The sequence below is a fragment of the Pseudoalteromonas sp. KAN5 genome (genome assembly GCF_022846535.1).
In the GTDB taxonomy this organism is placed as follows: Bacteria; Pseudomonadota; Gammaproteobacteria; order Enterobacterales; family Alteromonadaceae; genus Pseudoalteromonas; species Pseudoalteromonas haloplanktis.
Window position 1 is genome coordinate 3,610,344 of sequence record NZ_AP025589.1, and the last position, 57,671, is coordinate 3,668,014.

The 57,671-nt window shown below is 41.9% G+C and carries 47 protein-coding genes (1 of these 47 only partly in view); 30 read left to right on the top strand and 17 right to left on the bottom strand.

The window, feature by feature from the left end:
* The 11 genes from nusG to tuf all read left to right on the top strand — a co-directional run.
* On the top strand, window positions 1-475 hold the 3' portion of the coding sequence (gene nusG, locus KAN5_RS16065) for a transcription termination/antitermination protein NusG (protein WP_016710554.1). It extends 83 nt beyond the left edge of the window; 475 of the gene's 558 nt are visible here — the last part of the coding sequence; the start codon falls outside the window, past its left edge; it ends in the stop codon at window positions 473-475.
* Window positions 476-691: 216 nt separating this feature from the next.
* Window positions 692-1,120, top strand: a complete 429-nt coding sequence (gene rplK, locus KAN5_RS16070) for a 50S ribosomal protein L11 (protein WP_008108462.1) — start codon at window positions 692-694, stop codon at window positions 1,118-1,120.
* Between the two features lie 4 nt (window positions 1,121-1,124).
* Complete coding sequence (rplA, locus tag KAN5_RS16075; RefSeq protein ID WP_016710552.1) at window positions 1,125-1,829, top strand: 50S ribosomal protein L1; 705 nt, start codon at window positions 1,125-1,127, stop codon at window positions 1,827-1,829.
* Between the two features lie 323 nt (window positions 1,830-2,152).
* Window positions 2,153-2,647, top strand: coding sequence for a 50S ribosomal protein L10 (gene rplJ, locus KAN5_RS16080; RefSeq protein ID WP_016710550.1), 495 nt, complete (start codon window positions 2,153-2,155; stop codon window positions 2,645-2,647).
* A 76-nt stretch (window positions 2,648-2,723) separates the two neighbouring features.
* A complete protein-coding gene (gene rplL / locus KAN5_RS16085) occupies window positions 2,724-3,086 on the top strand; it encodes a 50S ribosomal protein L7/L12 (RefSeq protein WP_016710549.1) in 363 nt (120 codons plus the stop codon).
* Window positions 3,087-3,357: 271 nt separating this feature from the next.
* The gene (gene rpoB, locus KAN5_RS16090) at window positions 3,358-7,383 is read left to right on the top strand and encodes a DNA-directed RNA polymerase subunit beta (RefSeq protein WP_016710548.1); all 4,026 of its coding nucleotides are present in this window, start codon (window positions 3,358-3,360) and stop codon (window positions 7,381-7,383) included.
* A gap of 103 nt (window positions 7,384-7,486) precedes the next feature.
* Window positions 7,487-11,662 (top strand): DNA-directed RNA polymerase subunit beta', encoded by a 4,176-nt coding sequence (gene rpoC / locus KAN5_RS16095; protein ID WP_016710547.1) that lies wholly within the window; start codon window positions 7,487-7,489, stop codon window positions 11,660-11,662.
* Between the two features lie 194 nt (window positions 11,663-11,856).
* Complete coding sequence (rpsL, locus tag KAN5_RS16100; protein ID WP_002958885.1) at window positions 11,857-12,231, top strand: 30S ribosomal protein S12; 375 nt, start codon at window positions 11,857-11,859, stop codon at window positions 12,229-12,231.
* Window positions 12,232-12,328: 97 nt separating this feature from the next.
* A complete protein-coding gene (gene rpsG / locus KAN5_RS16105) occupies window positions 12,329-12,799 on the top strand; it encodes a 30S ribosomal protein S7 (protein ID WP_016710546.1) in 471 nt (156 codons plus the stop codon).
* 27 nt (window positions 12,800-12,826) lie between these two features.
* Complete coding sequence (fusA, locus tag KAN5_RS16110; protein ID WP_016710545.1) at window positions 12,827-14,941, top strand: elongation factor G; 2,115 nt, start codon at window positions 12,827-12,829, stop codon at window positions 14,939-14,941.
* Window positions 14,942-15,005: 64 nt separating this feature from the next.
* Complete coding sequence (gene tuf, locus KAN5_RS16115; protein ID WP_064668786.1) at window positions 15,006-16,190, top strand: elongation factor Tu; 1,185 nt, start codon at window positions 15,006-15,008, stop codon at window positions 16,188-16,190.
* Window positions 16,191-16,277: 87 nt separating this feature from the next.
* On the opposite strand, the gene KAN5_RS16120 is transcribed toward tuf, so the two are convergent.
* Window positions 16,278-16,556: a hypothetical protein gene (locus KAN5_RS16120; RefSeq protein WP_244390105.1), complete on the bottom strand. Its 279-nt coding sequence runs from the start codon at window positions 16,554-16,556 to the stop codon at window positions 16,278-16,280.
* 72 nt (window positions 16,557-16,628) lie between these two features.
* On the opposite strand from KAN5_RS16120, the gene KAN5_RS16125 reads away from it, so the two are divergent.
* The 3 genes from KAN5_RS16125 to KAN5_RS16135 all read left to right on the top strand — a co-directional run bounded on the left by KAN5_RS16125 (window position 16,629) and on the right by KAN5_RS16135 (window position 20,867).
* On the top strand, window positions 16,629-18,218 hold the full coding sequence (locus KAN5_RS16125) for an alkaline phosphatase (protein ID WP_244390106.1): 1,590 nt from the start codon (window positions 16,629-16,631) through the stop codon (window positions 18,216-18,218).
* Between the two features lie 11 nt (window positions 18,219-18,229).
* Window positions 18,230-20,020, top strand: coding sequence for an alkaline phosphatase (locus tag KAN5_RS16130; protein ID WP_244390107.1), 1,791 nt, complete (start codon window positions 18,230-18,232; stop codon window positions 20,018-20,020).
* Between the two features lie 133 nt (window positions 20,021-20,153).
* Window positions 20,154-20,867 carry a hypothetical protein gene (locus KAN5_RS16135; RefSeq protein ID WP_244390108.1) on the top strand — a complete coding sequence of 238 codons (714 nt, stop codon included), beginning with the start codon at window positions 20,154-20,156 and terminating at the stop codon, window positions 20,865-20,867.
* A gap of 44 nt (window positions 20,868-20,911) precedes the next feature.
* On the opposite strand, the gene KAN5_RS16140 is transcribed toward KAN5_RS16135, so the two are convergent.
* Window positions 20,912-22,978 carry a TonB-dependent receptor gene (locus KAN5_RS16140; RefSeq protein ID WP_244390109.1) on the bottom strand — a complete coding sequence of 689 codons (2,067 nt, stop codon included), beginning with the start codon at window positions 22,976-22,978 and terminating at the stop codon, window positions 20,912-20,914.
* A gap of 219 nt (window positions 22,979-23,197) precedes the next feature.
* Between KAN5_RS16140 and KAN5_RS16145 the strand changes: the two genes are divergently transcribed.
* Window positions 23,198-24,001, top strand: a complete 804-nt coding sequence (locus KAN5_RS16145) for a VOC family protein (protein ID WP_138555570.1) — start codon at window positions 23,198-23,200, stop codon at window positions 23,999-24,001.
* On the opposite strand, the gene KAN5_RS16150 is transcribed toward KAN5_RS16145, so the two are convergent.
* Window positions 23,978-24,760, bottom strand: coding sequence for a hypothetical protein (locus KAN5_RS16150; RefSeq protein WP_016709604.1), 783 nt, complete (start codon window positions 24,758-24,760; stop codon window positions 23,978-23,980). The genes KAN5_RS16145 and KAN5_RS16150 overlap by 24 nt on opposite strands.
* 150 nt (window positions 24,761-24,910) lie before the next feature.
* On the opposite strand from KAN5_RS16150, the gene KAN5_RS16155 reads away from it, so the two are divergent.
* The 5 genes from KAN5_RS16155 (at window position 24,911) to KAN5_RS16175 (ending at window position 30,420) form a co-directional block, all read left to right on the top strand.
* Entirely contained in the window at window positions 24,911-25,576 is a 666-nt protein-coding gene (locus KAN5_RS16155) for an SDR family oxidoreductase (RefSeq protein ID WP_016709603.1), read from the top strand.
* A gap of 304 nt (window positions 25,577-25,880) precedes the next feature.
* Complete coding sequence (locus KAN5_RS16160) at window positions 25,881-26,246, top strand: hypothetical protein (protein WP_138555569.1); 366 nt, start codon at window positions 25,881-25,883, stop codon at window positions 26,244-26,246.
* A gap of 4 nt (window positions 26,247-26,250) precedes the next feature.
* Window positions 26,251-28,584 (top strand): fatty acid cis/trans isomerase, encoded by a 2,334-nt coding sequence (locus tag KAN5_RS16165; RefSeq protein WP_138555568.1) that lies wholly within the window; start codon window positions 26,251-26,253, stop codon window positions 28,582-28,584.
* 108 nt (window positions 28,585-28,692) lie between these two features.
* Window positions 28,693-29,439, top strand: coding sequence for a type IV pili methyl-accepting chemotaxis transducer N-terminal domain-containing protein (locus KAN5_RS16170; RefSeq protein ID WP_244390110.1), 747 nt, complete (start codon window positions 28,693-28,695; stop codon window positions 29,437-29,439).
* A 78-nt stretch (window positions 29,440-29,517) separates the two neighbouring features.
* A complete protein-coding gene (locus KAN5_RS16175) occupies window positions 29,518-30,420 on the top strand; it encodes a response regulator (protein ID WP_244390111.1) in 903 nt (300 codons plus the stop codon).
* Window positions 30,421-30,426: 6 nt separating this feature from the next.
* On the opposite strand, the gene KAN5_RS16180 is transcribed toward KAN5_RS16175, so the two are convergent.
* Window positions 30,427-31,044, bottom strand: a complete 618-nt coding sequence (locus KAN5_RS16180; protein ID WP_244390112.1) for a hypothetical protein — start codon at window positions 31,042-31,044, stop codon at window positions 30,427-30,429.
* Between the two features lie 151 nt (window positions 31,045-31,195).
* Here KAN5_RS16180 and KAN5_RS16185 point away from each other — a divergent pair, with 151 nt between their 5' ends.
* Window positions 31,196-32,641, top strand: coding sequence for an ATP-binding cassette domain-containing protein (locus tag KAN5_RS16185; protein WP_244390113.1), 1,446 nt, complete (start codon window positions 31,196-31,198; stop codon window positions 32,639-32,641).
* 375 nt (window positions 32,642-33,016) lie between these two features.
* Here the strand turns inward: KAN5_RS16185 and KAN5_RS16190 are convergent, their stop codons facing one another.
* Both KAN5_RS16190 and KAN5_RS16195 read right to left on the bottom strand, forming a co-directional pair.
* The gene (locus KAN5_RS16190) at window positions 33,017-33,310 is read right to left on the bottom strand and encodes a type II toxin-antitoxin system RelE/ParE family toxin (protein WP_244390114.1); all 294 of its coding nucleotides are present in this window, start codon (window positions 33,308-33,310) and stop codon (window positions 33,017-33,019) included.
* On the bottom strand, window positions 33,310-33,549 hold the full coding sequence (locus KAN5_RS16195; RefSeq protein WP_138555563.1) for a type II toxin-antitoxin system ParD family antitoxin: 240 nt from the start codon (window positions 33,547-33,549) through the stop codon (window positions 33,310-33,312). The genes KAN5_RS16190 and KAN5_RS16195 overlap by 1 nt, the downstream gene beginning before the upstream one ends.
* 305 nt (window positions 33,550-33,854) lie before the next feature.
* Here KAN5_RS16195 and KAN5_RS16200 point away from each other — a divergent pair, with 305 nt between their 5' ends.
* Window positions 33,855-34,163: a hypothetical protein gene (locus KAN5_RS16200; protein WP_016709594.1), complete on the top strand. Its 309-nt coding sequence runs from the start codon at window positions 33,855-33,857 to the stop codon at window positions 34,161-34,163.
* Window positions 34,164-34,388: 225 nt separating this feature from the next.
* Here KAN5_RS16200 and KAN5_RS16205 read toward each other — a convergent pair whose 3' ends face one another.
* Genes KAN5_RS16205 through KAN5_RS16230 form a run of 6 tightly spaced genes read right to left on the bottom strand, consistent with a single transcriptional unit; the run spans window position 34,389 to window position 41,453 of the window.
* Window positions 34,389-35,267, bottom strand: coding sequence for a TraB/GumN family protein (locus KAN5_RS16205; RefSeq protein ID WP_138555561.1), 879 nt, complete (start codon window positions 35,265-35,267; stop codon window positions 34,389-34,391).
* A 45-nt stretch (window positions 35,268-35,312) separates the two neighbouring features.
* Entirely contained in the window at window positions 35,313-36,746 is a 1,434-nt protein-coding gene (locus KAN5_RS16210) for an ATP-binding protein (protein ID WP_016709592.1), read from the bottom strand.
* Complete coding sequence (locus KAN5_RS16215; RefSeq protein WP_016709591.1) at window positions 36,727-37,401, bottom strand: response regulator transcription factor; 675 nt, start codon at window positions 37,399-37,401, stop codon at window positions 36,727-36,729. The genes KAN5_RS16210 and KAN5_RS16215 overlap by 20 nt, the downstream gene beginning before the upstream one ends.
* Window positions 37,402-37,457: 56 nt before the next feature.
* Window positions 37,458-39,422, bottom strand: a complete 1,965-nt coding sequence (locus KAN5_RS16220; RefSeq protein ID WP_244390115.1) for an LTA synthase family protein — start codon at window positions 39,420-39,422, stop codon at window positions 37,458-37,460.
* Entirely contained in the window at window positions 39,413-39,787 is a 375-nt protein-coding gene (locus KAN5_RS16225; protein WP_016709589.1) for a diacylglycerol kinase, read from the bottom strand. Before KAN5_RS16225 ends, KAN5_RS16220 begins: the two co-directional genes overlap by 10 nt.
* A complete protein-coding gene (locus tag KAN5_RS16230; RefSeq protein ID WP_244390116.1) occupies window positions 39,780-41,453 on the bottom strand; it encodes a phosphoethanolamine--lipid A transferase in 1,674 nt (557 codons plus the stop codon). The genes KAN5_RS16225 and KAN5_RS16230 overlap by 8 nt, the downstream gene beginning before the upstream one ends.
* 551 nt (window positions 41,454-42,004) lie before the next feature.
* On the opposite strand from KAN5_RS16230, the gene ilvG reads away from it, so the two are divergent.
* The 7 genes from ilvG (at window position 42,005) to can (ending at window position 50,522) form a co-directional block, all read left to right on the top strand.
* Window positions 42,005-43,654, top strand: coding sequence for an acetolactate synthase 2 catalytic subunit (ilvG, locus tag KAN5_RS16235; RefSeq protein ID WP_016709587.1), 1,650 nt, complete (start codon window positions 42,005-42,007; stop codon window positions 43,652-43,654).
* On the top strand, window positions 43,651-43,896 hold the full coding sequence (gene ilvM / locus KAN5_RS16240) for an acetolactate synthase 2 small subunit (RefSeq protein WP_016709586.1): 246 nt from the start codon (window positions 43,651-43,653) through the stop codon (window positions 43,894-43,896). The genes ilvG and ilvM overlap by 4 nt, the downstream gene beginning before the upstream one ends.
* 110 nt (window positions 43,897-44,006) lie before the next feature.
* Window positions 44,007-45,863: a dihydroxy-acid dehydratase gene (ilvD, locus tag KAN5_RS16245; RefSeq protein WP_016709585.1), complete on the top strand. Its 1,857-nt coding sequence runs from the start codon at window positions 44,007-44,009 to the stop codon at window positions 45,861-45,863.
* A 2-nt stretch (window positions 45,864-45,865) separates the two neighbouring features.
* Window positions 45,866-47,416 carry a threonine ammonia-lyase, biosynthetic gene (gene ilvA, locus KAN5_RS16250; RefSeq protein ID WP_138555556.1) on the top strand — a complete coding sequence of 517 codons (1,551 nt, stop codon included), beginning with the start codon at window positions 45,866-45,868 and terminating at the stop codon, window positions 47,414-47,416.
* Between the two features lie 208 nt (window positions 47,417-47,624).
* Window positions 47,625-48,635 carry an ABC transporter substrate-binding protein gene (locus tag KAN5_RS16255; RefSeq protein ID WP_050901597.1) on the top strand — a complete coding sequence of 337 codons (1,011 nt, stop codon included), beginning with the start codon at window positions 47,625-47,627 and terminating at the stop codon, window positions 48,633-48,635.
* 31 nt (window positions 48,636-48,666) lie between these two features.
* Window positions 48,667-49,863 (top strand): methyltransferase, encoded by a 1,197-nt coding sequence (locus KAN5_RS16260; RefSeq protein ID WP_244390117.1) that lies wholly within the window; start codon window positions 48,667-48,669, stop codon window positions 49,861-49,863.
* Window positions 49,860-50,522 carry a carbonate dehydratase gene (can, locus tag KAN5_RS16265; RefSeq protein WP_016709581.1) on the top strand — a complete coding sequence of 221 codons (663 nt, stop codon included), beginning with the start codon at window positions 49,860-49,862 and terminating at the stop codon, window positions 50,520-50,522. Before KAN5_RS16260 ends, can begins: the two co-directional genes overlap by 4 nt.
* Window positions 50,523-50,588: 66 nt before the next feature.
* Here can and KAN5_RS16270 read toward each other — a convergent pair whose 3' ends face one another.
* From KAN5_RS16270 to KAN5_RS16285, 4 genes are all read right to left on the bottom strand, one after another.
* Complete coding sequence (locus tag KAN5_RS16270) at window positions 50,589-51,383, bottom strand: helix-turn-helix transcriptional regulator (RefSeq protein ID WP_244390118.1); 795 nt, start codon at window positions 51,381-51,383, stop codon at window positions 50,589-50,591.
* Window positions 51,384-51,396: 13 nt separating this feature from the next.
* A complete protein-coding gene (gene map / locus KAN5_RS16275; protein ID WP_016709579.1) occupies window positions 51,397-52,182 on the bottom strand; it encodes a type I methionyl aminopeptidase in 786 nt (261 codons plus the stop codon).
* A complete protein-coding gene (locus tag KAN5_RS16280) occupies window positions 52,175-52,381 on the bottom strand; it encodes a ParD-like family protein (protein ID WP_016709578.1) in 207 nt (68 codons plus the stop codon). The genes map and KAN5_RS16280 overlap by 8 nt, the downstream gene beginning before the upstream one ends.
* A gap of 127 nt (window positions 52,382-52,508) precedes the next feature.
* Window positions 52,509-52,778 (bottom strand): accessory factor UbiK family protein, encoded by a 270-nt coding sequence (locus KAN5_RS16285; protein ID WP_016709577.1) that lies wholly within the window; start codon window positions 52,776-52,778, stop codon window positions 52,509-52,511.
* Between the two features lie 112 nt (window positions 52,779-52,890).
* On the opposite strand from KAN5_RS16285, the gene rep reads away from it, so the two are divergent.
* Complete coding sequence (rep, locus tag KAN5_RS16290; RefSeq protein WP_244390119.1) at window positions 52,891-54,909, top strand: DNA helicase Rep; 2,019 nt, start codon at window positions 52,891-52,893, stop codon at window positions 54,907-54,909.
* Between the two features lie 11 nt (window positions 54,910-54,920).
* Here rep and KAN5_RS16295 read toward each other — a convergent pair whose 3' ends face one another.
* Window positions 54,921-57,491 (bottom strand): diguanylate cyclase, encoded by a 2,571-nt coding sequence (locus tag KAN5_RS16295; protein WP_016709575.1) that lies wholly within the window; start codon window positions 57,489-57,491, stop codon window positions 54,921-54,923.
* Window positions 57,492-57,671 lie beyond the last annotated feature (180 nt).

The following is a 57,671-nucleotide window of genomic DNA, read 5'->3' on the forward strand; positions in this document are numbered from 1 at the left end:
TATTCTTGAGCATATCAAGATCGAAGGTTTGGAAGATAGTTTTGGTGAAGTATTAGTGCCTACTGAAGAAGTGGTAGAGATGCGCGCAGGTCAAAAGCGTAAATCTGAGCGTAAGTTCTTCCCAGGTTATGTACTTATCCAAATGGATATGAACGATGCAAGCTGGCACTTAGTGAACAGCACTGCACGTGTAATGGGCTTTATTGGTGGCACGTCTGATCGTCCAGCACCTATTAGCTCTAAGGAAGCAGATCGTATCCTGAACCGTTTACAAGAAAATGCTGAAGCGCCTAAACCTGCAACATTGTTTGAGCCAGGTGAAGTGGTGCGCGTTGTTGATGGCCCATTTGCTGACTTTAGCGGTGTGGTTGAAGCCGTTGACTATGAAAAGAGCCGCGTAAAAGTATCGGTACTTATCTTTGGTCGTTCAACTCCAGTTGAACTTGAATTCGGTCAAGTTGAGCAAGATCGCTAATTAAATTAAATGGTTTATACCAAATGTTTTAATGTTTTGGTATAAAGCTTGATAAAGGCCGCTGATTAACTTATAATCAGCGGCCTTTTTGTATTCAGAGCAAGAGTTTCTTGATTTGCTTACAGAAAGTGAGAAACCAATTTTTAAACTGGGAAGCCGTTAGAGTACGCGTCCTCGCGCGCACAAGGCTAAGACCCACCTAATGAGGTATTTATAATGGCTAAGAAAGTTGAAGCTCTAATCAAGCTACAAGTTGCTGCTGGTATGGCTAACCCTAGTCCTCCAGTAGGTCCAGCACTAGGTCAACACGGTGTAAACATCATGGAATTCTGTAAAGCGTTCAACGCACGTACAGAATCTATTGAAAAAGGCGCTCCAGTTCCTGTAGTGATCTCTGTTTACGGCGACCGTTCATTTACGTTCGACATGAAAACGCCACCGGCTGCTTACTTACTTAAGAAAGCTGCAGGTATCAAATCTGGTTCAGGCCGTCCTAACACTGAAAAAGTAGGCACAGTAACACGTGCTCAACTTGAAGAGATCGTTGAGACTAAAAAACCTGACCTTACAGCTTCTGATTTAGAAGCTGCGGTTCGCACTATCGCAGGTTCTGCGCGTGCGATGGGCTTGAACGTAGAGGACTAAGATAATGGCTAAATTAACTAAACGTATGCGTACTATCCGCGAAAAAGTGGAAACGACTAAAGATTACGAAATCAACGAAGCAGTTGCTCTTTTAAAAGAGTTAGCGACAGCTAAATTCGTAGAAAGTGTTGACGTTGCTGTTAACCTTGGTATTGATGCTCGTAAATCTGACCAAAACGTTCGTGGTGCAACTGTACTACCAAACGGTACTGGTCGTGACGTTCGCGTTGCAGTATTCACACAAGGCGCTAACGCAGAAGCTGCGAAAGAAGCCGGTGCTGAATTAGTAGGTATGGAAGATCTTGCTGAATTAGTTAAAAAAGGCGAGATGAACTTTGACGTTGTTGTTGCATCACCAGACGCTATGCGTGTTGTTGGTCAACTAGGTCAAATCTTAGGTCCACGTGGTCTAATGCCAAACCCTAAAACTGGTACTGTAACACCTAATGTTGCAGAAGCAGTTAAAAATGCAAAAGCTGGTCAAGTGCGTTACCGCAATGACAAAAATGGTATCATCCATACTACTATTGGTAAGGTTGATTTCACAGCTGAGCAACTTCAACAAAACCTTGAAGCTCTTATTGTTGCGCTTAAGAAGGCTAAACCTTCACAAGCAAAAGGTGTTTACGTGAAGAAAGTAACCATCTCTACAACAATGGGCGCAGGTGTATCTGTTGACCAAAGCACTTTAAGCACTGCTGTTGTTTAATTGAGTGTTTACATGGCGTGAAATTTGTACTATAATCTTGCGCCATTTTGTTGAAAAATTTAATTTTTCGACAAGTAAAGAATTCGGGTTGAAGTCCATAATTTCGGTGCGCCTTCGGGTAAAGCGATAAATTGGGCTTCCGTCCAAGACCGTAGGTGGCTTCGGCCTTAATATTAACCTACGTAGACGGTGTGAATCCCCAGATAGATTTTTCCTAATCCTTCTGGCTCTCGCCGTAAAAAGCATCTCTATCTTGTTTGATAGGGAAGAGTAGAACAGGGAAACCGAATGTCGGTAACCCCATTAAACCAGGAGTAACACCCATGGCTTTAAATCTTCAAGGCAAAAAAGCAATTGTTGCTGAAGTCAACGAAGCAGCCAATGGTGCTCTATCTGCAGTTGTTGCAGATTCTCGTGGTGTAACAGTTGGCGCAATCACTGCCCTTCGTAAAGAAGCTCGTGCAAATGGTGTTTGGATGAAAGTTGTCCGTAACACTCTAGCAAAACGTGCTCTTGAAGGAACACAGTTTGAGTGCCTTTCTGATTCATTTGTTGGTCCAAGCTTAATTGCTTTCTCATCAGAGCACCCAGGTGCTGCTGCGCGTATCTTTTCTGCTTTTGCAAAAAAGAACGAGAAATTTGAGCTTAAAACGGCCGCTTTTGAAGGCAATGTAGTAGATGCAGCTATGCTTGCAACTCTACCTACATACGACGAAGCTGTTGCACGCTTAATGAGCGCTATGAAAGAAGCGTCTGCTGGCAAATTGTGTAAAACAATTGAAGCAGTACGTGTACAGAAAGCTGAGCAAGCTGCTTAATTTTAAGCTGTTTAATCAACCTTTCGGTGTAAAATTTTTTTGGACCTAGAGTCCGTTAATTATTAGGAAATTTGTAATGTCTGTAACTAAAGACCAAATCCTTGACGCAATTGCTGAAATGTCAGTAATGGACGTTGTTGCTCTTGTTGAAGCAATGGAAGAAAAATTCGGCGTAACTGCTGCAGCTGCTATGGTAGCAGGTCCTGCTGCTGAAGCTGCTGAAGAGAAAACTGAATTTGACGTAATCCTTACTGGCGCTGGCGCTAACAAGGTTGCGGCAATCAAAGCTGTACGTGGCGCAACTGGCCTAGGCCTTAAAGAAGCGAAAGCGCTTGTTGAAGCTGCTCCTACACCTGTTAAAGAAGGTGTATCTAAAGAAGAAGCTGAAGCACTTGCAAAAGAACTTACTGAAGCTGGTGCTGAAGTTGAGGTTAAGTAATCTAGCTCACGCTAGGTTCGCTGCCTGAGCAATCAGGCAAGGGCTGGTGATTATATAATCACCGGCCTTTTTGCGCTATAGAGCGATGTATTCCTATCGCGCAAATAAAATCTGGTTTTCTCTTTACTTTCAACGCTTTATAGTTTGCTAGTGTTAAAGTGAGAGTTTATCGGAACAACAATTAAATGTTGTACAATCTTGGCTTAGATGCCAGTTAAGTCTGTTCTTACAAGAACAGGTCGGGTCAAAGATCAGCAAGCTGAGGAACCCCATGGCTTACTCTTATTCTGAAAAGAAACGTATCCGTAAGGATTTTGGTAAACGTCCACAAGTTTTGGATATACCTTTCTTACTGTCAACGCAGTTAGAATCGTTTAAAAAATTCTTAGTGCCGGACGCTGATGGCGATCATGGTTTGGAAGCTGCCTTCCGTTCTGTGTTTCCAATCAAAAGCTACTCGGGAAATTCTGAGCTTCAATACGTAAGTTATCGTATTGGTGAGCCAGTTTTCGATGTAAAAGAATGTCAAATTCGCGGTGTGACTTATTCTGCTCCACTTCGCGTAAAATTGCGCCTTGTAGTGATGGACAAAGAAGCTCCAGGCACAGTTAAAGACATTAAAGAGCAAGAAGTTTACATGGGCGAAATTCCGCTCATGACCGATACCGGTACTTTTGTAATCAATGGTACAGAGCGTGTTATCGTTTCTCAGCTACACCGTAGCCCTGGTGTATTCTTTGATAACGACCGCGGTAAAACTCACTCATCAGGTAAAGTGCTTTATAATGCACGTGTTATCCCATACCGTGGTTCATGGTTAGATTTTGAGTTTGATGCAAAAGATAACTTGTATGTACGTATCGATCGCCGTCGTAAATTACCGGCGTCAATCATGCTGCGTGCACTTGAGTACACGACAGAAGAGATCTTAGACATCTTCTTCGAAACCACTGCGTTTGAAGTAACTGACGGTAAAGTTCTTATGGAACTTGTGCCTTCACGTTTACGTGGTGAAACCGCTGCCTTTGATATTAAAGGTGAAGACGGTGAAGTGCTAGTTGAAAAAGGCCGTCGTGTAACTGCGCGCCATATCAAGAGCATTGAGAAAAAAGGCATCAACAATTTAGAAGTACCACATGAGTACATCATTGGTCGCGTTGTTGCGAAAAACTACGTTGATGAGTCAACGGGTGAGATCATCGCTAACGCAAATGATGAATTAACTCTAGAGTTAATGGCTGAATTGGTTAAAGCAGGTCACACTAAAATTGATACGTTATATATCAACGAAGTTGACAGCGGTGCATACATTTCAGATACCTTACGTATCGATTCAAGCACTAACCGCTTAGAAGCACTAGTAGAAATTTATCGCATGATGCGCCCAGGCGAGCCACCGACGAAAGACGCGGCTGAAGCCTTATTTGAGAACTTGTTCTTCTCTGAAGAACGTTATGACTTATCTACTGTAGGTCGTATGAAGTTCAATAGCCGTGTTGGTTATGACACTGACACAGGCCCAGGCACATTAAGCAAAGACGACATCGTGTCTGTTATGAAAGTACTTATTGCTATTCGTAACGGTCAAGGTGAAGTTGATGATATCGATCACTTAGGTAACCGTCGTATCCGTAGTGTTGGCGAAATGGCTGAGAATCAGTTCCGTGTAGGTCTAGTACGTGTTGAACGTGCTGTACGTGAGCGTTTAAGCTTAGGTGACCTAGATGCGATCATGCCACAAGATCTTATTAACGCTAAGCCTATTTCGGCAGCGGTTAAAGAGTTCTTTGGCTCATCTCAGTTATCACAGTTTATGGACCAAAATAACCCGCTATCAGAAGTAACGCATAAGCGTCGTATTTCTGCATTAGGGCCGGGTGGTCTTACTCGTGAGCGCGCTGGCTTCGAAGTACGTGACGTTCACGTAACTCACTATGGTCGCGTATGTCCAATCGAGACGCCTGAGGGTCCAAACATCGGTCTAATTAACTCATTGTCTACGTACGCACGTACAAATGACTACGGTTTCTTAGAAACACCTTACCGCAAAGTGGTAGATGGTGTTGTAACTGATGAAGTTGATTACTTATCAGCCATTGAAGAAGGTCAGTTTGTTATCGCACAGGCGAACTCAAACTTAACTGAAAACAATGAGTTTGTAGATGAATTAATTCCATGTCGTCACAAAGGTGAATCAACCTTTATGGGTCGCATGGACCAGCAATATATGGATGTATCACCACAACAGGTGATCTCTGTAGCGGCAGCACTTATCCCGTTCCTAGAACACGATGATGCTAACCGTGCATTGATGGGTTCAAACATGCAACGTCAAGCAGTACCAACATTGAAAGCGGACAAACCGTTAGTAGGTACAGGTATTGAGTTAACACTAGCGAAAGATTCTGGTGTAACGATTGTTGCAAAACGTGGTGGTGAAGTAATGTATGCTGACGCAAGTCGCATCGTTGTTAATGTACATGAAGAAGAACGCATCCCTGGTGAAGCGGGCATCGACATCTACAACTTAACCAAATACACACGTTCTAACCAAAATACATGTATTAACCAAAAACCAACTTGTATGGTTGGCGAACCGGTTACTCGTGGTGACGTGTTAGCAGATGGTCCTTCGACTGACTTAGGTGATTTAGCCCTTGGTCAAAACCTGCGCGTGGCATTCATGCCATGGAACGGTTATAACTTCGAGGATTCAATCCTACTATCAGAGCGCGTAGTTGAAGAAGATCGTCTAACGACTATCCACATTCAAGAACTACAGTGTGTTGCCCGTGATACTAAGTTAGGTCCAGAAGAGATCACAGCAGATATCCCGAATGTGGGTGAATCTGCACTAGGCAAGCTTGATGAATCAGGCGTTGTTTATATCGGTGCTGAAGTTAAAGGCGGCGATATTCTAGTAGGTAAAGTGACTCCGAAAGGCGAAACGCAATTAACTCCTGAAGAGAAGCTACTACGTGCGATCTTCGGTGAGAAAGCGTCTGACGTTAAAGACAGCTCATTACGTGTACCAAACTCTGTAACTGGTACTGTAATTGACGTGCAAGTTTTCACCCGTGACGGTGTTGAAAAAGACAAGCGCGCGCTAGAAGTTGAAGAAATGCAACTTCGTGATGCGAAGAAAGACTTTAATGAAGAATTCCGTATTCTTGAAGCAGGCGTGTTAGATCGTGCTCGTAAGTTACTTATTGCAGCCGGTCAAGACGAAGAAAGATTAGCATCACTAAATGCTGAGAAACTACTTACTCAAAGCCTTGCTGAAGAAGACAAGCAAGCTGAACTTGAGCAACTAGCAGCCCAGTATGATGAGCTTAAAGCTGAATACGATAAGAAGTTTGAAAACAAACGTCGTAAAATTACCCAAGGTGATGACTTAGCACCAGGCGTACTTAAGATTGTTAAAGTATACCTAGCTGTTAAACGTCGTATTCAACCAGGTGATAAAATGGCGGGTCGTCACGGTAACAAAGGTGTTATCTCGACTATCGTACCAGTAGAAGATATGCCATACGATGACAAAGGTCGTACTGTTGATATCGTACTTAACCCACTGGGTGTACCATCACGTATGAACATCGGTCAGATCCTAGAAACACATATGGGTCTAGCTGCACGTGGTATTGGTGAGCGTATTGAAGAAATGATGAAAGAACAACGTGAGCTACATGAGCTGCGTGAATTCATCAAACAAGCTTATGAGATCGGTGAATCTCGTCAGGTTGTCGATATTGCTAGCTTCTCTGATGACGAAATCCGTCGTTTAGCTGAAAACTTAAAAGGTGGTTTACCAATCGCTACTCCTGCATTTGATGGCGCGAAAGAAAGCGAAATCAAAGACATGCTTGAGCTAGGTGGCTACCCACGTAGTGGTCAGGTTACACTTTATGATGGCCGTACTGGCGATCAGTTCGAACGTCAAGTAACTGTAGGTTACATGTACATGCTGAAACTAAATCACTTAGTTGATGACAAGATGCATGCGCGTTCAACTGGTTCTTACAGCCTTGTTACTCAGCAGCCGCTGGGTGGTAAAGCACAGTTCGGTGGCCAGCGTTTCGGTGAGATGGAAGTATGGGCACTTGAAGCTTACGGTGCTGCTTACACACTACAAGAAATGCTAACAGTGAAGTCGGATGACGTGAACGGTCGTACTAAGATGTATAAAAACATCGTTGATGGTAACCATAAAATGGAACCAGGTATGCCAGAATCGTTCAACGTATTGTTGAAAGAAATCCGCTCATTGGGTATCAACATCGAGTTGGAAGAAAATTAAGCCAATTAGGTGCTACAGCTAGCCTGTAGCACCTGTTACGGCCGAATAGAATGTAGGGACGAAATTATCCGTCCTCAAGATTAACTCCGACAGGAGAGCTAAGGTGAAAGACTTACTTAAGTTTCTGAAGCAACAAAATAAGACCGAAGAATTCGATGCAATTCGCATTGGTCTTGCTTCACCAGACATGGTTCGTTCATGGTCATACGGTGAAGTAAAGAAACCTGAGACTATTAACTACCGTACTTTCAAGCCTGAGCGCGATGGCTTATTCTGTGCCCGTATTTTCGGACCAGTGAAAGATTATGAATGCTTATGTGGTAAATATAAGCGTCTTAAACACCGTGGTGTGATCTGTGAAAAGTGTGGCGTTGAAGTAACACTCACTAAAGTGCGTCGTGATCGTATGGGTCACATCGACCTTGCGAGCCCAGTTGCACATATATGGTTTTTAAAATCATTACCGTCACGTATCGGCTTAATGCTTGATATGACGCTTCGTGATATTGAACGTGTTCTTTACTTCGAATCATTCGTCGTAACTGAGCCTGGTATGACAACGCTTGAGCGTAGTCAGCTATTAGGTGAAGAAGAATACCTAGATGCACTTGAAGAGCACGGTGATGAGTTTGAAGCGAAGATGGGTGCTGAAGCAGTATTAGACTTACTGCGTGAACTCGATCTTGCACAATTAATTGCTGAAATGCGTGAAGAGTTACCAACAATTAACTCTGAAACTAAGCGCAAGAAGATCACTAAACGTCTTAAATTAATGGAATCGTTCCACCAATCAGGTAATAACCCTGAGTGGATGATCATGACAGTACTACCAGTATTGCCACCTGATCTACGTCCATTAGTACCACTTGACGGTGGCCGTTTTGCGACTTCTGATCTAAATGACCTTTATCGTCGTGTTATTAACCGTAATAACCGTCTTAAGCGTCTATTAGACTTAGCAGCACCAGATATTATCGTACGCAACGAAAAACGTATGTTACAAGAAGCGGTAGATGCGCTACTTGATAACGGTCGTCGTGGTCGTGCAATTACAGGTTCTAACAAACGTCCACTTAAATCGCTTGCTGATATGATCAAGGGTAAGCAAGGTCGTTTCCGTCAGAACTTACTTGGTAAGCGTGTAGATTACTCTGGCCGTTCTGTAATCACGGTTGGTCCTACACTTAAGCTTCACCAATGTGGTCTTCCTAAGAAGATGGCACTTGAGCTATTCAAACCATTTATCTATGGCAAATTAGAGCGTCGCGGCATGGCTACGACAATCAAAGCTGCGAAGAAAATGGTAGAACGTGAAGTTCCGGAAGTATGGGATGTATTAGACGAAGTAATTCGTGAACATCCAGTATTACTTAACCGTGCACCAACACTTCACCGTTTGGGTATCCAAGCGTTTGAGCCTGTGCTTATCGAAGGTAAAGCAATCCATTTGCACCCATTAGTTTGTGCGGCGTACAACGCTGACTTCGATGGTGACCAAATGGCGGTACACGTACCGCTAACGATTGAAGCACAGCTTGAAGCCCGTGCATTGATGATGTCAACAAACAACATCCTATCTCCTGCGAATGGTGAGCCAATCATTGTTCCATCACAGGACGTTGTATTAGGTCTTTATTACATGACGCGCGATCGCATTAATGCGAAAGGCGAAGGTATCGTATTTAAAGATCCTAAAGAAGCGGAAAAAGCATACCGTAGTGGTAATGCCGAACTGCATGCGCGTGTAAAAGTACGTATTAAAGAAGCTGTTAAAAACGAAGACGGTGAAGTTGTTGATACTACAACAATTATCGACACTACTGTAGGTCGTGCAATTTTATCGCTTATTTTACCAAAAGGTATGCCGTACGCTTCAATTAACCAAGCGTTAGGTAAAAAGCAGATTTCTAGCTTATTAAACGAGTGTTACCGTCGTTTAGGTCTTAAAGATACGGTTATCTTTGCTGACCAAGTAATGTACACCGGTTTCCATTACGCAATGAAGTCAGGTGTTTCTATCGGTATTGATGACTTAGTTATCCCACCGGTTAAAGCATCAATCATTGAAGCAGCAGAAGCTGAAGTAACTGAAATCAACCAACAATTCCAATCAGGTCTTGTAACGGCTGGTGAAAAGTACAATAAAGTTATCGATATCTGGTCACGTGTAAATGAAAACTTATCACGTGAGATGATGGCGAACTTGTCAAAAGACACGGTTATTAACGCCAAAGGCGAAGAAGAAGAGCAAGCTTCATTTAACTCAGTGTTTATGATGGCCGACTCAGGTGCTCGTGGTAGTGCCGCTCAGATCCGTCAGCTAGCTGGTATGCGTGGTCTAATGGCACGTCCAGATGGTTCAATCATCGAAACACCAATCACGGCTAACTTCCGTGAAGGTCTAAACGTACTACAGTACTTCATCTCAACGCACGGTGCGCGTAAAGGTCTTGCCGATACAGCACTGAAAACAGCGAACTCGGGTTATCTAACGCGTCGTCTAGTAGACGTTGCACAAGATTTGGTAATCAATGAAGACGACTGTGGCACAGAAGATGGCTTAACAATGAAACCACTTATCGAAGGTGGTGACGTTGTAGAAGCACTTCGTGAACGTGTTCTAGGTCGTGTTGTTGCAGAAGATGTTGTGATCCCTGGCACTAATGAAGTGCTAGTAGAGCGTAACGTGATGCTTGACGAAAAACTGTGTGACCTTTTAGAAGAGCATTCAGTTGATGAAGTTCGTGTACGCTCAGTTATCACGTGTGATAACGACTTTGGTGTATGTGCTAAGTGTTATGGTCGTGACCTTGCACGTGGTCATATCATCAACGCGGGTGAATCAGTGGGTGTTATCGCGGCACAATCAATCGGTGAGCCGGGTACACAGCTTACGATGCGTACATTCCACATCGGTGGTGCGGCATCAAGAGCCTCTGCTGAGAACAATGTACAAGTTAAAACTAACGGTACATTGAAGCTTCATAACGCAAAATATGTATTAAACACAGACGGTAAGATTGTTATTACTTCACGTTCTACGGAAATCACTATTATCGATAGTTATGGCCGTGAGAAAGAGCGTTATAAAGTACCTTACGGTGCGGTATTAACAGTTCAAGATAATGCTGAAGTTCAAGGTAACGACATTGTTGCTACTTGGGACCCGCATAGTCACCCAATCGTTCTTGAGCATAAGTCAAAAGTATCGTTCAGCGATATCGATGACTCAAATACTGAAGCACAGACTGATGAACTAACCGGTTTAACCCGTGTAGTTGTTAAAGATCTTGCTAAGATCAATGCGAAAGAGCCGAAGCTTATCATCGAAAGTGAAGAGCGCGGTCTGCAAGAAACTCGTCTTCCTTCATTCACTACGATTGAAGTAACTGACGGTGTTACAGCAAACCCAGGTGACGTGCTAGCACGTATTCCGCAAGAAGGTTCGAAAACTCGTGATATCACGGGTGGTCTACCACGCGTAGCCGACTTATTTGAAGCGCGTAAACCGAAAGAGCCAGCTATCTTAGCTGAAATCACCGGTACGATTAGCTTCGGTAAAGAGACTAAAGGTAAGAAGCGTTTAGTTATTACACCAGCTGAAGGCGATCATTACGAAGAAATGATTCCTAAGTGGCGTCAACTTAACGTGTTTGAGGGTGAGCAAGTGTCTAAAGGTGAGGTTATCGCCGATGGTCCTGAATCACCACATGACATCTTACGCCTACGTGGTGTGACTCATGTTGCTAACTACATCGTTAACGAAGTGCAAGAGGTTTACCGTTTGCAAGGCGTTAAGATCAATGACAAGCACATTGAAACAATTATCCGTCAGATGATCCGTAAGTGTACGATCACTGATGGTGGTCATAGTGAGTTCTTAGTTGGTGAGCAAATTGAAGTGGCACGCGTTAATATCGCAAACCGTGAATTAGAAGCTCAAGGCAAGTTACCAGCTAAATTTGAGATCCAGTTAATGGGTATCACTAAAGCATCACTAGCCACAGAATCTTTCATCTCGGCAGCCTCGTTCCAGGAGACCACGCGTGTCCTAACTGAAGCCGCTGTAAATGGTAAGAGCGATGAACTTCGCGGTCTGAAAGAAAACGTAATTGTGGGTCGCTTGATCCCAGCCGGTACCGGTTTTGCGTATCATCAAGATCGTATGGCGCGTCGTAAGCAGAGCAAAGTAGTTGTTGAAGAGCAAACAGTAAGTGCAGAAGAGGCAACTCAAGCACTAACAGACGCTTTAAACGCGGATTTATCTGGAAATCAATAAACTTAACTTAATCAATAGATTATGTTTTTGCAAGGCAGTTATATACTGCCTTGCTGACGGTTTAGGTTGACAGCTCAATCTTTGCTCATTAAAATTCCGCCACCCATTTACTTGTACGTATAATACGGGCTTGTAAATAAAGGGCGGATTTTTTTATTTTTTCAGTAGTAATTTTAATTTCAGGAGCTATTTAAATGGCAACTATTAACCAGCTAGTGCGTAAGCCACGTCGTAGCAAGGTTACTAAAAGTAACTCAGCTGCGCTTAAAGCGTGTCCGCAAAAGCGTGGTGTATGTACTCGCGTATATACAACTACCCCTAAGAAACCAAACTCGGCGTTACGTAAAGTAGCTCGTGTTCGTTTAACTAACGGTTTCGAAGTAACATCATACATCGGTGGTGAAGGTCATAACCTTCAAGAGCACAGTGTAATCCTAATCCGTGGTGGTCGTGTTAAAGATTTACCAGGTGTGCGTTTTCACACTGTTCGTGGTGCACTTGACTGTGCAGGCGTTAGCGACCGTCGTCAAGCTCGTTCTAAATACGGTGCAAAACGCCCTAAAGGCTAATTGTTATCCGTTAGTAAGGCCAAGCACTAAATATTATTAATTATTGTTTTGGGTGATTGACTCGAAAGAGCAAACCTGAATAAACCGGAGATACAAAATGCCTAGAAGACGCGTAATAGGTCAACGTAAAATTCTTCCAGATCCTAAGTTCGGATCGGAACTTCTTGCAAAATTCGTTAACATCGTAATGTTAGACGGCAAGAAATCTACTGCTGAAAAAATCGTTTACGGTGCGCTAGATGTGGCTGCTGAGAAATCAGGCAAATCGCACCTTGAAATCTTTGAAACTGCACTTGAAAACATCCGCCCACAGGTAGAGGTTAAATCTCGCCGTGTTGGTGGTTCAACGTATCAAGTACCAGTTGAAGTACGTCCAGTACGTCGCAACGCATTAGGTATGCGTTGGTTAGTAGACGCTGCACGTAAGCGTGGCGAGAAATCTATGGGCTTACGTTTAGCTCAAGAACTTGTTGACGCTGCTGATAACAAAGGCACTGCGGTTAAGAAACGTGAAGACGTTCACCGTATGGCTGAAGCGAATAAAGCATTCGCTCATTACCGTTGGTAATCTGTCCTTAACCTTTAAGAGGATTTTATGGCACGTACAACTCCACTTGAGCGCTACCGTAATATAGGTATTGTTGCTCACGTAGATGCAGGCAAAACCACTACAACAGAACGTATTTTGTTCTACACGGGTCTTTCTCATAAGATCGGTGAGGTACATGATGGCGCCGCAACTATGGATTGGATGGAGCAGGAACAAGAGCGTGGTATCACAATCACTTCTGCTGCAACAACGTGTTTCTGGAAAGGGATGGACGCGCAATTTGACGACCATCGTATCAATATTATTGATACACCAGGACACGTAGATTTCACTATCGAAGTAGAGCGTTCTTTACGCGTACTTGATGGTGCGGTAGTTGTGCTTTGTGCTTCATCAGGTGTACAGCCGCAAACAGAGACAGTTTGGCGTCAAGCGAACAAATACGAAGTTCCGAGAATGATCTTCGTAAATAAAATGGATCGCACGGGCGCTGACTTCTTAACGGTTGTTAGCCAAGTGAAATCTCGTCTTGGAGCAACGCCTGTTCCAATTCAGTTGCCGGTCGGCGCTGAAGACGACTTTAAAGGTGTTATTGACCTTATAAAAATGAAAATGATTAACTGGAATGATGAAGACCAGGGAATGACTTTCACTTATGAGGCAATACCGGCAGAACTTCAAGATTTAGCTGAAGAATGGCGCTCAAACTTAGTTGAAAGCGCTGCTGAAGCATCTGAAGAACTAATGGATAAGTATTTGGAAGGTGAAGACCTGAGTGAAGCAGAGATTAAAGCTGCTTTACGTCAGCGTACATTAGCGAACGAAATCGTCCCTGTAACTTGTGGTAGTGCATTTAAAAACAAAGGTGTTCAAGCTGTGCTTGATGGCGTTGTTGAATATATGCCTGCACCAACACAAGTGAAACAAATTCAAGGTATCCTTGAAAATGGCACTGAGGAAGAACGTCCTGCTGATGACAACGCACCGTTTGCTGCACTTGCTTTTAAGATTGCAACAGATCCGTTCGTTGGTACTTTAACTTTCTTCCGTGTTTACTCTGGTACTGTTAAACAGGGTGATGCGGTTTACAACTCAGTAAAAAGTAAGCGTGAGCGTCTTGGCCGTATCGTTCAGATGCATTCAAACTCACGTGAAGAGATCAAAGAAGTCCACGCAGGCGACATCGCGGCGGCTATTGGTCTTAAAGACGTAACAACAGGTGAAACACTGTGTGATCCGAACTCTATTATTACGCTTGAGCGTATGGAGTTCCCTGAACCAGTAATCTCTGTTGCGGTTGAGCCTCGCACAATCGCTGACCAGGACAAGATGGCTATCGCACTAGGTAAACTAGCGGCAGAAGATCCATCTTTCCGCGTACAAACTGATGATGAGTCAGGCCAGACTATTATTTCTGGTATGGGTGAACTTCACCTCGATATCATTGTCGACCGTATGAAACGTGAATTCAGTGTTGAATGTAACGTTGGTAAGCCGCAGGTTTCTTACCGTGAAGCTATTCGTTCAACTGTTAAAGTTGAAGGTAAATTCATACGTCAATCAGGTGGACGTGGTCAATATGGTCATGTCTGGCTTAAACTTGAACCGATGGATATTTCGGATGATGAAGCACCAATTTACGAATTCGTTAACGAAACCGTAGGTGGCTCAGTACCGAAAGAATACATCCCTGCGGTAGACAAAGGCATCCAAGAGCAAATGGCTCAAGGTGTGTTGGCAGGCTACCCATTACTTGGCGTGAAAGCGACTTTATATGATGGTTCATTCCATGATGTAGACTCGAATGAAATGGCATTTAAAATAGCAGGTTCAATGGCGATGAAGCAGGGGGCGCTACAAGCAGACCCTGTACTTTTAGAGCCAATGATGAAGGTTGAAGTACTCACTCCTGAAGCAAACATGGGTGATGTAGTTGGTGACTTAAATCGTCGCCGCGGTATGATCGAAGGCATGGAAGAAGCGCTAGGCGGGCTTAAATTAGTTAACGCTCAGGTTCCGCTTTCTGAAATGTTTGGTTATGCTACTGATCTACGATCTGCGACACAAGGTCGTGCCTCATACTCTATGGAGTTTTTGAAGTACGCTGAAGCCTCGAAGCATGTTGCAGATACAATAATTACAGCTCGCGCTGTTAAGTAATTTTTTAGCTCGGTTTGGTCCACAGTGGACTGAACCTTTAATTTCTTTATAGGAATTTTTTAAGATGGCAAAAGCAAAGTTTGAACGCGTAAAACCGCACGTAAACGTAGGTACAATCGGCCACGTTGACCACGGTAAAACAACCCTAACTGCAGCAATCACTAACGTACTTGCAAAAGTATACGGCGGTGTTGCTAAAGATTTCGCATCAATCGATAACGCTCCAGAAGAGCGTGAGCGTGGTATCACAATCTCAACTTCACACGTTGAGTACGATACACCTACTCGTCACTACGCACACGTAGATTGTCCTGGACACGCGGATTATGTTAAAAACATGATCACTGGTGCTGCTCAAATGGACGGCGCTATCCTAGTTGTTGCTGCGACTGACGGCCCTATGCCACAAACGCGTGAGCACATCCTTCTTTCTCGTCAAGTTGGCGTACCTTACATCGTTGTGTTCATGAACAAATGTGACATGGTTGATGACGAAGAGCTACTTGAATTAGTAGAAATGGAAGTTCGTGAACTTCTTTCTGAGTACGACTTCCCAGGTGATGACTTACCACTAATCGCTGGTTCTGCGCTTAAAGCGTTAGAAGGCGAGAAAGAGTGGGAAGACAAGATCATTGAACTTGCTGACGCACTTGATTCTTACATCCCAGAGCCAGAGCGTGACATCGATAAGCCATTCATCATGCCTATCGAAGACGTTTTCTCAATCCAAGGTCGTGGTACAGTTGTAACTGGTCGTGTTGAAGCTGGTATCATCAACGTGAATGACGAAGTAGAAATCGTTGGTATCCGTGATACAACTAAATCTACTTGTACTGGTGTTGAAATGTTCCGTAAGCTACTTGACGAAGGTCGTGCTGGTGAGAACATTGGTGCACTTTTACGTGGTACTAAGCGTGAAGACGTTGAACGTGGTCAAGTACTAGCTAAGCCTGGTTCAATCAAGCCACACACTACATTCACTTCAGAAGTATACGTACTTTCTAAAGATGAAGGTGGTCGTCATACTCCTTTCTTCAAAGGTTACCGTCCACAGTTCTACTTCCGTACAACTGACGTAACAGGTGACGTACAGTTACCAGAAGGCGTAGAAATGGTAATGCCTGGTGATAACGTTAAGATGACAGTAACTCTAATCGCGCCAATCGCGATGGACGAAGGTCTTCGTTTCGCTATCCGTGAAGGTGGCCGTACTGTAGGTGCTGGTGTTGTAGCAACTATCGTAGAGTAATAGTTAGCCTAGCTAATTAATACTAAAAAAACCCGAGCCTAGTCTCGGGTTTTTTAATGTCTGCGATTTGAGCTGTAAGCCGTCAGTTTAAGACAAATTCGTCTTGACATGAAAGTTGAAGCGGGCAAATTTTCTAGCTGATAGCTGATAGCTGATAGCTGATAGCTGATAGCTGATAGCTGATAGCTGATAGCTGATAGCTGATAGCTGATAGCTGATAGCTGATAGCTGATAGCTGATAGCTGATAGCTGATAGCTGATAGCTGATAGCTGATAGCTGATAGCTGACCTAACGTTATGATATAACAAATTAAATTCAATCAAACCTTTCATTTTTATGTAATCTAAAGTCACTTTTTCAGTCACAAATTCTGCCTAGTATGATTGCTCTGATTATTACTAACTTTCTTGTTCATAACGTACTAACGGAATTTAAAAATGAAAATTAATAAAATTGCGACTGCAATTGGATTTACACTGGCATTGTCTGCGACGGCAAATGCCGGTGTATTACCAGATAATCAAACAAAAAATGATTGGTATAGCGCTGCACAAAGCAAAATAACGGCTAAGCAGGCAATGGCTACTACCGCACCCGCTACAAAAGCAAAAAACGTAATTCTATTCGTGGGCGATGGTATGGGTGTATCAACGCTCACCGCGGCGCGTATTCTTGCGGGTCAACAACAAGGCGCTTTAGGTGAAGAAGGCTTTTTGAGTTTTGAAGAGTTTCCATATTCTGCGCAAGTAAAAACCTATAACGTAGATGCGCAAACGCCAGATTCAGCAGGCACCATGACGGCTATTATTTCTGGTGTTAAAACGGATGTGGGTGTTATTGGTGTAAACGAAAATATAGAGCGCGGTAACTGTGCAACGGTAGCAGGTAATGAATTAATTACGGCTACTGAACTTGCTGAAATAAAAGGCTTAGCTACTGGAATCGTTTCTACTGCACGTATCACCCATGCGACACCGGCTGCAACCTATGCAAAGTCAGCCGATCGTAACTGGGAAGATATCTCAGATATGCCAGCAGATGCGGTTGCTGCAGGGTGTGAAGATATCGCCTCACAGTTAGTTAATTTTGAGAAGAATTTAGAAGCGCGTTTTGTTGGTGTTGATGTTGATGGTCTTGAAGTTGTAATGGGTGGTGGTCGTCGTCATTTCTTACCAAAAGATGCGGCGTTTAATTCTGTCGATGCGATGAGTGAGGTCGAAGGTGACCGCACTGATGAGCGTGACTTAACGGCGCAGTGGCAACAGCAATATCCTGAAGGTAAATATGTGGTTGATCAGGCTGGTTTTGACAGCTTAAGCACAGATACAACGCGTGCGTTGGCATTATTTAATGAATCTCACATGCAATATGAAGCAGACCGCAGCAATGATATTGCTGGCGAGCCTTCACTGACCGAGATGACGACTAAAGCCATAGATATCCTGAAAAATAATGAAAAAGGCTTCTTCTTAACGGTTGAATCAGGTCGTATCGATCACGCTCACCATGCGGGCAATGCTTATAACGCATTAAATGACACTATTGAGTTAGCCAATGCGGTTAAAGCTGCTGTAGAAAATACCGATCCAAGTGAAACACTTATCTTAGTGACTGCGGATCATAGTCATGTATTCACTATTGCTGGTTACCCAAAGCGTGGTAATCCAATTCTAGGGCAAGTAGTTGCTGTTGGTAGCGACACGGCAACGCTTGCAGCTGATGGCATGCCATATACCACAGTTGGTTACGCAAATGGTTTAGGCTTTAGAGATTTAGGCGATGAAACAGATGCCGATGCGTCGTATTCAGAAGCGGCAGCCGCAGGGCGTGTAGATTTGAGTGGTGTAGATACTTTAGCTGCTGGTTTTCATCAAGAGGCCACAGTGCCAATGGGCTCAGAAACCCATGCTGGTGAAGATATTTCATTACACGCAACGGGACCTGGCGCGCAGTTAGCACAAGGTGTGGTGGAGCAAAATGTAATTTTCCACATAATCAATCAAGCGCTCGAACTAATAGAAGAATAATGGTGATGACAATGAAAAAATTAAATTTAATATCTCTTGCCGTGGTTGTTGCATTAGCAGGTTGTTCTGATGACGATGATAAAATTGATTCACTGACTGTGGAAAACGCAATTACTGTGGGCTCTGAGCAATGTATCAATGGTGGCATTGAAACCTTAACGGGTGAAGACACCAATCAAAATGGTGAACTTGATGCGGATGAAGTCACTGCGACATCTGTTGTATGTAATGACCCTGCAACGTCATTAAATGCACAGCAGCTAGCGCCGCTTACAACAAATACTTGGTTTAAAGAAGCCAAAACTCAACTCGCTACTAGCCAAGATAATATAGCTAATATTATTACAGAATCAGGTAAAGCGAAGAATGTGATTCTGTTTGTTGGTGATGGCATGGGTATTTCGACAGTCACCGCAGCGCGTATTTTAGCGGGTCAGTTACAAGGAAAAATGGGTGAAGAACACCAGCTAAGTTTTGAAACACTCCCATTTTCAGGTTTTGCTAAAACTTACAATGTAGACGCACAAACACCTGACTCTGCGGGTACTATGACAGCAATGGTTTCGGGTGTAAAAACAGATGTCGGTGTTGTTGGTATTGATGAAGCAGTGGTTAACGGCAATTGTTTGTCAGGTAAAGGTCATGAACTTATTACTTCATTAGAGCTGGCTGAAATTGCGGGTAAATCAACTGGTATTATTTCAACTGCGCGTATTACTCATGCCACACCAGCTGCAGCTTATGCTAAAGCGGCTAACCGTAATTGGGAAGATATCTCCGATATGCCTGAGTCTGAGGCTGCAAATTGTGAAGATATCGCTTCGCAACTGGTTAATTTTGAAAAGAATTTGGAAACACGTTTTGCTGGTGTCGACGTTGATGGTATCGAAGTGGTAATGGGCGGCGGTCGTCGTCACTTCTTACCTAAAGATGCGTCATTTAATTCAGCCGATGCAGTAAGCTCAGTAGAAGGTGATCGTACTGATGGGCGCGATTTAACGGCAGAGTGGCAGGCTAAATATCCAAATGGTCAATACGTAATGGACCAAGCGAGCTTTGACGCGATTGATGTGGTAAATACTAAGCAAGTGTTTGGTTTATTTAATGAATCCCACATGCAATATGAAGCAGACCGCAGTAACGATATTGCGGGAGAGCCTTCTTTATCAGAAATGACAGCAAAAGCATTAGACGTATTAGATAATAACGACAAAGGCTTTTTCTTAACTGTAGAAGCAGGGCGTATTGACCATGCTCACCATGCAGGTAATGCTTATAATGCGTTAAACGATACAATTGAGTTGTCAAAAGCGGTACAAGTTGCACTTGATAAAACCAGCATTGAAGATACATTAATTATTGTTACAGCTGATCACAGCCATGTATTTACCATTGCAGGTTACCCTAAACGTGGTAATCCAATTTTAGGTAAAGTGGTTGCTGTGGGTGAAACTGAGCCAAGCCTTGCGGCAGACAACATGCCGTACACCACAGTTGGTTATACCAATGGGGGTGGATTTAGAGATTTAGGTGAGGAAACCGATGCAGATGCAGGCTATAACTTTGCTCCTGTTACGGGTCGTGTTGATTTAACTGATATTAATACACAAAGCCCAGGCTTCCACCAAGAAGCGTTAGTCCCGCTTTCATCTGAAACCCATGCAGGTGAAGATGTAGGGGTTTATGCTCGCGGCCCAGGTGCCCACCTTGTTACTGGTACTAATGAACAAAGCTTTATTTTTCATGTTATGGATTACGCTGCTGATTTAGTGCAACAAGCTGATGACAAAGTGGCTAATTAAATGACAGTGGCTAACTAAGAGCACAACACTGTTAGATTATAAGAGCAACTCGTAGATGAGTTGCTCTTTGTCATTAATTTGCCAAATAAACACTTTACAGTGCTCCTCAGTATTAGATAAAAAAGAGAAATCAGTGAAAAAACTCATCGCATCGTTAGCATTCATAACTCCATTGGCCAGTGCCGCACAATGCGACCTTGATAGCCAATATGTACAAGCACACTATCAGGTTAGCAATCAGCAGACGACAACCAATGCGCTTGCAAAGGATCAACAATTTACATTGTGGCGAACGCCGCATCAAGTTGCCGAGCAAGGCCATGAATTAGTTGAAGTATGGCAGCAGTTACGTAATCAACAGATCAGGCCTATTCGATATTTCCAAGCACAACAGCGTGGTATTGAATATCAGCCAACAGAGGTGCACGGCCAGCAAGATTGGAGTACTAAGTATCAATTAGTGAGTGATAACTTTATTGCCAAAATGACGCTAACCAATGAGCAAGGTGAAGGGTGTGAGCGTCTGCAAAATTATCAGTTAGTACAAGGTGATACTAAGATTGAACTGGCATGGTTGGTAAATAAAAAGCTGATAAGTTCAATGCGTATTAGCAAGCCACAGTTAACGCAAACATTAAGCTTAGTGTCGGTACATTTTGATAAAGCTGACGTGTTACAACAGTTTGCCAATTGGGATAGTTACCAAACGACTGATTACGCCGATATTGGTGATAATGAGAGCGACCCATTCTTAGCTAAAATGATTAACCTAGGTTTTATTGAGCATGGTGCGTCAGGTTTTTATGATGCTAACGGTAAAGCACTGAGTGGTGGGCATAGTCATTAAAAAGAGCGCCGAAGCGCTCTTACTAATCAATAACTCATTTACAGTTAGAAACCAAAGCTCCAATTTACACTGGCCACTCGGCCAGTACCCGCAAAGTAACGGGTCGCAGCAGGGTTAGTTTGGCCGTAATAAGTGATATAAAACTCATCGGTTAAATTATCAATACCTAAGCTAAATGCGCCGTATTGCTGAGTTTGATAGTTCACTGATAAATCAACAGTGGTATAACCTTCAAACTCACCACCGGTGTTATAATCACGGTCAAATAATTTGTTAGCTTGTAGACGACTGTTGATACTATTTGTCCACTGTTGCTGCCAAAATACATTCAGACGCGTTGGTGAAATATTACTGCCGCCTAAGTCACTTTCTACAACATTGTCACCATCACCATCATATTGCCCTTCGGTATCTGCATAATTAGCACCAAAGGTCGTATCGTCATTGAAGAAGTATTGTAAGTTTGCTTCTATACCCGATATTTCGGTACGTTCACGTTGTACACTGTAAATACCATCGGCATCTGCTTGTAAACGAGAGCCTAAATCAGAGTCTGATTCAAAATAGCTGGCTTTAAAGCTAAACAAGTCATTGTTATATTCAAGGCCTACTTCACGATTGTCAGAGATCACCGGTTCTAAGTTTAAAAAGCTTTCAACAGATAGCCCAGGCTGATTAATACCACGTAGTACTCGACCCACATCAGCCATACTAAAGCCTTCGCTGTAGCTGGCGTAAAAGCGTAGATCATCCGTCACTTGATATACGACACCCACATTACCGAGTAATTCGTTAAAGCTTGGCTCGCCACCTTCAACAAAGGTACTGCCGTAAGAGGCAAGGGTAGTGAAATCATCAACTTTTAGCTTACCGTATTCGTAGCGAGCGCCCACGTTGAAGGTCCAATCTTCAAGGCCATCAAAACGTAATTGTGCAAAAGGAGCAGCATTATTAAATTTTGTTTCTGGAACCCAGTTACGGCCGGTTTGTGCAAGCTCTTGGTAGGTCTCATCGCTTAATAAGTCAAGTCCGGTGACTAAATCAAAGTCGCTGCCAGCAAGGTTATTTTTGGCATAAGTTAGGCGGCTACCGAACTTTTGTGACTTGTTTTGAGATTGATCAAAAATGTCATCACCATAGTTGGGATCTTGAAACGTTGCAAAGTTGCCACCGCCATACATAGCAGCAAAGTCTTGCATAAAGAGTTGAAGCGACAAACTGCCGCCAGCGAGGTTGTTGTGCACATAATCAACCGTGGCTGTCGTAACTCTGTTACGAGGGGTTGCACCTTCAACATCACCTTTTTCTGCGCCCGTTGGGATCCCAGTTGTTACATCACCATCGGTTGCAATATAGTCGCCATTACCTTCAATTTTGTAATGGTTGAGCATCACTTGTAGGCTTTGCTCACTATCTAATTGGTATTTCGCTTTAAAGAATAGGTCCAAACTGGTTGAATCTTGGGTGTCGCCTTGGGTACCATCGAGACCGACTAAATTGCCATTGCCATCACGGTACATACCTGTACTACGTGCTGATACGCCTGCAACGATACTTAAATCATCTTTTTCCTGACTGAACAAATAGCTGGCTTTATAACTTTGGCTATCACTACCGCCAGTTGTTGGCGCGCTAAAACCAGCGGTTACTTGATGATTATTGTCGCCCGGTGTTTTGGTAATAATATTAATAATACCGCCACTTGCGCCCATACCTTGAATCGCATTGGCACCGCTGATCACTTCAATGCGCTCGATCATGGCAGGATCAATGGTATTGCCATCACGAGAACCATTACGTAATGGATTTGATTGTGGCACGCCATCGATCATATAAAGTGGTTCTCGACCACGCAGTGTTTCACCTGCACTGGTCATTTTTTGTCGACTTGGTGAAAAGCTCGGTAATAAGTTACCCAGAATCTGCGATAGATCTTGGGTGTGAGCCAATTGCTTTGCAATGTCTTCTGCGCTAATCACGTTAATTGTCGCTGGTACAGTGCTCACAGGAGCTGTACTACGAGTGGTTGATATTGTGATCTGTTCAATATCGGCTTGAGAATTAGCGAATGCAGCTAAAGGAGTTAGTAAAAACGGTAAGTAATATTTCATGGACACAATACAATCACTATTTGTTATGGTAGTAAAAATTGTTCGTATTTATACATTTATTTAGCTCTATTAGCAATATATTCAGCTCGAATTACCAGCAACTATTGCTATTAATGAAATTAATAGCTGTGTTAGTACTGGCTATGTCATAAATAAAATTGGCGAAAATGGCATTCCTCTTTTAATTTTAATAGACGTATTTTTTAAGGCGAATAAAGCATGAGTGAAACAAAAGTAAATCATCCCCATGGGATTTTTTGTTGGTCTGAGTTATGTACAACTGATTGGAAAAATGGCAAAGCTTTTTATACTGAGTTATTTTCTTGGGCGGCAGATGACCAACCGATTGGTGATGATCTTTATTACACTATGTTACAAAAGCAAGGCGATGATATAGCCGCTATGTATCAAATGTCATTAGAGCAAAAAACCGCAGCCACACCGAGCCATTGGCTAGCTTATATTGCGGTAGATAATATTGATGAAGTAGCTGCCAAAGCCACAAAATTAGGTGCTGATATCATTGCTGGCCCGCATGATGTGATGGACGCTGGGCGCATGGTGTTACTGAATGAGCCTGGTGGCGCACTGTTTGCGCTATGGCAAGCTAATGAGCATAAAGGCTGTAAGCGCTTAGGGGAGCTAAACACTCCGTATTGGCATGAGTTAGCAACACGTAATAGCGCTGCAAGCCGTGATTTTTATTGCCAATTATTGGGCTGGAAATGCGTCGAAAAACCAATGGAAGGTATGAGTTACACATTATTCACCATCGCCGATCAACCTGTTGCTGGAATGCTAGAAATGACAGAAGAGTGGCCAGCTGACATTCCTGCTCATTGGATGATTTATTTTGCGGTAGATGATTGTGATAATTACGCTGCCACCGCGCAGCAACTTGGTGGTGAAGTGTGTGTACCGCCAACTGATATTCCTGAAGTAGGGCGTTTTAGTGTAATCACCGATCCGCAAGGTGCGGTGTTTTCGATCATGACATCGTCAATTCATGATATTCAAGATTAACCCATCGTCAATAGAGCTGTTTAACTGTATTGGTGGCAGCTCAATGATTTTGCCATTGCAGTGTGTAAACTCATTAGCAATCTCATTCAATATAACAGTAATTTCACCACTTGCTTTTAGCTTCGAAATTGACTGTTCAAGTGGTGCTAAAAGCGCTTGGTGGCGTTTGTGAATAAAGTGATGAAGAGGAAATGATTGCCCTAGAATTTCTCGGATATAGACTTGCTCTAACCCGGATTCACATAAAGTGCCTTTAGGAAATAAGCTATTACCAATGATGGCATGAGCACGTTGTTTTTTTAATGCGATAAAGGCTGATTTATCATTGATCACGGTATTACAGCTTAATAACTTGGATTCACACAGTGCTTCGGTAAATAAAGTCCCCGAAATAGTTAAAAACCCTTGATTGACATCTAGCTGGCAGAATGATTCTTCAATACAAAAAAGTACAATTTTAAGTTCAGCGAGAGGAGTCGGTATCATTAATAGTGATTTATATTGATTGCCAATAATAGTAAATCGTCCAGCTTCGGCATCATATAATCCGGCATTTACTTGCTCAAGCCCTCGCTTGCTTGGTAAAAAAATGTAGTGTGGCGTTATATCTAAAGGTGCATAAATTTTATTAAATAGCGTTTCAATTTGAGCTTGACCTAACTGATAAGACGCACTTTCTGACACATTAATAGTGTAATTATTAGCAGCGCTGGCTGTTGTAAATAAGCTAACAAAAAATATCAATAAAACTTTATACATAATGAGCGTGATGAAAGGGTGGTGTATTTAACATAGCATAGAACGAAAGGCTTGCAGTTGTAGTTTCAGTTTTATATTTAGTTCTTGTATTTTGTGGAATTACCCCAAGTAATTAGAACAGGTTAAATTAACAGCAATATGGAGAAATTGATGACAAAGCACGTGGTAATTACTGGCGCAAATCGTGGCATCGGCCTTAATTTATGTCAGCAATATTTAGCAAAAGGCTACCAAGTTACGGCTGTGGTACGTACACCAAGCGATGAACTTAAAGAGTTAGACGTTACAGTGATCAGCAATATCGATGTTGCTAACGCTGCTGATATTGACACCCTAGAAAGCCAATTGCATGGTCATAAGATCGACTTACTCATTAACAATGCTGGTATTTTCCATAATGAAAGTATGGCAGAAATGGATTTTGATACGCTCAATCAACAAATTGCAGTCAATGCGGTAGCACCGATCCGCGTGACTCATGCTTTGATCCATAGTTTAGGTGTTGATGCTAAAGTCGCCATGATCACCTCTCGTATGGGGTCAATTGCTGATAATGGCTCTGGAGGCTATATTGGTTATCGCATGTCAAAAGCTGCACTGAATGCGGCCTCAGTGAGTTTAGCTCATGAATTAAAAAGTAAAAAAATTGCTGTTGGGTTATTTCATCCAGGTTTTGTGCAAACGCAAATGGTTAATTTTGCAGGCGATATCTCGCCAGAATTATCAGCACAGCGCTTAATACAACGCATAGATGAACTAAGCTTGAGTAATACGGGTGGTTTTTGGCATTCAAATGGTGAAACCCTACCTTGGTAAATTTGCCAAACAGCACTTCTATATTTCAACAGTTGGTGAGTAATACCAATTCGCAATAATAAAATCATTTTGAGGGATTAAACCTGACGCTAACGGCGTTAAAAATTTCTGATTTATAGCAACTAAATAACGAAATTTTTGCCTTGTTATCGACGAGGTTTGCTTGCCTCAAAATTGACTCCTTAATTAAGCGAATTGCTATAAAACTCCACTAACTGTTGAAATCTTTCGCTAATTTTTAATACTATTATTTGCTATAATCGCTCTATTAAAAGCCAGAACAGTCGTATTTAGAGAGCAGCACATGGAATTAGAGCAAGATAGCAGTTTAACCTTACCGTTATTTCTTTTTGATGAAACCTTAAATGAGCGAGATTTAGAGGCACCAGATCTGTTGATCAGTGTACTTTTAGATGACGACTTACTTACTCAGCTTTGTCAAAACCCTACGCCTGATAGTAGCGTTGCAATTACTATTGCAGATTACTTGGTCGAAGCGCATAACCCTGCTTTTAGTGAGCTAGTTTCACAGGCACATCATGCACAGTTGACTTTAAGCCACGGGCCTTTATTAAGTGCAGTGCTAGATACTCAGTCAGATCACACATTTGTGTCACCGCAAATGGATATGATGCCGACCTTTGATTTAGGTGATGATGAGGACGAATAAAGCGATGAAAAAGCCTTTTTTATTAAGCATGTTGTTTATTGTGCTAAGTGGCTGCGCTTATTTAGGTGCAGCTCATTACGATGAGCTTTTTGGCCCAGAGCAAACGCAGCAACGTATTGTTGCTCATAACACGGGCAGTGGCGCTGAATTTTTACAGCATGTACAACCTGTACTTGAAAGCCGTTGTGTGGTGTGTCACGGTTGCTATGATGCGCCATGTCAGTTAAAACTATCATCGCCAGAAGGGATCGACCGTGGCTTAAGTAAAGAGCTTGTGTATGACGGCACCCGTTTGTTAGCGTCAACACCGAGCCGCTTACTGTTTGATGCGACACAAACCAGTCAATGGCGAGAAAAAGGTTTTGCCCCAGTGCTCAATGAGCGAGAGCAATCAGAACAAGCTAATCTTGCAGGCAGCGTGTTATATAACAGTCTTGTGCTGAAAATGAGTTCTCCTTTACCGGAAGAAGGTGTGCTTGATGATGAGTTTGATTTTTCACTAGATCGTTCCCAAAGTTGCGCTTCGATAGGGGAGTTTGACCGTTTGGCTGATAGCCAGCCGCATGCGGGGATGCCTTACGGATTACCGGGTATTTCACGAACCGAATTTAAGCACTTAGAGAATTGGCTTAAAAACGGTGGTAAAATGGCGCATATTAAACCGCCAAGTAAAACCGTGCTTGCACAGGCTCAGCGTTGGGAAAGCTTTTTAAATCAAGATGGTTTAAAGCACCAGTTAGCTGCGCGCTATATCTTTGAACATTGGTATTTGGCGCATATTTACTTTGCACAAGATGGCGAAAAAAGCTTCTTTAAACTAGTGCGTTCAACGACCCCGCCAGGGCAAGATATTGTATTGGTCAATACGCGTCGTCCATACGATGATCCTAAGGTAGAGCGAGTGTATTACCGTTTGATGCATGATAGATCAACTATTTTGGCCAAAACACACTTACCACTTGCCTTGGATGATACAAAGTTAGCACGTTTATATCATCAGTTTATTGAACCTGATTACAAAGTTGAAAAAATGCCGAGTTATACGGCTGACGTAGCATCGAATCCATTTAAATCCTTTGCGGCAATCCCTACTAAATCTAAGTATCAATTTATGCTTGATGAAGCTGAGTTGATTATTATGGGCTTTATCAAGGGGCCAGTATGTCGTGGTCAAATTGCTTTAAATGTTATTAACGACCATTTTTGGGTGGCGTTTGCAGATCCAGATAAGGCTGCAACACCAGAAGTGGGGCAAATGCTAATGCAACATGAAGATGCACTGGCGCTACCTGCCGCCGAAGAAAGTAATGCTTTACCAATTTCAAGTTGGGTAAAATATTCACAGCGACAAAGTGCTTACCTTGAAGCAAAAGTAAAACTGGCAAATAGCATGTTCAAAAATGGCGAAAACCTTACTACCGACGTGTTATGGCGTGGTGAAGGGGTTAATGATAATGCCGCATTGACTATATTTCGCCATTTCGATAGTGCGACTGTAGTTAAAGGCTTTATAGGTCAAGAGCCGAAAACCATGTGGGTACTGGATTATGCATTATTCGAACGTATTCACTATTTGCTGGTGGCGGGGTTTGATGTGTATGGCAATATAGGCCATCAGCTCATTACGCGTTTGTACATGGATTTCCTCCGTCTTGAGGGCGAGCAAAACTTTTTAGCTCTGCTACCACAACAACAGCGTAAACAGCTCAAAGCAAACTGGTATCGTAAATCGCCAACAAGTCTTACTGAATTTTTTAAAAGCGGTGAGAGCTTTAGCCAACCAACTGGGGTGGAGTATCAAACTCAAGATCAACAACACGAGTTGTATGGGTTAATTAAGCAAACTTTAAAACCAGTGCTTAGCCCTCGCTATGACTATAAACAGGTTCCAGAGCCGTTACAGCAGTTAAATAACATGCCCGCCAAGGCCGTTAATCTACTGCCACAAATCTCTTATATTTTAGTCAAAGATGGTGATAAAGAGCATCAAGCGTATACCTTGATCCACCACAATGCTCACTATAATATTTCGAGCTTATTAAACGAAGAAGGGCAGCGAGCTTACGCAGAGGACACAGTCACAATCGTGCCAGGTTTTATTGGTGATTACCCTGAAGCTATTTGGTATTTGAACAATCCGCAACAGGTTGCATCTTTTGCGGAGCAGTTACCAATGATGCAGGTTGAGGCCGATTATAGGGCACTGAAGAGCCAATTTGCTATTCGCCGTACCCACCCGCAGTTTTGGCAATACAGCGATATTTTGCATCGGGTTGCTCAGCAATACCGTGGCGTAGAATACGGCTTATTTGATTATAATCGTTTAGAAAATAGGTAGTAAATAAAGCTGGTAGAACCAAGCTCAGATTAAAATGGGCTTGATTCTATTAGTGCACAGTGTCAGATTATTAGGCTTGGGCTACACTTAACAGAAAAAGAGCCTCTTATGATTCAAATCATTGCTAATATTCGCTCTCGCTACCGTTGGGCATTATTAGCGATTGCCATCCTCAGTACTGCAACCGCACTGTTAATTCAGTATATGCTGTTTGTGCAAAAAGACGACGCGCATATTATTAACGTAGTGGGTAAGCAGCGTATGTTATCGCAAAAAATAGCGTGGCATAGTAATGCACTAATAACAGAAACAGGCTTAGATACGCCGTTGCATCTTGCAGTTTTAGAGCAAGCAATTGCAGAGTTTACTGCGGGCCATGCACTTTTAGTACAACAGCAAGCAAATGGTGGTTATACGTATTTAAACGATAAGCTCGTTAGTTATTATTTTTCTCCACCAGTAAACCTTGCGCAAAGCGCCCAAGCATATTTAGATAAAGCGCAATTAATAGTAAATAATCGTAATGCCAGAACAGTAGATCAGTTATTTCATGTAGCGGATAGCGAAGCATTGCTGAAAGATCTGGATGGAGCAGTTACTTTATTTGAGCAGCACGCACAACAGAAGTCACAACTATTATCCTACCTAGAATTAAGCTTTTGGTTTACCACATTGGCTTTATTACTTATTGAGTTGAAATTTATCTTTCGGCCAATGGAGCACTTAGTTGCAGCGACGATCAATAAGTATCAACAACAAAAAGCGCAAGTAGAACAGATCAGCCATTACAAAGAGCGTTTTATTGCACGGGCAAGCCATGAGTTTAGGACGCCATTACAAGGGCTTGTTAATTAGATTGAGCAACTACAGCTACCAGCAAACCAACAACAAGTGCAAAAGCAAGCTAAGTATTGTGCTAGTAGGATTGTTACTATGTTGGATGAGCTGCACGAATTACAACAATTTAATGCAGGCCAGTGGCAACTAAAGCCAGTTATGCAAAACTTACTGACGAGCCTTGAATCCGTAATCACTCCATTTAACTATGCATGTGAGACTAAAAATCTACAACTTGAAGTAAACTTAAGTGCCGACTTAAATCAAAATGTCATGCTAGATCATAAGCGTTTACAGCAAGTGATCACAGAACTATTAAGTAATGCGATTAAATATACCAGCAAGGGTTTAATTGCAATATCAGTAAACTATCGGGACGGTCAATTGCACATTGCGGTGACGGATAGCGGAGCTGGGTTTGCACAAAATTACCCTTATTTAAATCTAGATAGCACAGATAGCGACAATAACTTTCAAGGCTTACAAACAGGTTTAGTACGCGTTCAGCATATTATTAGTGCTATGCAAGGGGGAATTGAATTTAAGGATCTATCGCCTCATGGCGCAAAAGTTAAGATCCGCATGCCACTGGCTGAATTAGAATCAACAGCAGAGCCCGCGTTATTACCGGCATCGTTAAATTGTTTAGTAGTGGAAGATAATTTACTAAATGCGACGATTTTATCGCGTATTTTAAGCAACTTTAACTACAGTGTAATAACGGCTGAAAACGGTCTAATTGCAACAGAAAAAGTCACTGAGAATAGCTTTGATGTGATTTTTATGGATTTAAATATGCCAGTGATGGATGGCTTTCAAGCAATTGATATAATTCGCCAAGAGCTTCATTCAATGACCCCAATTATAGTTGTTACAGCTAATACTGCTGCCAGCGATTTAGAACGTACGTATGATTTAGGCGCGAACGCTCATGTGTATAAACCATTTGGAGTGAGTGAGATTGAAAAAGCCCTTATACATGTCTTTGATAAGGGCTGATTGCTGCTAGTGGCGAACTTTGATATCGCCCACACCAACCTCAACATTAATACTGTATTGGCCATCACCACGGTATTTACTGGTTGAACTCACCATTTTGCGGCTATGCTTAGCATCATTTTTCATTCCTGATACCTTGGTATCGCCAACGCCACTATCAAGGGTGATTGTTTGGTAATCATCTAATGCACTGCTGATCCTTACAGCCCCTACACCAACATCGATGTTAGCTGTGTTAGCAAAATCAGTGAGTTCAATATCGCCCACGCCTAACTCTATATCTATAGCCATGCTTGTAGGTAGGCTGACCTGCCAGTTTTGTTGTACTTCGTCATTTTCAATCGACAGGCTCAGCGTATCGTTATTTTGTTGATGCTTTAAAGTGATATCTTCCAGTGCCACATCATCGCTAAACCAGCTGTCATTTTTTGCTTTGAGTTCAATCGACACCGTAACGTGATGACCTTGGTGAGTGCTAAATTCTAAACTGCCAACCGGAACGTTGATTGCCAATGCTTGATTGGCCGTGACATCAAACGTCCGTTCAATTTTTTGCTCGGCATGGGCTGTAACACTGCTGGTTAATAATAGTGCGGCTAGGCTAATGGTGCTAAGTATGTTCATTATTGTTACTCATTGTTGTTGGCTTTATAGATTAGACGTGAGCAAATTTAAAAAGGTTTAAACGGTGTGAATTTTATTCTATAGCCATGTTTATTAAAGTCATGTACTTTCAAACTAAGTAATTAACTATGGTGGGTTGATAGGAAGTACTGTGAAGTCAATTAAACTTAATAATGTAACGGCTAATCTAGGCGTCGATGAACACGTGAGCTTCGCGCTAAGTAACTTAACGTGGCAGGTTGATAGCAATCAGCATTGGGTGCTACTTGGTGGTAACGGAGCTGGTAAATCAGCCATTACTGCAGTCCTACTCGATCAGGCTAATATTGTCAGTGGTACGCGACGTTGTGATTTTGAGCGTATGGAAATAGTCTCTTCAGACATGCAAAAGCAATTACTTGCCGCCGAGTTATTAGTTGACCAAGATGATATCACCGATGGTAAAACTGATCCTAAATTAGTGTCAGAATTAATTTATCAACAAGCAAGTGCAAACTTTGATGAGCAGTTATGCCAGCAGCTAATTACTGGGTTTGCTTTTGAGCCATTACTTAAGCAACGTTTACGCGCACTCTCCACAGGTGAAACACGCAAGTTGATGTTGATCAAAGCACTCAGTAATCGCCCTGAACTTATCGTGCTTGATGAACCCTTTGATGGCTTAGATGTTGAAAGTACTGAGCGATTAAATACCATATTGGCAGCGCTAAGCGACAGTATGACCATGGTCTTTGTACTTAATCGTTTAGCTGAAATCCCAGCATTTATTAGTCATTATGGCTATGTAATTGCCGGTGAATTGCAGTATCAGCTCGCAAACCCTGACGAAAAACAGCGCGATGACTTATTTAAACTATTACATTTAGCGCATACAGACTTAACCATTCCTGACAAAGATATGCAGCACAGCGCCCCTGCGTTTCATGATCCTGAGTTAGTACGATTGCAAAATGCCAGCGTCAGTTATAATGGCCAGATTATTTTTAGCAATTTAAATTGGACAATCCAAGCACAGCAACATTGGCAGTTAAGTGGTAAAAATGGCTCCGGCAAAACCTGCCTACTTAACTTAATCACCGGCGATAATCCGCAGTGTTACAACAATGATATCAAGGTATTTGGTTTTCAGCGTGGCAGTGGCGAAAGCATTTGGCAAATCAAACAATATATAGGCTATATTTCCAATGCCTTGCACATGGACTATCGCGTTAGTATCTGCGCACTCAACACCATAATATCGGGTTTTTACGACAGTATAGGCCTGTATCAAAAGCCAACACAACGCCAGCTTGACCTTGCCATGCAATGGTTAGCGCTATTGGGCTTAAGTGAATTTAAAAATACCCCATTTACTCAACTGTCTTACGGCGATCAACGCATGTTGTTAATTGCCCGCGCTATGGTAAAACACCCAACATTACTGATTTTAGACGAGCCATGCTTAGGGCTTGATGAAGCCAATCGACAGCGTGTTTTACTGCTAATCGAAAAAATATGCGCCGCAGGCAGTAGCACAGTGATTTATGTAAACCACCACGCCAAAGATAAAATAGCCGGTATTGAACACTACTTAGATATGGCAGATTTTAGCGGGTAGAGAAGGTGCTAGGGGTAGAGAAAGGTTCTAGGGACTAGGCGCTAGGAAAAACCAGAGCAGCTCGGCGTTAAGTTTATCACCGTAGATACAAGGTTGGGTTGAGTGCAACGAAACCCAACGACAAACCTAGCACATAGTAGGTCGTCATTTATGGCGACAGCTTTAGTTATTGTAATTGACGCGCTAAAGCACGACCTACGCCAACCTCAGGATCTAGTTGCCTAACCTCTTTGTGAGTAATTCACTTAAACACATTTTGTACAAAGAGAAGGGAATGAGCAGTAAATGATGGGGGCAAAATAGCAACTCGGCTATGTTTGAACCATCAATAACAATAAATTAGAAACAAGTGATTCTACAGGCTCGTTATATTTTTCAGAGCGCGCGGTTAACATCCATACTTTTGTGTAATATTCTCACGATTAAAATTTGCTTTGTTTTATGTTCTTTATAATAAATTACGTGACTACCTTGAGGCCGTTTTCGATAACCTTCCCTTATGTAATCGCAATGAACTCCCAGCATAGGTTCGTCGGCTAATTGCTGGAAAGTACTATCTAACAGTTTTAAATAGTCATTTCTTTGCGCTGTACCCCAAGTTAACTGAGTATATTTGGCTATTTTTATTAAATCGCTTTTGGCTTTTCCTGATACTTCGAATTGCGACATTAGTGGTTATCTTTGTCCAGCTCTAAAATCAAAGAATCATACGAGTAATCCGCAACGCCACTGTTTTCACCGTCAATTAGCATATTGCGTAAATTCATTGTCTTTATTTCCTGATCTTCTAGGGCTCTTAAACCAGCACGTATTACTTCACTTGCTGAGCCATAACGACCTGAGTTAAGTTGCTGATTTATAAACTTATCGAAATGTTCGCCTAATGTTACGCTTGTATTCTTAGCCATAATGTAAAACTTTTTAAATACCAATATATACCGGATTATGGTATAAAAAATATATCAAGGCAATTAAATGGGCAAAAAAGCAGTTGGCTTTTTTCTCTTACCTTGCCAGTTCAGCCAGCTATTGTCTTGCCGCTTTTTTCAAGCTAGTTGTCGCCTTTTAAGCTCTTTGTGACTAATTATTTCTGTCAATAAGTATTGTTGAAAAGTATATTGTGTAAACTTGTCAGCTTTTTTTGGTCATAATCTAAAATGAAAAAATCAACTGGATGTCATTTCATTTTAGAGCTTAGGGAGGTTAATTAACTATGGAATCTATAAGGATAGCCGTCGCGACGTTGGGATTTATCGCTGGCACTTTTTTGATAATGGGGATGCTAATTGTCCATTTTGACTGGACATACTTGTTTGCAGGGTTTGTCTTTTATCTTTTTACTTACCTTGTTTGGCCAAGCAAAAAACGCGGTAAGCGTGTTTCAGAAAGCGCTATAATTGACAAGCTTGAACTTATAGTTGAGTTTCCTATTGAGCTTATAATCTGGTTGCTTAGGATACTAGGGGGGTTATTGAGAGGCTTATTAGGCGGTAAAGGTGATGGAGCTGATATCGACTTCTAAAGGAAGCAGGCGGCCACTTTTATAATTTCAGTGTCCTTACGATATTAGCGCAGCAGCTACTTCTATATTCCTCTAAAGCGCAGCGTCTCTTAACCTCTTTGTGAATAACTTACTTAAATTTTTTTGCACAAAGAAAAAGGGAATGAGTAGTAAATGAGGGAGGACAATAAATTAGCCCGCTTGGCTATTGCTAGCCAAGCAGATGAAGTGTCTATTTGTGAGTCATTAAAGACGAGTTACTGTAAAACCTTGGTCTTTAAATTGTTTTAATAAACCGTGTTGCTCTGGTAAGTGTAGGGCGCCTACGGCGATAAATAACTTTTCTTTACCGATGCGTGGCGTGAGTTCTGTTACCCAATTATTGTTACGTTCAATCAGCATCACTTGTTCGCTGATCTCACCATAGTTACTGTCGTCAAAACTTTCATTGTAATACTTAGTTAGCGTGACCATGTCACCGTTTTTCCACGCATCCACTAAGGTAATAAAATAGGTTTCTACGTCGGCAAGTTGTTCAAACGTTTCTTCAATCATCTCATTGCTTAACAATGACATGTGGTTAAACATTTCCATTTGATATTCAAGGGTTTCTAACTCGCCCACTGCTATATTCTTATCTTTGGCGTAAGCAAGTACTTGCTTATCGATACCTGTTTGATCAGAAAATCCAGCATTTTGGAATTCCATTTGCATCATGGTTACCATTACCGCCCATGGGGCTAGGTTATTAAACATCGCAATATCTATCGACTTTTTGCTGAAGTATTCTTTTAACTTAGCGTAGTTTTGCTCTGATAACTCACTTTGCAGGGTCTTACCATTTTTTAGCATCATAAACGGCATAGAGCGTCGTTGCATTTCCATTGGGCTAATTGCACTGATATCAACTTCAACAATTACTTTATCACTGGCATCAATGGCTTTAGTGACTTTCTCTGGTAGACCTTTCATGCTGGCATCACCTACATGCACGGTGCCAAATAAATAGCTGTTAATACCGTTTTTCTCGATTTGCCAAAGGCCCGGTTCACTATGACTGGCAAAACTAATACACAGGAAAAGCGATAAAATAAAGTAACTGCTAATACGTTGGGTGAGGTTCATAATTGTCCTTATTAATAAATTACCGAGATAATATAAACTAATATTCTATCTAGGTAATGTTAAAATTAGTGCTAAGCGAGTATCCGGTTTATTTTTAGCGCTGATACTAAAGTGGTTTAAGTTGCATAAACTTTTTACTATCGATAACCCTAAACCGTGACGCTGGTTGTTCGTTCGTGAACTATCTAGTTGATAAAGCGGATCAAAAATCGCTTCTAGTTGTTGTTCACTTAATGGTTCTGTAAGGGCATTGCAGAGAGTAATAGTCGTTTTGTCTGCAAACTGCTCAACCCGTAAATTAACGCTTTGGCCAGGTACACCATAAAATAGTGCGTTATCGAGTAAGTTAGTCAAAATGGTATGCAAACAAAACTTATCTACTGTAACAAGCAGGTCCACGGCAATATCATGTTGTAATCGTTGTTCAATATCTGGGTGCTTAAACTGCAGTTCGTTACTGAGGTCATTTATAAATTCACTTAAATTGAGCTTTTCAAGGTTTAGTTCAATGGCGCTGCTACCAGCTCGTTGTAATAATAGAAGATTATTAACTATGGTTTTCATGCGCTGCGAAATGGCGAGTATATCGCTGGTGTAGGTGCTGGTTATGCGTTCATCGTTGGGGTAGCGCAATGCCACTTCAGAGAGGCTAATTAGCTCTGCAATAGGGGTTTTTAACTCATGAGCAATGTCACTAGTAAGGCGTTTTTCATTTTGATAGAGCTGCTGATTGGTGGTGATGAATTTATTGAGCTCATTACGAATAGGCTCTATCTCTTCTACCTTAAAGTCACTTTTAATGGTTTGTGAGGCGCCAGTGATATCGAGTTGTTTAATTTGTTCGTTTAAGTTATTCAGTGGATAGAGGCCACGATTGACGATGCGGGTAACTAAGTAGCGTACGCCAAATACTGTAATAATACAGGTAAGCAAAAATACGACATCAATAATGATTAACACTTTATTTAATGCTGAAGTTGGTGCTGCAATTGTTAATACCATAGTATTAAAATGACCACTATTACGTGCACTTTCGTCTTCTTGCTGAGCAATGAAGTGACTGATCATCGCTCGCCCTTCTTCACCATTTGGTAGAGTGTAATCAATAATTTTAAATTCATTAATCGGAATATCTATATTAGGTAAGTCGACGCCTGGATAGATCTGTAACGAGTCGGATTTTTCGAAGGTGTGTTGTTCGTGCCACAATTGATAAAACTCGCTGGCATTAGCTTGCTCGTATTCAGACATAAACTCACCGGCAAAATCAAACTCCAGTTTGCCCGCATGATCTTTTACTAAGGTTTTTAAGTAATTTGCTTTATTGGACAAGGATTGATTGAATTGATTCTCGACCCAAGAATCGACGCTTAAATCGACCGTTAAAAAAATAGTTACTAAGATCAATGAGATCACAGCGGTAATATTATTTACTAGTTTTCGTTTAATCGAATGAAGCTTAGTCTTGTGAGGCAACATAGCCGAACCCTCGTTTGTTCTTAATAGGGAGTTCCCCGCCAAGCTGGCGGACTTTTTTACGTATTGCAGAAATATGCGCTTCGAGGGCGTTTTTTGACAGTATATCAAATTGGCCGACAACAGCTTCACTGATCATTTCAAGCCCCAATACGCGGCCTTTTGCGCCAAATAAGCATTCAATAATTTTATACTCGTTGCGGGTTAGGTTTACAGGTTGCCCTTGATAATGCAGAGTTTTTAATCCTAAATCTAACACGCAATCACCAACACTTAAGGTATTTTGTTGGCTGTGCAGTTGACCCCGACGAGAAAGTGCCAGCACTCTGGCATGCAACTCTTCAAATGAGAAAGGTTTAGTTAAATAATCATCTGCACCAGTCATCAAGCCGTTTATTTTATCTTGCGCTTCTGAGCGGGCAGATAGAATAAGTACACGGGTTTGGCTAGAGGTACTGCGTAGTGCTTTAAGAATACTCATGCCATCTACACTTGGTAGCATTAGGTCGAGAATAATGAGATCATAATCGCCGCTGAGTGCCATGCTTAAGCCATGAGATCCATCCCCTGTACTATCAACAGTAAAACCAAGATTATTGAGGCCAACATCTAAGCTGCGTCTAAGTGGTTCAGAATCTTCTATTACCAGTATTTTCATTGTGTTAACTTTATAAACTGACGAATAAGCCTTACTACTTTAGCAAGGCTTAAAGATTAATGATACCAGCCTTTTTGATAGGCTAAGTTACCAAAGTTTGCATGAGCAAGAGCTTGTTTTACTAGTTGTTGATCATTACTAATGGGGACTAATTTACTCTCACTATAAAGATAAGACGTCGCGGGTTTGTGTGGTTGTAAAATAACCACTTTATTACCTTGAGGGTGATGCTTTGTTATATAGGCAAAGTTTTTATCATATTGCATCATCGCACGTTGTTCATTGTTGGCGATGGCTTGTGAAAGGTCGCGGCCTATCATTGGATGCTCACCACTGGCGCCAATTAACGACAATAACGTGGCTGGAATATCAAGCTGGCTGGCTAGCTGGTGATCGCGCTTTGCTGCAATACCTTTACCAAAGATCACCGCAGGGATACGAAAGTGGTCAATAGGCACTAAACTGGCGCCGGAAACCCGTGAATCGTGATCGGCAATGACTATAAATACAGTATCCTCCCAGTAGGTTGATTTTTTGGCTTTTTCAATAAATGTACCCAGTGCATAATCTGCGTATTTAGCGGCATTATTACGGGTTTGTTTGTCATTGTCGTAGAGTGAAATTTTATTATCAGGAAATTCATAAGGGCTATGATTTGAACTTGAGAACACTAAGCTGAAAAAAGGCTTACCTTGCTGTTGTAGCTTAGTCAGCTCTATATCTGCTTGTGTGTATAGATCTTCATCGGATGCACCCCATGAGCCATTAAAGTCAATGTTGGCAAAATCATCACTATCAACAATTTGCTCAAAACCATTGCCTAAAAAGAAGCTTTGCATGTTATCGAAGTGACTTTCACCGCCATAAATAAATTGGGTATGGTAGTTTTGCTTAGCAAGAAAATCAGCGATAGTAAAAAAGTCACGTTGTGATTTATCAAGTTTTACGACTGCACGTGAAGGGGTCGGCGTAAATCCGGTAATAACAGCCTCTATGCCTCGTACTGAGCGGGTGCCCGTTGCATATAAGTTATCAAATCCCCAACCTTGCTGGTAAAGTTTATCTATATTTGGAGTTAAAGGTAAGCCGCCTAACGTACCCACGTAACGTGCGCCTAAACTTTCTTGTAGTATGATCACTAAGTTTTTAGGTTTACCTTGGTACGCAGCTTGATGAAAAGTCTTTGTTGGTGCGTTGCTATTGTTAAAGTCAGCTTGTTGATTTTGCATGCTTTTACGTACTTCTGTGAGTAATTGCTCTTCTGCCATCGTGCCATAAAAGTCTTGACTGGATTGTTCATTACTGAGCTGTTTAATTGCAAAGGCCACGCTGTAAAGCGAATTGAGGCTCAGGTCATTAAGTAAGTGATCGGTCGAAAATGCCACCATAGCGGGATTTAAAGGGCGATGACCAATAGAGTTACGTGCGCCTAGAGTCGTTAAGCATAATAGTAAGATGACCACTATCGTATGCTTTAGTGTCGATAATTGAGCGCGGTTTTGCCATTGTGAAGCAAATATTATTGCAGCTGCTTTTATAGCTAATACCAGCAACAACAGTGAGCAGACTATCTCTGTTTTATAGCCTGAAAAAATCATCTTTGAGACTTCTTTAGGGTAAATTAAATACTCTATAAACAACCTATTAGGACGCAAATCATATTCATTAATGAAGGTTGGCGTTATCACTTCAAAAAAGACCAGTAGCGCGGTCATTAGTAACAGGTAGTACTTAATGATGTTGCGAGTCATGTATTGCTTACTCAGTGCTGAAGCGACAATAATAAGCAGTAAAGCAGGCATTAAAATATAACTTAAGGTTGCGATATCAACACGCAGTCCGCCAACAAAAATATTAAGCCAAGCATGAGAGCTAAATACGCGCTCACCTTGCCAAACACATAGGCCAAAGCGAGCTAAGGTTAGTGTTGTTAACGATAAGCCAAAAAATGTTAGTAATATCCAGTAGGGACCCAGCTTACTTGGTAGGTGATTTAGGTTAAGTTTCTGTGTTATGCCCATAAGATTGCCCACCAAATAAGTGTGCTGATCAGCATGGCAATAAACACACTGGCAGAGGCTATATCTTTTGCTAAACCTGATAACTCATGATGCTCAGTACCAATACGATCAACCACCACTTCAACGGCGGTATTCACTAACTCGGCAAATAATATAAACAACAAGCTGGCAATTAAAAGTAGCTTATTGCTGGTGGCTATCTCCTGCATCCAAGCAAACGCACCTAGCAATAGAAATAATGCGAGTTCTTGTTGAAATGCAGCTTCAAAGCGGGTCATCCACTTTAAGCCATTAAAAGTGTGGCGTAAGGTAAATATAAGGCGCATTAGTCCTTGGCGTTTGAGTACTGTTTTTGCATTATTCATGGTTGCTTACCGCTTTGTTATTAAGAGTGTTACAGGTGTTTAGCAAATCTAATTGGGCTTCATAGGTGCTGGTTTTAAGGCCAATAAAATTTGCCAAAGTGTGAAATAAAATATCGTGTGAATACGCTGGCTGTGAGTCGAGTGAACGTAAACAGTTTTGGCTGATGCGTTGGTTGTTTTTCCCTACCCAAATATACAAAGGCACGTGGGTTTGCTCTGCTGGCGCAAAGCTGTACGGGAAGCCGTGTAAGTAAGCGCCATTTTCGCCCAGTGATTCACCATGGTCTGAAACATAAATAAAGTTTTTATCAATACTGTTAGGGAGTTCGCTTAGTTGTTGTAAAACTTGGCTGTTGACGTAGTCACTGTAGGCAATGCTGTTGTCGTAGGTATTAACCAGTTGCTCGTTAGTGCAATTTTGAATATCACTACGATCGCAAGTAGGAGTAAATAGCCTAAAGTCATCAGGATAGCGCTGAAAGTAAGTCGGGCCATGAGAGCCCATCATATGCAATACAATCACAGTATTTGCTTGGCTCAAATTTGCTAGTTTACGTCTAAGTGGCGCGAGTAATGCTTCGTCATAGCAAGGTTGCTGGGTGCAAAGCGAATCATCAGGAGTGAGAGTGGTTATGCGGTTACAGACATTTTTACAACCACTGTTATTGTCTATCCATAGTACATCTACACCAGCCGTTGCGGCGATATCCAGTATGTTTTGTTGGTTATCTGCTTCACTTCGCGAAAAGTTCGTATGCTGTTGCTGCGAAAACATACAAGGCACAGACACTGCGGTTGCGGTGCCACACGAGGCGACATTATTCATGTATGTGACATTGAAGGGGCGAGTGTAACGGTTGGTGTCACGTGCATAACCTTGGTATGCAAAATTAGCAGCTCGAGCTGTTTCACCTACCACAATCACCGTGACTTGTGTTTGTGCTGGGGTAATAAGTGTTGGTGTGGAATCGAGTATTTTAAATGGCTCTTTTGTCACTAACCATTGATCACGCAGGTATTTGTAGCCACTGCTTAAATACTGAAATGGAATTAACTCTTTTTTTAAGAGCTGATTATTACGTCCTGTTGCTGCGTAGTCAGCATAAAAGCTCAATACAATCACTGCGATTAAAGCAAGGCAACCAAGTACCAACTTACTACGACTCAGCAGCTCTTGTGTAACAGGACTAAATCGCACATTTGTTTTAATCAAAATTAGTAACGGTAGAAGGGCAAATAAGGTAAAAAACAGCATAAATTGCGGGTTGAGATAACTGACGGCTTCTTGGCTATCGGTCTCAAAGGTGTTTTGGATCATTGAGTAATCAAATACCACACCGTAATTTAAGGTGCCGTATAAAGCGGCACAAGAACACAGTAATAAAATGTAACTAACGGGTTTGAGCAACCAGCGGCTCGATAGCAAAGAGAAAAAAATAATTAATAAGCACAGTAACAACAACGGTACTGACAGCAAAAACAACCAAGAGAAAGCTGGTAGGGTGGTAATGGCTGTAAAAGCACCTTGCATGAAAGGAATATTAATCACTAAGCAGTAGTAGCTTGCGAGTGCAATAATAAATACGTTGGCACTACAGGTAATGTAAAAACGTTTGTTAATACCCGTGCGGAGAAATTGACTGACGACCATAAATTCACAACTCATATATAATTCAATGGCGAGATGGTAGAAGCCAATACTTAAGAAATACTGAGGAGTAACTGGGCATTTCCTGAGTGAAACGATTTAAAAAGAATAATTTAATTACGAGTTCGTCAAAAATTAATCAAACCGCTATTTGGTTATAAGGAGGTATGAAATATCAAATGTTTCGCATATGAGAAAAATTAATCTATTTATGTGTCTATGTTGGATTTTTATGCCTTTAAAGGTCGGTGTTTACATGAATATTGGATTGATTTTAAGGTTGACTTAACCCTCCCATCGCGGTACTAATAGAAAAAGACGGCGGGGAGGTAAAAGTTCCTCGTGCGAACAAACAAATTTTGGTATCGATTACATGCTTATAAATGCACTAAACCTAGTCCTAATTAACGTCGTGGTAATTATTATTACCGCGGGGGCTTGTTAGTGCTTTAAAAAAGAGAAGCATTGAAAAAGCCCCCCGCACTTAACAGTCCGGGGGGCTTTTTAGTTTCAGGGTTTAGAATGGGTAATTAAGTTTAGACATGTCACTGAGGAATGAGGATTTATTAATGACAGGCGCAGAGTTAACAATTGATTTATTAGCCAAACACGGCGTAAATGAAGTTTTTGGCTACCCAGGTGGAGCCATAATGCCAATTTACGATGCGCTGTATGGCGCGCCGGTTAAGCATTACCTTACTCGTCATGAACAAGGTGCAGGATTTGCGGCGGTTGGTTTTGCGCGTAGCACGGGTAAACTTGGGGTCTGTTTTGCAACTTCAGGGCCTGGTGCAACTAACTTAATCACTGCGCTTGCTGATGCGATGATGGATTCAGTGCCATTACTAGCAATCACTGGGCAAGTACCTACTGCAGCAATCGGCTCTGATGCGTTTCAAGAAATCGATGTATTGGGTATGTCATTGTCGTGTACTAAACACAGCTATATGGTTGAGCGCCCTGAAGATTTAGCTGAAATATTACAAGAAGCCATGCACTTAGCACAATCAGGCCGTCCAGGCCCTGTATTGGTTGATATCCCAAAAGACATTCAAATGGCGCAAGTCCCCTTTCACCCTTGGCTGGCAGGAGATGATTACTTACCCGAGTTAGATTCAAATCAAGTGGCGATAGCCAACCAATTACTTAGTGAAGCGAAGCGCCCAGTTGCTTACGTAGGTGGTGGCGTACAGGCGGCAGATGCGCAAAAGCAGTTAATGCAGTTTTTAGAAAAAACTCACATGCCAGCAGTATCAACACTAAAAGCCTTAGGTAGTGTATTGCCTGATTACGAATTTAATTTAGGTATGTTAGGGATGCACGGCGGACAAGCCGCAAATTTAGCAGTACAAGAGTGCGATGTATTAGTATGTATCGGTGCACGCTTTGATGATCGGGTAACGGGTAACTTAAGTAAGTTTGCAGCCAAAGCAAAAGTAATCCATTTAGATATAGATGCAGCAGAAGTCGGTAAACGTAAACCTGCTAAAGCGTCGTTAATTGCGGATTTAAAAACCTCATTGCCACAGCTTTCGTGTTTTGTTACTGAGCAGGCGTGGTTAGATCACACTAAAGCAATGATGGAACAACATGCGTGGCGCTATGACTACCCGGGTGAAAAAGTATTTGCCCCATATTTATTAAATCAACTTAGTCAACGTATGCCAAGTAATGGTGTTGTTTGCTGTGATGTAGGTCAGCATCAAATGTGGGTGGCACAGCACATGAAGTTTAGTCACCCAAGTAACCACTTAAGCAGTGGTGGAGCCGGCACGATGGGCTTTGGCCTACCAGCAGCAATTGGCGCACAGGTAGCACGCCCTAATGATTTTGTGATCACCGTTTCAGGTGATGGTTCAATCATGATGAACATTCAAGAGTTAGCAACGATACGCCGTAACAATTTACCGGTAAAAATATTAATTTTAGATAACCAACGTTTAGGTATGGTTCGCCAGTGGCAAGAGTTGTTTTTTGAAGGGCGTTATTCTGAAACTGATTTATCAGATAACCCCGATTTTGTGCAGTTAGCAGCTGTATTTGGTATTCCGGGACAAACTATTACCCGTGCTGATCAAGTCGATGATGCGATCGCAGCATTAGTAAACAGTGATGGTCCTTATATAGTGCATGCCTGTATTGACGATAAAGAAAATGTCTGGCCGTTAGTACCGCCAGGTGCAGCCAACGATGAAATGATGACGGAGAGTGCAAAATGAAACACAGTTTAACAGTCGCCTTAAAAAACCAGAGTGTTGCCGTTGAGCGCTTTTTACGCGTAGTTCGCCATCGTGGTTTTGATTTAACCCATTTTCAGCTCAATATGGATGATGGTCACTATCACGTAGCGATGACAGTCGATAGTGATAAACCTATCTATCTTTTAACGACACAACTGAATAAGCTAGTAGACGTAAAGCATGTAACGTTACAAAATAATTTACAGCAGCAAGCCGTTTAAGCAGCTGCTCAACATAATCAACAGGGCTGTGGGTTTTTCCTACAGCAATAAAATTTTAAGAATGAGGATGTCAGCAACTGATAAAGGTGCTGCAAAACACTGAGGTAACTATGGCTAAATTAAGAAGTGCAACAACAACAGAAGGTCGAAAGCGCGCAGGCGCACGTGCATTATGGCGTGCAACAGGAATGACAGATACTGATTTTGGTAAACCAATTATTGCAGTTGTAAACTCGTTCACGCAATTTGTACCTGGTCATGTTCATCTTAATCAACTCAGTGAATTAATGGCCGAAACCATTACCCAAGCTGGTGGTGTACCAAAAGAATTTAATACTATTGCCATTGATGATGGCATTGCAATGGGTCACGGCGGCATGTTGTACTCATTGCCATCGCGCGACTTAATCGCGGACTCGGTTGAATACATGGTTAATGGCCACTGTGCCGATGCGATGATCTGTATTTCTAACTGCGACAAAATCACCCCAGGGATGATGCTTGCCGCACTGCGTTTAAATATTCCCGTTATTTTTGTATCGGGTGGTCCGATGGAGGCTGGTAAAACTAAGCTTGCTAATATCGATATTAAACTTGATTTAGTTGATGCCATGGTCAAAGGCGCCGATACCTCAGTGAGTGATGCCGACTCAGAGCAGGTTGAGCGTTCTGCATGTCCTACATGTGGCTCATGCTCAGGTATGTTTACCGCTAACTCAATGAACTGTCTATTAGAAGCGATAGGTTTGGCCTTGCCGGGTAATGGTACTACCCTTGCTACTCATAAAGACCGTAAACAACTGTATGTTGAAGCGGGTGCACGTATTGTTGATCTTTGCCGTGAGTATTATCAAAAAGATAATCAAGATGTATTGCCTCGTGCCATTGCTAACAAAACAGCGTTTATGAACTCAATGGTGGTCGATATTGCAATGGGTGGTTCATCAAATACCGTATTGCATTTGTTGGCGGCCGCGCAAGAAGCCGGTGTTGATTTTGATATGTCGCACATCGATGAGTTATCTCGTAAAACCCCATTTTTATGTAAAGTTGCTCCTGCAACCGCGCAATATCATATTGAAGATGTACACCGTGCTGGTGGCATGATGGCAATAATACGGGAGCTGGGTAAAGCAGGCTTAGTTGATTTATCTGTAAATCATGTGGCCGGTATGACCATGGCTGAGTTGGTTAAAAAATGGGATGCAACGGATCCTAATAATGAAGCCGCGCAAAAGTTCTACCGTGCTGGCCCTGCAGGTATTCGTACCACAAAAGCAATGAGCCAAGAATGTCGCTGGGATGAGGGCGATAATGACCGTGAAAATGGTTGTATTCGCAGTGTTGAGCACGCATTCCGTCAAGATGGTGGCTTAGCGGTACTATCAGGTAACTTAGCTGTGGATGGCTGTATCGTAAAAAGTGCTGGTGTAGTTGATGAAATGCTGCATTTTGAAGGCACCGCTGTGGTATATGAATCACAAGATGATTCAGTAGAAGGCATTTTGAATGATGAAGTGAAAGCCGGTGACGTTGTCGTTATTCGTTATGAAGGTCCAAAAGGTGGCCCTGGTATGCAAGAAATGCTTTACCCAACCAGTTACTTAAAATCAAAAGGTTTGGCTGAAAAATGCGCCTTGATCACTGATGGCCGTTTCTCTGGTGGTACATCTGGTTTATCAATTGGTCACGTGTCACCAGAAGCCGCCAGTGGTGGTGCGATTGCGTACGTTGAAAATGGCGATAAAATTATTATCGACATTGCGACTCGTGAAATCACCTTAGCGTTAACAGATGAAGAACTTGAAGCACGTAAGCAAAAACAACTTGCTCGTGGTAAGCAGGCATATAAGCCGCTTAATCGTGATCGTTATGTATCTTCTGCGTTAAAAGCGTATGCGCTACTTGCAACCAGTGCCGATAAAGGCGCGGTTCGTGATTTAGCCAAACTGGAGGAGCTTAGCTAATTATGGTTTCTCAAGAGCTCGATTATTTTCGCGCTATTATCCAAGCTAATATGGAACCACTGGCAAAAGTGACTGAGGTTAGCGAAATGGCTGAACTCAGTGCTCGCCTTGGTAATCAAGTATGGCTAAAGCGAGAAGATCAACAACCCGTTTATTCATTTAAACTACGTGGTGCATATAACAAACTAGCAAAATTACCTAAGGGCTCGGTGGTGATCACCGCATCTGCGGGTAATCATGCACAAGGTGTGGCGCTTAGTGCGTCACATCTGGGCCATCAAGCAACCATTGTGATGCCAGTCACGACTCCTGAGATCAAAGTTAACGCTGTGCGTGCGTTAGGTGGTGAAGTTGTATTACATGGCCATCATTTTGATGCTGCTAAAGCGCATGCGCTAGCTCTTACAGAGCAGCGTAATGGCGTATTTGTTCCGCCGTTTGACGATCCTGATGTAATTGTAGGCCAAGGTACTGTTGCTCGTGAATTAATGCAGCAGCTTAATCAACTTGATGCGGTGTTTATTCCTGTTGGCGGCGGTGGCTTGCTGGCTGGTATGGCTGTGTATATCAAATCTTTACGGCCTGATATTAAAGTGATTGGCGTTGAAGCCGACGAAAGTGCTTGTTTACAAGCGGCTCTAGAAGCGGGTAAGCCTGTTGAACTCGAACGAGTTGGCAGTTTTGCCGACGGGGTAGCGGTAAAAATTATCGGTGAAGAAACTTTTCGTTTAGCGCAAAAGTTTTGTGATGAAGTGGTGACTGTCACGGGCGATGAGATCTGCGCTGCAATGCAAGATATTTTTGTCTCAACCCGTGCTATCGCAGAGCCATCCGGTGCACTTGCAACTGCAGGGCTGAAAAAGTGGAGCCAACAAACCGGTCATAAAGGCCTGCATTTGGCGGCTATACTATCAGGCGCAAATTTAAATTTTGATCGCCTGCGTTATGTAGCTGAACGTACTGCACTGGGGGAGAAAAACGAAGCATTATTTGCAGTGACCATTAATGAAGAGAAAGGCAGCTTTAAACAGTTTTGTGCCTCATTAGGCGGCCGTGCAATTACTGAGTTTAACTACCGTTATGCTGGTCCCGGTGAAGCACAAATTTTTGTGGGTATTGCCTTGCGTCAAGGCCAGCAAGAATTAGATGAGTTGAAAGCGGATTTGACTACCAATGGCTATCAATTTTGTGACTTATCAGATAACGAACTGGCTAAGTTACATGTACGATATATGGTTGGTGGTAAAGCGCCAGAGCAGCTCCATGAGCGCTTATTACGCTTTGAGTTTCCTGAATATCCAGGTGCATTAGCGCGCTTTTTAGATACGTTAGGCAGCAATTGGAATATTACGCTGTTTCATTATCGCAACCATGGTGGGTCTATGGGTAATGTATTAGCCGGTTTTGCTATTGAGCCAACTCAATATGAGGTATTTAACGAGCATCTAAACCGTTTGGGTTACAGTGTACAAGATGAAACACAAAACCCGTGTTTTACCCAGTTTTTAACAACTCAAGCACCTATAGATAGAGCTAAAGCCGCTAATAATTAAATAGATTGCCAAACTAGCCTAAGATACGAATTCAGCATTTTGCGCTAGTTTGGCTATAAGTACCTAAATTGAATTGTTTTTTCAATCCAGTTGATATGCAAAAGGCTTGGGTTAATCGAATATTTTATCTATAGTTAGGTTAATATAATTAAACTAATTAGAGCATGCTTTGCTATTTAAAGGACTGAAATTTAAGTTATCCGCTGCATTGATTATTTTTTGCGGACAAAGCAGTGCAACGACTGATATCACTTTACAACTAAAGTGGACCCATCAATTTCAATTTGCTGGTTATTATATGGCCCAGCAACAAGGCTTTTACCAAGCAGCTGGGTTAAATGTAACAATTTTACCTGCCGATCCTGATAACCCAGATACTTTTTCTAATGTGCTGTCAGGCCAAGCACAGTTTGGTGTGGCGCATTCGGGTATTTTACAGCAGCGTATTGCGGGTAAACCGCTAGTAGCAATGGCGGCTATATTACAGTTTTCGCCTTATTGTTGGATGGTAAAAAAAAGCTCTGATATTTTTCATCCTCGAGACTTTGCTGATAAACGTATTAGTAGTATTAGCCGTAAAGAAAATGCTGAATTACTGGTGATGTTAGAACGCAGTGGTATCCAAACAGATGATTTACCAGCTTATGCAGGGGATAGCAGTAGTGAAGATTGGTTAGCAGGCGCCATTGATGCGATGCAAGTATATGTGACGAATGAACCGTATACGATGCGTGAGCAAGGTATAGATCATAGGCTTATTTGTCCGCAGAAATATGGCATTAATGTTTACAGTGACATTCTTTACACGACTGAAAATATGCTCAGGCAGCACCCACAAGAGGTAGAGGCTTTCTATCAAGCCAGTTTAAAGGGATGGCGCTATGCCATGATGCATATGGATGAAGCAATTGCATTAACCCAGCATCAATACGCACCTGATAGAAGTTTTGCTCAACTCGCTTATGAAGCTGAAGTGTTGAGTGATTATATTTTACCTGCAGGGACGAACCTAGGCGCAATGTCGATCGCGAAATGGCGTTTGATTGCTGACTTATACGCAATAGAGCAAAGCGCTTTTAATCAAGCGCAAGATGGCTTTATTTATCAGTATGCTGAGCCCGAAAAAATTAATATGTCTTGGATGCTAATAGCCGCAATTATAATTAGTTTGTTATCCATTCCACTTTATTTACGCTTGATGCTAAGAAAAAGCGTATAATGCTTAAACGAATAAACCATCACAAAATCACATGAACCTTGCTGAGCAGTTTACAGCCTTAGATAATTTATTACACGACACTCGCCAATATTGGCAATGCACCGCGTTCGATTTTGATCAATTGCCATGGCCTGAACTAGAGCAAGCCTTGACGGCTTTGGATGATCAACAGGTTGCAGATCTCGATAGTGATCAGCCTGCACTGTATCAATTTATTAGCCCGTATGTTCCCGTCATTAACGATTTAGCTGCGTTGTGTGAGCTACCTCAAGCCTTAGTGACTCGCACCGAGTATCCATTTTGGATCAGCAATGGTATTAAGGGTCGCAAATTCACGCAGCTGCAAGACTTTGTTGCTTCACTCGGGCAAGCTCCTACTTTACCTGTTCTAGAATGGTGCGCAGGGAAAGGTCATTTAGGGCGTATGTTGGCCTATAATCAAGCACCAGAAGTTCACAGTATAGAACTACAACAGCATTTATGTGAGCAAGGTCAGCACAGTGCCCAGCAACAAGGGCTGGCTATGCGCTTTAGCCAAGCTGATGTGCTGGTTGATGAAGTTACAGGGTATTTTAAGCCGCGCCAACATGCGGTAGCACTGCATGCATGCGGGGCATTACATCAAACCTTTATGAATTGTGCCGTAAGCGCGCAAACACAAAAAATTAGCTTGTCGCCGTGTTGTTATCATTTATTTACCGACAATGATTATCAAGCAATGAGCGAGCTTGCTCGTCTTAGTAAGCTAAAGTTAACTCACCGTGATTTAAAGTTAGCCTTGCAAGAGACCGTAACGGCGCCCTCACGGGTTGATAAAATACGTAGAACCGAAGTGCAGTGGCGGTTAGGTTTTGATGCCCTTAGAAAGACACTGACTGGGGAGCAGCATTACGTTAGAGTGCCTTCAGTTAACAAGGCGATTTTTTCAGATTCATTTAAAGCTTTTTGTGCATGGGCTGCAAACAAAAAATCATTGAGTTTACCGCAATACATTGATTATGATTACTTTTTGGCTAAAGGGGAAATGCGCAAAAAAGTAACTGAGCGTATTGAACTGGTCCGTCATGTGTTTAGAAGGGCAATTGAAGTTTGGCTTGTGCTCGATCGTGCTTTATATTTGCAACAACAAGGTTATCAAGTCACTGTGCAGACGTTTTGCGAAAAACACTTAACGCCGCGCAATATTTTGATTCAAGCCACCGTCAAAGATAGAAAAGAGATGTCATGAGAAAGTTAAAAAATTTATTCGAAAATAATAAACGTTGGGCTGAACGCACGTGTAAAGATGATCCAGAATTTTTTAAAATTCTGTCAATGCAACAAAATCCAGAGTACTTGTGGATTGGTTGTTCAGACTCTCGGGTACCTGCCAATGAAATTGTTGATTTAATGCCTGGTGAGTTATTTGTTCATCGTAATGTAGCTAATGTAGTGGTGCATACCGACCACAACTGTTTGTCAGTGATGCAGTACGCTGTTGAAGTGCTAAAGGTAAAGCACATTATGGTGGTAGGTCACTATGGCTGTGGCGGCGTGCAGGCGGTGCTTAACGATGCTAAGTTTGGTTTAATTGATAACTGGCTACGTCATGTCGGTGATGTAAAAGAAAAATACATTGCAAAAATAGATGCTCTAGCTGAGAAAGACCGCCTTAATAGCTTGATTGAACTTAATGTTATTGAGCAAGTGCGCAATGTTTGCCGTACTAATATTGTTCAAGAAGCTTGGTTGCGAGGCCAAGATCTGACCATTCATGGTTGGGTTTATGGTTTAGCGAATGGTCACTTAAATGATTTAGAGTCCGTTGTGACCTGTGCCGATGAAGTAACTGATACTTATAAAAGTGCGGCATTGAAAGTATTTGATCGCTACGTTGGAGCGCTGTAGCGCCATTGCTTTGTTAGCAAGCAAGCTAGCTATATATGCTAGCTTGCTAGGCAAGTAAATTCAGCACTATTTTGATGCTTTTCGCTTACGATATTGCAGGGGTGTTTCAAAAGTAAAACTGTGAAAGGCGTGACAAAAGTGAGCGTGATCATAGTAACCACATTGTAATGCAATATCAGTCATTGATATTTGGCTATCAGCGAGTAAGGTACGTGCGCTTTTGAGGCGATAAAACTGCTGTAATTGAGCTGGACTCACCCCCGCTTCTTTTTTTAAACGACGTTCAAGTGTTCGCCGAGTAAGCCCTAGTTGCTTACTTACAACGGTTGCGCAGTCATTAAGTTGTACCAGTTGCTTAATGACTTTTAGGGTGTTGTTGGCAACCAACTGCTTACTCATTGCTTGGGTTAGTAACCATTGTTCAAGAAAGAACAGTTGGCTTGTCAATGGGCTATTTTGCATTTTCTCAACACAGGCTAGTAAACTGCTATACCAGCTTGGCGTAAAATCGTGGCCTAGTAAGTAATCTTTTTCAGCTAGTTCGTGTAAGGATATTCCTAATAAGTGATATGCGCCGCAAGGTGCGAAGCGAACGCTTAGTAAAGAATCTAAAGTACTGAAGGTTTTAGCCTGAGTATGACGATTAAATGCGAATGTAATTACAGGCGTGGTAAGGCTTAAATCAATTGTTAGACTTGCACCTGCATCAGGGTAGCGTTTTTCTTTAAATAACTGCGCTGTTTGCGTATTTTTAAAGCCTATTTTCCAATAGCATTGCACCCAATCAGCTAAGCGCTGATCGGGTGCAAATGTTTGAAAGTTTAAATGAGGTAATGGATCATTTAACAATAAAATGGCCATATATTTAGCCTGCTTACTTAGTGCTTATCGTGTTTTCTTCGGCGCGTAAGGTGAGCACTTCATAGCCATCTGCGGTGACGGCAATCGTATGCTCCCACTGAGCAGAGAGCTTTTTATCGCGAGTAACGACAGTCCAACCATCGGGTTTGGTTTTTATTTTTGCCGCACCTTGGTTGATCATAGGTTCAATGGTAAAGGTCATGCCCTCTTTTAGTTGCACGCCAGTATTGCGCTTACCATAGTGCAAAACTTGTGGCTCTTCATGCATTTGCTCGCCGATACCATGGCCACAATATTCACGGACTACGCTATAACCATTACTATGAGCAAAGTTTGCGATGGCATTGCCAATATCGCCTAGCCTAATTCCAGGTTTAACCATCTTGATACCTTGCCACATCGCTTCATAAGTTTTATCAACCAAGCGCTTTGCCAGCGGGGATACTTCACCAAGCATATACATTTTGCTGGAATCGGCAATGTAACCGTTTTTTTCAAGCGTAATATCAATATTGACTATATCACCAGACTTTAATACTCGTTTAGGATCTGGAAAACCATGGCACACCACTTCATTAACCGAACTGTTTAATACATAAGGGTAATCGTATTGACCTTTACTTGCTGGGCGCGAGGCAAGGTCGTCGACAATATAGCGTTCCACTAAATCATTAATTTCCATGGTGGTGATCCCAGGGATCACTAAGGGATCTAAGTAAGCAAATACCTTGGCAAGTAAACGGCCCGACTCTCGCATAAGCGCTATTTGCTCAGGGGTTTTAATAATTATGTCACTCATGTCTGGACTCCCCAGTACTAACATCAGCTTGCGCAAGTTGTTGCTTGATAATTTCAGCATAGGTCATGGTTGGGTTTAATTCGGCTAACATACCGATTTTTATCCAGTATTCAGATTGTGAGTTGATTGAACGCACCATAGTGGTACTGGCTTTGCGTATTTCTTCGTGGAGTTGGTCGCTAATTTTTACGATACCCATAACACTGCCTGTATATAAAACGTATATGAATCGTATATATATGTGCCTGTGATTGCAAGTTTACTGTTTTATAGGTAATAAAAAAGCAGCTAATGTAGCTGCTTTATAATGATCTGTTTGTAATCACTTATTGTGCATCATCGCTATTTTTAGCAACCAATTGTTGCTCAAGTAGCGCGACTTTAGCTTCAAGCTCAGTGAGTTTTTCACGGGTGCGGATCAATACTTGGCTTTGTACATCAAACTCTTCGCGGCTGACGAAATCCATCTCAGCAAGTTTGTTTTGAATGGCCTGTTTGGTTTTTGCTTCAAAGGTATCGGCAAGGTTTTTAACACCTTGTGGCATATTACTTGAAATCTGTTTGGCAATTTCTTCAATTTTTGCTGGGTTGATCATGTTCTTCCCTCACTGTCACTAAAATGATAATAGCTAATATTACCTTATTGGCTAGGCGTATTGTAGTGATTACGTTAAAATTGCCCGTCTTTATGCAATCTCTTTGGTCAATATGAAACTCAATCCTAAACAAGATGAAGCGGTAAAATACATTAGTGGGCCATGCTTAGTATTGGCTGGAGCGGGATCTGGAAAAACTCGTGTAATTACTAATAAAATCGCTTATTTAGTGCAAAAATGTGAGTACCAAGCGCGAAATATTGCAGCTGTGACCTTTACTAACAAAGCGGCTAAAGAGATGCGTGAGCGGGTGATGCAAACGTTAGGTAAGCAAGAATCAAAAGGTTTATGGGTTTCAACTTTTCATACCTTAGGGCTTGAGATCATTAAAAAAGAACTTACAACGCTGGGCTTTAAACCGGGTTTTTCGTTATTTGATGATCAAGACACCAATCAGTTATTAGGTGACTTAACTGAAGAAGAATTAAAGAAAGACAAAGATCTACTCAATCTACTGAAAATGCAAATAGGCAGTTGGAAGAACGAATTAATTCTACCAGAGCAAGCCATTCGTGAGGCCCGTGAACCACAAAAAGCTTTATTTGCGCAATTATATGCTCGTTATCAAATTCAGCTACGTGCTTACAATGCACTCGATTTTGATGATTTGATCATGATCCCGACTATTTTACTCACCACCAATGCTCCCTCTCGCGAGCGTTGGCAGCAGCGGTTTCGCTATTTACTGGTGGATGAATATCAAGATACCAATACCAGCCAATATCAATTAGTTAAGTTGCTTGTAGGTGAACGCGCTCGCTTTACTGTGGTAGGCGATGACGACCAATCAATTTATTCATGGCGTGGGGCACGACCGCAAAACTTAGTGTTGTTGAGTAAGGATTTTCCGGGCTTACGATTGATTAAGCTTGAGCAAAACTACCGCAGTGCTGGGCGAATTCTAAAAGCAGCCAATATTTTGATCGCCAACAACCCCCATGAGTTTGAGAAAAAGCTATTTAGTGAACTCGGTTATGGCGAGCCGATCAAAGTGATTGGCTGTCGTGATGAAGAACACGAATCAGAGCGTGTGGTTGCAGAGATCATCTCGCATAAGTTTATGAAGCGCACTAGCTATAAAGACTACGCTATTTTGTACCGTGGTAATCATCAAGCCCGAGGCTTTGAAAAATCACTAATGAGCAACCGTATTCCGTATAAAATTAGTGGTGGTACCTCGTTTTTCTCTCGTTCTGAAATCAAAGACATCATGGCGTATTTACGCTTACTAGTGAATCAAGATGACGATAATGCGTTTTTACGTATCGTAAATACGCCGCGCCGTGAGATTGGCACAGTGACGCTTGAAAAACTGGGAACCTTGGCGAATGAAAAACATGCTAGTTTATTTGCCACCTGTTTTGATAATGACTTAGGCTATCGCTTAAAAGGGCGAGGGTTAAATTCGCTAGCGGGCTTTGCTCGCTGGGTGGTTGAACTGTCGGACAATGCAGTGCGTGGTGATACGCTTGAAGCCGTCAAAGATTTAGTAAGACAAATCAATTATGAAGCATACTTGTACGAATCATCGCCCAGCGCTAAAGCAGCCGAAATGCGGATGAAAAATGTTTCAGAGTTATATCGCTGGATCACTGATATGCTCACAGGAGATGCGGATAATCCACCGCTGACGCTAGCGGAAGTGGTTAGTAAGTTAACCCTACGTGACATGCTAGAGCGCAATGAAGAAGAAGACGAAAGCGATGCAGTACAATTACTTACCTTACATGCATCAAAAGGTTTAGAATATCCTTATGTGTTTATGGTGGGTATGGAAGAAGGGTTATTGCCACATCAGGTCAGTATTGATGAAGATAACGTTGATGAAGAGCGCCGCTTAGCCTATGTAGGCATTACCCGCGCGCAGCAAGAGCTGACCATGACCTATGCGAAAATTCGTCGCCAATTTGGCGAAACATCGCAAACCGAGTTGAGCCGGTTTGTCCAAGAATTACCCCAAGATGATTTGGCCTTTGAAAATAAAAAAGCACCGAATACCCAAGCCGAGCGAATGGAAAAAGGTCAAGCTAGAGTTGCTAATTTACGCGCGATGTTGAAAAAGCCAGAGTAACTGAATTACGCTTAATTTAATAATTGCTCGGTAGCAGGCGCAGATGTTGCAGTGGGGCTATTAATGGCATGCTGCTTACCTATGAATAGCATTAGCCCATGGCTGTCGAGCAAGGCTCTATAATTGAGGATTGAAGGGCCTTTTGCGATCACTTTAACTTGTTTTATTTTAGTAATTGCGAGTATGCCTTGCAGTTGTAAATCAAAGCTTTTTTGTTGTAGCACTCGTTTACTAAAAGTGGAACTAAGTAGTAAATAATCAAAATTAAGCTCGCAAAGTAAATTAAGTTCGCAACGATCTTTGGCAAAATCATTTAAACCAATTGAATAACCTAGCTCACTGAGCATTTTCAAATTACTAATTTGCACAGCGGAAGCGTAACGGATCTCTTGCTCATTAAATAATAAACAAATTTGTTTTTTTATACTCTGACTTTGCATCGTTTGACACAATGCTTGAAACTCAATTTTCTCAAGTAATAGACCAGAGCATGGAAATAACACCTTATCCAATTGCGCTGCCTGGATCTGTTGGCAGGCTTTGGTTAATAATTGTAGTTCAACCTCGAGTTGCTGTGCTTTATCTGCGGCAAACTTCTTTAAGATTTCAAAACTAGTGCTACCAAGTACAGGATGCTCGCCGAATGCTTCAAGTAAAGATTCCGATTGATGCTGTTCATCGAGGGTGATGATTTCAGAGCAGCGAAAGTGCATTGGTAAAGAATCTAAGTGATGGCTACTCTCTAACTCATAAGTACTCGTGCCAGCACTGAGTAAGGGGTGATAAAACTCAAAGCGGCTGCGGCCTGCATTTTTGGCGTAATACATAGCGGCATCTGCATCACGAATAATTTCATCAGTATGCTTATAGCTTGTTTTAGAGTAGGTAATGCCGACACTTGCACCACTTTGTACACAAATACCTTTCATGCAAAATGGTTTTTTCATCAGTTCTATTATGCGTTTAGCTACATCTTCTGCTTGCTGGCGATCGGTTAAGTGAGTTAATAAAATTACAAATTCATCGCCACCTAAGCGAGCAAGTAAATCATGCTCACGAATGCACTGCGAAAACGACTCGCTAACACCAATTAAAAACTGATCCCCCGCTTGATGTCCTAATTGATCGTTAATATCCTTAAATTTATCTAAATCGATAAACAGTACGGCAAACTGCTGCTCAGGGTAGCGTTGATAATGCTGTAAGGTTTTTTCTAGCTGAGTTAAGAATAAACTACGGTTAGGTAATCCGGTGAGCGGATCATGATGGGCATCATGGTATAGCTGTTGTTCTATTTTCTTACGCTCTTCAATTTGCATTTGTAAATGCATATTGGTTTGACGAATTTCTTTGGTTTTTTCTGCGACTCTATGTTCTAACTGTTGATGACTCTGTTTTAAGGCCTGGGCTGCTAAATGAGCCTGCAAAACAGTGGCGATCTGATGTGAAACGAAGGTGATAAGTTCAAAATCGTCTTGGTCAAAAACATGTTTATTATTATATGCTTGGCAGGTTATTAGGCCAATAACACCTTGCGCAGTTTTAAGTGGTGCTCCCAGCCAACTGGTTGCTGAATGTAAGTCAGTGCAAGGCTCTGGGCGTTCTACTTCGCCAGATTTTAGAAGCTTCTCGGCACGAGCAGAGTCGATTAATTGGGTTTGCTCGGTACGAAGTACCAGTTCGCTGTAACCTTTAGCAAAAGGGCGCGGCTTGGTGTTTTCGTTAAATTCATCCACACAATAGGGGAAATTTAACCAGCCGGTTTCTCGGTCGTACAAAGCAATATATAAGTTTTTAGCGTAAGTTATTGATTTTATTATTTCATGTACTTGTAAGTAGACTTCATCAATGTGCTTAGTTTGTGTTGCTAATTCTGAGATTTTAAATAGAATTTGCTGCCGTGCGAGGGTTTTTTTATGCTGCTCTACTTCAAGGTTAAGTGCTTCATTACTTTGCGTTAAAGCGCGGGTTCTTATTTTTACTTCTGATTCTAGCAGTTCACGCTTTTTAACCCGCTCGATAGCTGTCGATAAATATAAAGACATCACTTCCAGAAGTTCAATTTGTTGCTCAGAGTAACACTGTTCTTTATCGTAGCTTTGTGCGACTAGCACTCCGATAATGCGCTTCTCTCGATATACAGGTACACCCACCCAGTGTTCTGCGGGTGTGCCAAGTACTTTGAATAATCCTTTATCCGCAGCGGCTTGCATTTCTTCACCTTGGAAGTAGGTGGTTTTGCCTTGTTTAAACACATAGCCAGTAACGCCTTGAATAAAATTGTGATCTTGATTAAGAGGCACCGAAATACCATCTTTTTCATCAGCAAAATAAGAAAGCTCCAATGTGTTACTAAATTGATTTAATAGCACCACGTAAAAGCTTTTGCTAGGCACATAATCTTGCAAAATATTGTGGATTGCAGGGTACAGTAGTGTTAATTCGGCAACAGAGCTGGCTTGCTCTGATAATTGGATCAGGGCATTTTGTAAGTGGTGGGATTGCTTATATTTTTGGACTAAAGCTTTTAAACGATTATTCTTATGCTCTAGTTTATGTAATAAAGCCGCTTTATCTTCCAATGACAGTAACCGATTTTTATTATTGTATATTTATTGGGCTTATATTTTCACTTTTTAGGCGAATCGTCAAGCGGACAATAGTATTAGAAAGTGATAATAATAAATAGTGATAAAGGTAGGGGATGCTTTATTTTTATAATAAAAAAGGCTGATTTAAATCAGCCTTTATAAAAATACAGT

Coding starts and splice junctions, on each gene's coding strand:
- rplK (WP_008108462.1), top strand. CDS start 692: ATGGCTAAGAAAGTTGAAGCTCTAATCAAGCTACAAGTTGCTGCTGGT.
- rplA (WP_016710552.1), top strand. CDS start 1,125: ATGGCTAAATTAACTAAACGTATGCGTACTATCCGCGAAAAAGTGGAA.
- rplJ (WP_016710550.1), top strand. CDS start 2,153: ATGGCTTTAAATCTTCAAGGCAAAAAAGCAATTGTTGCTGAAGTCAAC.
- rplL (WP_016710549.1), top strand. CDS start 2,724: ATGTCTGTAACTAAAGACCAAATCCTTGACGCAATTGCTGAAATGTCA.
- rpoB (WP_016710548.1), top strand. CDS start 3,358: ATGGCTTACTCTTATTCTGAAAAGAAACGTATCCGTAAGGATTTTGGT.
- rpsL (WP_002958885.1), top strand. CDS start 11,857: ATGGCAACTATTAACCAGCTAGTGCGTAAGCCACGTCGTAGCAAGGTT.
- rpsG (WP_016710546.1), top strand. CDS start 12,329: ATGCCTAGAAGACGCGTAATAGGTCAACGTAAAATTCTTCCAGATCCT.
- fusA (WP_016710545.1), top strand. CDS start 12,827: ATGGCACGTACAACTCCACTTGAGCGCTACCGTAATATAGGTATTGTT.
- tuf (WP_064668786.1), top strand. CDS start 15,006: ATGGCAAAAGCAAAGTTTGAACGCGTAAAACCGCACGTAAACGTAGGT.
- KAN5_RS16125 (WP_244390106.1), top strand. CDS start 16,629: ATGAAAATTAATAAAATTGCGACTGCAATTGGATTTACACTGGCATTG.
- KAN5_RS16130 (WP_244390107.1), top strand. CDS start 18,230: ATGAAAAAATTAAATTTAATATCTCTTGCCGTGGTTGTTGCATTAGCA.
- KAN5_RS16140 (WP_244390109.1), bottom strand. CDS start 22,978: ATGAAATATTACTTACCGTTTTTACTAACTCCTTTAGCTGCATTCGCT.
- KAN5_RS16145 (WP_138555570.1), top strand. CDS start 23,198: ATGAGTGAAACAAAAGTAAATCATCCCCATGGGATTTTTTGTTGGTCT.
- KAN5_RS16150 (WP_016709604.1), bottom strand. CDS start 24,760: ATGTATAAAGTTTTATTGATATTTTTTGTTAGCTTATTTACAACAGCC.
- KAN5_RS16155 (WP_016709603.1), top strand. CDS start 24,911: ATGACAAAGCACGTGGTAATTACTGGCGCAAATCGTGGCATCGGCCTT.
- KAN5_RS16160 (WP_138555569.1), top strand. CDS start 25,881: ATGGAATTAGAGCAAGATAGCAGTTTAACCTTACCGTTATTTCTTTTT.
- KAN5_RS16165 (WP_138555568.1), top strand. CDS start 26,251: ATGAAAAAGCCTTTTTTATTAAGCATGTTGTTTATTGTGCTAAGTGGC.
- KAN5_RS16170 (WP_244390110.1), top strand. CDS start 28,693: ATGATTCAAATCATTGCTAATATTCGCTCTCGCTACCGTTGGGCATTA.
- KAN5_RS16175 (WP_244390111.1), top strand. CDS start 29,518: ATGTTGGATGAGCTGCACGAATTACAACAATTTAATGCAGGCCAGTGG.
- KAN5_RS16180 (WP_244390112.1), bottom strand. CDS start 31,044: ATGAACATACTTAGCACCATTAGCCTAGCCGCACTATTATTAACCAGC.
- KAN5_RS16190 (WP_244390114.1), bottom strand. CDS start 33,310: ATGTCGCAATTCGAAGTATCAGGAAAAGCCAAAAGCGATTTAATAAAA.
- KAN5_RS16195 (WP_138555563.1), bottom strand. CDS start 33,549: ATGGCTAAGAATACAAGCGTAACATTAGGCGAACATTTCGATAAGTTT.
- KAN5_RS16200 (WP_016709594.1), top strand. CDS start 33,855: ATGGAATCTATAAGGATAGCCGTCGCGACGTTGGGATTTATCGCTGGC.
- KAN5_RS16205 (WP_138555561.1), bottom strand. CDS start 35,267: ATGAACCTCACCCAACGTATTAGCAGTTACTTTATTTTATCGCTTTTC.
- KAN5_RS16210 (WP_016709592.1), bottom strand. CDS start 36,746: ATGTTGCCTCACAAGACTAAGCTTCATTCGATTAAACGAAAACTAGTA.
- KAN5_RS16215 (WP_016709591.1), bottom strand. CDS start 37,401: ATGAAAATACTGGTAATAGAAGATTCTGAACCACTTAGACGCAGCTTA.
- KAN5_RS16220 (WP_244390115.1), bottom strand. CDS start 39,422: ATGGGCATAACACAGAAACTTAACCTAAATCACCTACCAAGTAAGCTG.
- KAN5_RS16225 (WP_016709589.1), bottom strand. CDS start 39,787: ATGAATAATGCAAAAACAGTACTCAAACGCCAAGGACTAATGCGCCTT.
- KAN5_RS16230 (WP_244390116.1), bottom strand. CDS start 41,453: ATGAGTTGTGAATTTATGGTCGTCAGTCAATTTCTCCGCACGGGTATT.
- ilvG (WP_016709587.1), top strand. CDS start 42,005: ATGACAGGCGCAGAGTTAACAATTGATTTATTAGCCAAACACGGCGTA.
- ilvM (WP_016709586.1), top strand. CDS start 43,651: ATGAAACACAGTTTAACAGTCGCCTTAAAAAACCAGAGTGTTGCCGTT.
- ilvD (WP_016709585.1), top strand. CDS start 44,007: ATGGCTAAATTAAGAAGTGCAACAACAACAGAAGGTCGAAAGCGCGCA.
- ilvA (WP_138555556.1), top strand. CDS start 45,866: ATGGTTTCTCAAGAGCTCGATTATTTTCGCGCTATTATCCAAGCTAAT.
- KAN5_RS16260 (WP_244390117.1), top strand. CDS start 48,667: ATGAACCTTGCTGAGCAGTTTACAGCCTTAGATAATTTATTACACGAC.
- can (WP_016709581.1), top strand. CDS start 49,860: ATGAGAAAGTTAAAAAATTTATTCGAAAATAATAAACGTTGGGCTGAA.
- KAN5_RS16270 (WP_244390118.1), bottom strand. CDS start 51,383: ATGGCCATTTTATTGTTAAATGATCCATTACCTCATTTAAACTTTCAA.
- map (WP_016709579.1), bottom strand. CDS start 52,182: ATGAGTGACATAATTATTAAAACCCCTGAGCAAATAGCGCTTATGCGA.
- KAN5_RS16280 (WP_016709578.1), bottom strand. CDS start 52,381: ATGGGTATCGTAAAAATTAGCGACCAACTCCACGAAGAAATACGCAAA.
- KAN5_RS16285 (WP_016709577.1), bottom strand. CDS start 52,778: ATGATCAACCCAGCAAAAATTGAAGAAATTGCCAAACAGATTTCAAGT.
- rep (WP_244390119.1), top strand. CDS start 52,891: ATGAAACTCAATCCTAAACAAGATGAAGCGGTAAAATACATTAGTGGG.